At 74.4% G+C, this 57,671-nt stretch carries 37 protein-coding genes (1 of these 37 running past the window's edge); 27 read left to right on the top strand and 10 right to left on the bottom strand.

Translation table 11 applies throughout. From position 1 onward, the window contains the following. The 5 genes from AB0F03_RS30340 to AB0F03_RS30320 all read right to left on the bottom strand — a co-directional run. Positions 1–338 carry the start of an N-formylglutamate amidohydrolase gene (locus tag AB0F03_RS30340; protein ID WP_361997605.1) on the bottom strand. The gene continues 442 nt to the left of window position 1, outside the view, so 338 of the gene's 780 nt are visible here — the first part of the coding sequence; its start codon is at positions 336–338; the stop codon falls past the left edge of the window. A gap of 107 nt (positions 339–445) precedes the next feature. Next, on the bottom strand, positions 446–2,665 hold the full coding sequence (locus tag AB0F03_RS30335; RefSeq protein WP_361997603.1) for an NADP-dependent isocitrate dehydrogenase: 2,220 nt from the start codon (positions 2,663–2,665) through the stop codon (positions 446–448). Between the two features lie 37 nt (positions 2,666–2,702). After that, positions 2,703–3,137, bottom strand: a complete 435-nt coding sequence (locus AB0F03_RS30330; protein ID WP_361997601.1) for a DUF4186 domain-containing protein — start codon at positions 3,135–3,137, stop codon at positions 2,703–2,705. A gap of 17 nt (positions 3,138–3,154) precedes the next feature. Further along, positions 3,155–3,487 carry an SHOCT domain-containing protein gene (locus AB0F03_RS30325; protein ID WP_361997697.1) on the bottom strand — a complete coding sequence of 111 codons (333 nt, stop codon included), beginning with the start codon at positions 3,485–3,487 and terminating at the stop codon, positions 3,155–3,157. A gap of 49 nt (positions 3,488–3,536) precedes the next feature. After that, positions 3,537–3,995: a DUF6325 family protein gene (locus AB0F03_RS30320; RefSeq protein WP_361997600.1), complete on the bottom strand. Its 459-nt coding sequence runs from the start codon at positions 3,993–3,995 to the stop codon at positions 3,537–3,539. 366 nt (positions 3,996–4,361) lie between these two features. Between AB0F03_RS30320 and AB0F03_RS30315 the strand changes: the two genes are divergently transcribed. From AB0F03_RS30315 to AB0F03_RS30265, 11 genes are all read left to right on the top strand, one after another. Further along, positions 4,362–5,255, top strand: coding sequence for a YhjD/YihY/BrkB family envelope integrity protein (locus tag AB0F03_RS30315; protein ID WP_361997598.1), 894 nt, complete (start codon positions 4,362–4,364; stop codon positions 5,253–5,255). Between the two features lie 113 nt (positions 5,256–5,368). Then, positions 5,369–6,898, top strand: a complete 1,530-nt coding sequence (locus AB0F03_RS30310; protein WP_361997596.1) for a hypothetical protein — start codon at positions 5,369–5,371, stop codon at positions 6,896–6,898. 149 nt (positions 6,899–7,047) lie between these two features. After that, entirely contained in the window at positions 7,048–9,738 is a 2,691-nt protein-coding gene (locus AB0F03_RS30305; RefSeq protein WP_361997594.1) for a LuxR C-terminal-related transcriptional regulator, read from the top strand. An 85-nt stretch (positions 9,739–9,823) separates the two neighbouring features. After that, positions 9,824–10,342, top strand: coding sequence for a hypothetical protein (locus tag AB0F03_RS30300; RefSeq protein ID WP_361997592.1), 519 nt, complete (start codon positions 9,824–9,826; stop codon positions 10,340–10,342). A 113-nt stretch (positions 10,343–10,455) separates the two neighbouring features. Continuing rightward, positions 10,456–10,653 carry a hypothetical protein gene (locus AB0F03_RS30295; RefSeq protein WP_361997590.1) on the top strand — a complete coding sequence of 66 codons (198 nt, stop codon included), beginning with the start codon at positions 10,456–10,458 and terminating at the stop codon, positions 10,651–10,653. A 201-nt stretch (positions 10,654–10,854) separates the two neighbouring features. Further along, complete coding sequence (locus tag AB0F03_RS30290) at positions 10,855–11,505, top strand: HdeD family acid-resistance protein (protein ID WP_361997588.1); 651 nt, start codon at positions 10,855–10,857, stop codon at positions 11,503–11,505. 121 nt (positions 11,506–11,626) lie between these two features. Beyond that, the gene (locus AB0F03_RS30285) at positions 11,627–12,097 is read left to right on the top strand and encodes an SHOCT domain-containing protein (RefSeq protein WP_361997586.1); all 471 of its coding nucleotides are present in this window, start codon (positions 11,627–11,629) and stop codon (positions 12,095–12,097) included. A gap of 33 nt (positions 12,098–12,130) precedes the next feature. Next, positions 12,131–12,562: a hypothetical protein gene (locus AB0F03_RS30280; protein WP_361997584.1), complete on the top strand. Its 432-nt coding sequence runs from the start codon at positions 12,131–12,133 to the stop codon at positions 12,560–12,562. A 21-nt stretch (positions 12,563–12,583) separates the two neighbouring features. Beyond that, positions 12,584–14,494: a glycoside hydrolase family 15 protein gene (locus AB0F03_RS30275; protein ID WP_361997582.1), complete on the top strand. Its 1,911-nt coding sequence runs from the start codon at positions 12,584–12,586 to the stop codon at positions 14,492–14,494. Further along, a complete protein-coding gene (locus AB0F03_RS30270) occupies positions 14,487–15,914 on the top strand; it encodes an MFS transporter (protein WP_361997580.1) in 1,428 nt (475 codons plus the stop codon). The genes AB0F03_RS30275 and AB0F03_RS30270 overlap by 8 nt, the downstream gene beginning before the upstream one ends. Before the next feature lie 109 nt (positions 15,915–16,023). Then, entirely contained in the window at positions 16,024–16,887 is an 864-nt protein-coding gene (locus AB0F03_RS30265; protein ID WP_361997578.1) for an LLM class flavin-dependent oxidoreductase, read from the top strand. Between the two features lie 43 nt (positions 16,888–16,930). On the opposite strand, the gene AB0F03_RS30260 is transcribed toward AB0F03_RS30265, so the two are convergent. From AB0F03_RS30260 to AB0F03_RS30250, 3 genes are all read right to left on the bottom strand, one after another. After that, positions 16,931–18,022 (bottom strand): mechanosensitive ion channel family protein, encoded by a 1,092-nt coding sequence (locus AB0F03_RS30260; protein WP_361997576.1) that lies wholly within the window; start codon positions 18,020–18,022, stop codon positions 16,931–16,933. 188 nt (positions 18,023–18,210) lie between these two features. Further along, complete coding sequence (locus AB0F03_RS30255) at positions 18,211–19,749, bottom strand: amino acid permease (RefSeq protein WP_361997574.1); 1,539 nt, start codon at positions 19,747–19,749, stop codon at positions 18,211–18,213. A 168-nt stretch (positions 19,750–19,917) separates the two neighbouring features. Next, positions 19,918–20,904: a hypothetical protein gene (locus AB0F03_RS30250; RefSeq protein ID WP_361997572.1), complete on the bottom strand. Its 987-nt coding sequence runs from the start codon at positions 20,902–20,904 to the stop codon at positions 19,918–19,920. Between the two features lie 253 nt (positions 20,905–21,157). Here AB0F03_RS30250 and AB0F03_RS30245 point away from each other — a divergent pair, with 253 nt between their 5' ends. Genes AB0F03_RS30245 through AB0F03_RS30235 form a run of 3 tightly spaced genes read left to right on the top strand, consistent with a single transcriptional unit; the run spans position 21,158 to position 25,229 of the window. Continuing rightward, complete coding sequence (locus AB0F03_RS30245) at positions 21,158–22,588, top strand: FGGY family carbohydrate kinase (protein WP_361997570.1); 1,431 nt, start codon at positions 21,158–21,160, stop codon at positions 22,586–22,588. Further along, on the top strand, positions 22,585–24,006 hold the full coding sequence (locus AB0F03_RS30240) for an FAD-dependent oxidoreductase (protein WP_361997568.1): 1,422 nt from the start codon (positions 22,585–22,587) through the stop codon (positions 24,004–24,006). The genes AB0F03_RS30245 and AB0F03_RS30240 overlap by 4 nt, the downstream gene beginning before the upstream one ends. Continuing rightward, on the top strand, positions 24,003–25,229 hold the full coding sequence (locus AB0F03_RS30235; protein ID WP_361997566.1) for an FAD-dependent oxidoreductase: 1,227 nt from the start codon (positions 24,003–24,005) through the stop codon (positions 25,227–25,229). Before AB0F03_RS30240 ends, AB0F03_RS30235 begins: the two co-directional genes overlap by 4 nt. A 276-nt stretch (positions 25,230–25,505) precedes the next feature. On the opposite strand, the gene AB0F03_RS30230 is transcribed toward AB0F03_RS30235, so the two are convergent. Continuing rightward, on the bottom strand, positions 25,506–26,270 hold the full coding sequence (locus tag AB0F03_RS30230) for a crotonase/enoyl-CoA hydratase family protein (RefSeq protein WP_361997564.1): 765 nt from the start codon (positions 26,268–26,270) through the stop codon (positions 25,506–25,508). Positions 26,271–26,594: 324 nt separating this feature from the next. Here AB0F03_RS30230 and AB0F03_RS30225 point away from each other — a divergent pair, with 324 nt between their 5' ends. The 5 genes from AB0F03_RS30225 (at position 26,595) to AB0F03_RS30205 (ending at position 33,156) form a co-directional block, all read left to right on the top strand. Next, positions 26,595–28,472 carry an ABC transporter ATP-binding protein gene (locus tag AB0F03_RS30225; protein WP_361997696.1) on the top strand — a complete coding sequence of 626 codons (1,878 nt, stop codon included), beginning with the start codon at positions 26,595–26,597 and terminating at the stop codon, positions 28,470–28,472. A 115-nt stretch (positions 28,473–28,587) separates the two neighbouring features. Beyond that, the gene (locus AB0F03_RS30220) at positions 28,588–29,448 is read left to right on the top strand and encodes a hypothetical protein (protein WP_361997562.1); all 861 of its coding nucleotides are present in this window, start codon (positions 28,588–28,590) and stop codon (positions 29,446–29,448) included. A 73-nt stretch (positions 29,449–29,521) separates the two neighbouring features. Further along, a complete protein-coding gene (locus tag AB0F03_RS30215) occupies positions 29,522–30,061 on the top strand; it encodes a 2Fe-2S iron-sulfur cluster-binding protein (protein ID WP_361997560.1) in 540 nt (179 codons plus the stop codon). Then, positions 30,058–31,053, top strand: a complete 996-nt coding sequence (locus tag AB0F03_RS30210) for a xanthine dehydrogenase family protein subunit M (protein WP_361997558.1) — start codon at positions 30,058–30,060, stop codon at positions 31,051–31,053. The genes AB0F03_RS30215 and AB0F03_RS30210 overlap by 4 nt, the downstream gene beginning before the upstream one ends. A gap of 18 nt (positions 31,054–31,071) precedes the next feature. Then, positions 31,072–33,156 carry a xanthine dehydrogenase family protein molybdopterin-binding subunit gene (locus AB0F03_RS30205; RefSeq protein ID WP_361997556.1) on the top strand — a complete coding sequence of 695 codons (2,085 nt, stop codon included), beginning with the start codon at positions 31,072–31,074 and terminating at the stop codon, positions 33,154–33,156. A gap of 19 nt (positions 33,157–33,175) precedes the next feature. On the opposite strand, the gene AB0F03_RS30200 is transcribed toward AB0F03_RS30205, so the two are convergent. Continuing rightward, positions 33,176–34,219, bottom strand: a complete 1,044-nt coding sequence (locus AB0F03_RS30200; RefSeq protein ID WP_361997554.1) for a bifunctional class I SAM-dependent methyltransferase/NUDIX hydrolase — start codon at positions 34,217–34,219, stop codon at positions 33,176–33,178. Between the two features lie 281 nt (positions 34,220–34,500). Here AB0F03_RS30200 and AB0F03_RS30195 point away from each other — a divergent pair, with 281 nt between their 5' ends. The 8 genes from AB0F03_RS30195 to AB0F03_RS30160 form a co-directional block, all read left to right on the top strand. Beyond that, the gene (locus tag AB0F03_RS30195; protein ID WP_361997552.1) at positions 34,501–35,301 is read left to right on the top strand and encodes a LytTR family DNA-binding domain-containing protein; all 801 of its coding nucleotides are present in this window, start codon (positions 34,501–34,503) and stop codon (positions 35,299–35,301) included. 139 nt (positions 35,302–35,440) lie between these two features. Further along, positions 35,441–35,824, top strand: coding sequence for a hypothetical protein (locus AB0F03_RS30190; RefSeq protein ID WP_361997550.1), 384 nt, complete (start codon positions 35,441–35,443; stop codon positions 35,822–35,824). A 31-nt stretch (positions 35,825–35,855) separates the two neighbouring features. Next, positions 35,856–37,574: a cation acetate symporter gene (locus tag AB0F03_RS30185; RefSeq protein WP_361997548.1), complete on the top strand. Its 1,719-nt coding sequence runs from the start codon at positions 35,856–35,858 to the stop codon at positions 37,572–37,574. Between the two features lie 199 nt (positions 37,575–37,773). Continuing rightward, positions 37,774–38,961 carry a histidine kinase gene (locus AB0F03_RS30180; RefSeq protein WP_361997546.1) on the top strand — a complete coding sequence of 396 codons (1,188 nt, stop codon included), beginning with the start codon at positions 37,774–37,776 and terminating at the stop codon, positions 38,959–38,961. Between the two features lie 907 nt (positions 38,962–39,868). Then, complete coding sequence (locus tag AB0F03_RS30175; RefSeq protein ID WP_361997544.1) at positions 39,869–41,086, top strand: LuxR C-terminal-related transcriptional regulator; 1,218 nt, start codon at positions 39,869–39,871, stop codon at positions 41,084–41,086. A 225-nt stretch (positions 41,087–41,311) separates the two neighbouring features. Further along, positions 41,312–41,947 carry an NAD(P)H-dependent oxidoreductase gene (locus AB0F03_RS30170; RefSeq protein WP_361997542.1) on the top strand — a complete coding sequence of 212 codons (636 nt, stop codon included), beginning with the start codon at positions 41,312–41,314 and terminating at the stop codon, positions 41,945–41,947. Positions 41,948–42,043: 96 nt separating this feature from the next. After that, a complete protein-coding gene (locus AB0F03_RS30165; RefSeq protein ID WP_361997540.1) occupies positions 42,044–43,237 on the top strand; it encodes a cytochrome P450 in 1,194 nt (397 codons plus the stop codon). 269 nt (positions 43,238–43,506) lie between these two features. Continuing rightward, positions 43,507–57,671, top strand: a 14,165-nt coding sequence (locus AB0F03_RS30160) for an SDR family NAD(P)-dependent oxidoreductase (RefSeq protein ID WP_361997538.1), incomplete at its 3' end; no start/stop codon positions are given.

The raw sequence follows: 57,671 nt of genomic DNA, 5'->3' as shown, positions 1-57,671 counted from the left end.
GCGGGCCGCAGCTCACCGCGGTGCGTGGTCCGCGTGTACACGGCGCCCATACCGGCGGCGAGCATCTCCTCCCGCTCGTCGGGGAACCGCTCCGGGTCCACGACCAGCCGCGACAGGCGGTTCACGAACCGCCAGGGACGGACCCCGGCGAGCGCCGCGGCCCGCTCGGCGATCTCGGCGGTGTGCGCGTCCGTGATGTGGTCCAGCTCCCGCTCCAGTCCCGCGTCGTCCAGCAGGATGCCGCCGCGTACGTCGTCGGGTACCGCCCGCGCGGAGTGCGGCACGTGCAGCAGGACGGGCGAGCCGGCGGCGCCGGGCAGGAGATCGAAGGAGGGCACGGGCGGCTCCCGGGGGTGGTGGGCAGTGGGTACGGCTCCGCCCCGGCCGGGTGGTGCCGGCCGGGGCGGAGCCTACGGCGACTGGGGCGACCGTCGGGTCGCGAGCGTCAGCTCAGCGACGCCAGCGCCTCGTTCCAGGTGGCCGACGGGCGCATGACCGCGTCCGCCTTGGCCTGGTCGACCTGGTAGTAGCCGCCGATGTCGACCGGGGAGCCCTGGACGGCGTTCAGCTCGTCCACGATCCGCTGCTCGTTCGCGGCGAGGGTCTCGGCCAGCGGCGCGAACGCCTTGGCCAGGTCGGCGTCGTCGGTCTGCCCGGCCAGCTCCTGCGCCCAGTACAGGGACAGGTAGAAGTGGCTGCCGCGGTTGTCGATGCCGCCGACGCGCCGGGTCGGGGACTTGTCCTCCTCCAGGAAGGTGGCCGTGGCGCGGTCCAGGGTGTCGGCGAGGACCTTGGCACGGGTGTTGCCGGTGGTCTCGGCGAACTGCTCGAAGGAGGGGACGAGCGCGAAGAACTCGCCGAGGGAGTCCCAGCGCAGGTAGTTCTCCTTGACCAGCTGCTGGACGTGCTTCGGCGCGGAGCCGCCGGCGCCCGTCTCGAACAGGCCGCCGCCCGCCATCAGCGGGACGACCGACAGCATCTTGGCGCTGGTGCCCAGCTCCATGATCGGGAACAGGTCGGTCAGGTAGTCGCGCAGCACGTTGCCGGTGACCGAGATGGTGTTCTCGCCGCGGCGGATGCGCTCCACCGACAGCTTGGTGGCCTCGACCGGGTCGAGGATCCGGATGTCGAGACCCTCGGTGTCGTGCTCCGGGAGGTACTGCCGGACCTTGGCGATCAGCTGCGCGTCGTGGGCGCGGGTCTCGTCCAGCCAGAACACGGCCGGGTCGCCGGTCGCGCGGGCACGGGTGACGGCCAGCTTGACCCAGTCGCGGATCGGGTCGTCCTTGGTCTGGCAGGCGCGGAAGATGTCGCCCGCGGCGACCGGCTGCTCGATCAGCACGTTGCCGGCCCGGTCGGTCAGACGGACGGTGCCGGCGGCCGGGACCTCGAAGGTCTTGTCGTGGGAGCCGTACTCCTCGGCCTTCTGCGCCATGAGGCCGACGTTCGGGACGGAGCCCATGGTCGACGGGTCGTAGGCGCCGTTGGCCCGGCAGTCGTCGATGACGGCCTGGTAGACGCCGGCGTAGGAGGAGTCCGGGATGACGGCGAGGGCGTCGTGCTCCTGGCCGTCCGGGCCCCACATGTGGCCGGAGGTGCGGATCATCGCCGGCATGGAGGCGTCGATGATGACGTCCGAGGGCACGTGCAGGTTGGTGATGCCCTTGTCGGAGTCGACCATGGCGAGGGCCGGGCCCTCGGCGATCTCGGCGTCGAAGGAGGCCTTGATCTCGGCGCCCTCGGGCAGCTTCTCCAGACCCTTCAGGATGCCGCCGAGGCCGTCGTTCGGGGTGAGGCCGGCCGTCTTGAGGGTCTCGCCGTACTTGGCGAACGTCTTCGGGAAGAAGGTGCGCACCACGTGGCCGAAGATGATCGGGTCGGAGACCTTCATCATCGTGGCCTTCAGGTGCACGGAGAACAGGACGCCCTCCTCCTTGGCGCGGGCGACCTGCGCGGCGAGGAACGTGTTCAGCTCGGCCACGCGCAGTACGGAGGCGTCGACGACCTCGTCCTTGCGGACCGGTACGGACTCGCGCAGCACGGTGGTGGTGCCGTCCTCGGCGACCAGCTCGATCCGCAGCTCGCCGTCCTCGGCGATCACCACGGACTTCTCCGTGGAGCGGAAGTCGTTCTCGCCCATGGTCGCCACGTCGGTGCGGGACTCGGTGCTCCAGGCACCCATGCGGTGCGGGTGCGCCTTGGCGTAGTTCTTCACCGAGGCCGGGGCGCGGCGGTCGGAGTTGCCCTCGCGCAGCACCGGGTTGACGGCGGAGCCCTTGACCTTGTCGTAACGGGCGCGGATGTCGCGCTCCTCGTCGGTCCTGGGGTCGTCCGGGTAGTCCGGCAGCGCGTAGCCCTTGCCCTGGAGCTCGGCGACGGCGGCCTTGAGCTGCGGGATCGACGCCGAGATGTTCGGCAGCTTGATGATGTTGGCGGCGGGGGTCTTGGCCAGCTCGCCCAGCTCGGTCAGCGCGTCGGGGACGCGCTGGTCCTCGGTCAGGTACTCCGGGAAGACGGCGATGATGCGCCCTGCCAGCGAGATGTCGCGGGTCTCCACGGGCACACCGGCCTGCGAGGCGTACGCCCGGATCACCGGCAGGAACGAATGCGTCGCCAGGGCCGGGGCCTCGTCTGTGTAGGTGTAGATGATGGTCGAGTCAGTCACCGGGTGCTCCGCTCCACGTCTGCAACATTGCTCGACATCAAGATATCTCGTGACCGGGGTCGGTGGGACAGGGGTCCTGGCCGGAAAACTCCCCGCCGCCCATCTCGCGCGCGATCCAGCGGCATATCACGTCCACCACGTACAAGTGTTCGATACGGGTCAGCTCCCGTCCGGCGGGGATGCCGTGCCACCGTGCGAGGCAGCTCCGGCAGCAGGTGGCGGTGGCGTGCTGGGCCACGAACACCGGATGCCCGCGGTACGGCGTCTGCTTGCCGTCCTTGTACGGCTCGGCCGGCGCCAGTCGCTTGGCGACCAGGTCGTACGCGTGCCAGCGGAGGGTCGCCGGCCCCTTCAGCGCGGCGGTCGCCCGGTCCCGGCCGCGCAGGCGGAAGCCCGCCCGGAAGGGTTGCCGGGCGAGCGCGTCCAGCCGCCGGTCCAGGGAGCGGAGCGCGCGGGCCCGGTCCTCGTCCATCACCGGCCCCCGCCGGCTCAGGCCAGCAGCCGGCGCTTCTGGCTCTCGAACTCCTCGTCCGTGAGGACTCCCTGCGCCTTGAGGTCGGCCAGCTGCTTGAGCTGGTCGATCCGGTGGCTCATGTCGTCGGCGGTGGAAGCGGAGGCGGGAGCGGCGGCGGGGGGTGCGGCGGGCGGGGGCGGCGGGGCCTGTTGCTGCTGCGCGTACTGCTGCTGGTCGTACGTCTGCTGCTGGTCGTAGTCCTGCTGCGCCCAGCGGCCCGCCTGCCGCCGGGAGACCCGGTTGGACACGGCGGTGGCGGTTCCGGCGACGACGGCTGTGCGTGCGACGCCCCGAAGCAGTCCGGGCATGTCGGTCATCTCCCAAGTCGATCGATGCGCCGGCCGGTGCGGGACCGGCTCAGGCGGCTGCGGAACCGCCGGGCGGCACGGTGTCCTCCATGGCGTCCAGGGAGGCGAGCAGGGCCTGCACGGGGATGCGGCCGCTCGCGACGAGCTGCCCCCCGCTGCGCCGCAGCGCTCGGGCCAGCGGAGCGGCCCACAGGTTCTCGTACACCAGCACCGCGGACGCGTTGCCGGGTTCCAGGGCGTGGGCGGCCTCCTCCAGGTCGCTCTGGTCCAGCACGCCGGACGAGGCTCCTTCGAAGACGGACAGATCCACCTCGTCACCGAGATCCTTCAGTTCCAGCGCGACGACCGAGCCGTCCGTCTCCTTGCGTACGAACGCCAGGTCGATGACGCGGATGATGCCGCGCTCGGCGAGATCGACCAGCAGCGGGAACGCCTCGCCCGTCATGCGGTTCCCGGGGAACTCGATGACCAGGTAGTCGACGGGTCCCATCTCTTCGACACTGTCCATGGCCACTCCTCATCGAAACCGGACAAGAGCCGGGCAAGAGCCGGACAGGAGCCGGGGCCGTCGCCCGTCCGGCCGTACCGTCGCCCTGGCAGCGCCTTCGCGGCCGATGGCCGGCAGCCCCCGCCTGCCATTGCAGCACGCGGTCCCGGCCCCCGCACGTCCGCGCCCGTGAGCACGGCGGGCCCGACGGCGGCCCGGTGCGAGGTGTGGTGCGTCTTCTCCGTCAGCCGCGCGGACGACACCTGCCCGTCCGCGTGAGCCGCCCCGGCCGCCCGCCGGGGTGCCGCCGGCGGGCTCACCCCCCACTCTGGACGCAGCGAACGCTGGCAGTGCGGACAGAGGCAGCGAAGGGAACATCGTCATGCCGTGCCCGGAACCCTGATGGCGGCGGACGGGCGTGCCCAGCGGCTGATGGCCCGGGCGCGGTCGGCGCACCGGCGGGCGGAGAGCCGCCTGCCGGTGCTCACGCACCTTGCGGACCGCATGGTGGCCGTGAACATCTTTGACTCCGCCACCCGTCTGGCCGCGCAGTGCTTCCTGACCGCGGTCCCGCTGCTCTTCGTGGTCGCGGCCTACGCCCCGCCGGGGGTGCGCCACCAGCTGGTCGACTCCGTGCAGGCGGTGTTCGGGCTGTCCGGGACGGCGAACACCGAACTGGAGCGCGTGCTCCAGCCCACGACGAACGATCTCCAGCAGGCCACCGGCGTGGTGGGCGCCCTGATGGTGCTGCTGTCGGCCACCGCGGTCAGCCGGGCGCTGCAACGCCTGTGCAAGCGCGCCTGGGAGATCCCCCGGGCGGGCACCAGGGTCGCCCTCTGGCGGTGGCCGGCCTGGCTCCTCCTGTGGCTCGGTGTCCTGGTCCTCCAGGGACCCGTGCGGGACGGGTTCGGGGCCGGCGTCTGGCTGGGCGCCCCGCTCACGCTCGTCGTCCAGACGGGCCTGTGGTGGTGGACCCAGCATCTGCTGCTGGGCGGACGCATCGGCTGGCGGCCCCTGCTGCCGGGCGCCGTGATCACGGCGGCCGTCCTCACCGCGATGACGGTCACCGCCCGCCTGTACATGCCGCACGCGCTCGACCGCGCCATGACCGAGTACGGCCCCGTCGGTTCCGTGTTCGTGCTGCTCTCCTGGCTGATCGTGGTCTGCGTCGCGGCCACCGTCAGCGTCACCGCGGGCGCCGTCCTGGCACAGGAGCCCTCCCTCGCCCGCCGCCTGGGCAGCCCGCCGCCCCTGCGCGACGGCCGCCCGCCCGACGCCTGACGGCCCGCCGGGGCGTGCCCGGCGTCGTCCGTCCGGTCCACCCGGCGTGCGACCGGGCCACGGAGCTGAGGCAATGGGCCGTGTCCAGGCACCTACCGCGCCGGGAGAGCCCCGTGACCGAGCCGACCGACCCGCACCCGCCGGACCCGGACCCGGACCGAGACCGGAACCGGAACCGGTCATCGGACCCGGACCGGTCCTCGGACGCGGACCCGAAGCGGTCCTCGGACCCGGACCCGGACCCGGACCCGGACCCGGACCCGGACCCGGACCCGGACCCGTCCCCGGACCCGTCCCCGGATCCGGGCCGGACCCCGCAGGACCGTGCGGCCACCGCTCCCGGCGGTACGGGGCGGCCACCCGGCGGGAAGGCCGGCGGAAACGCCGCCGGTGCCGCCGGCCGCACGGCGCGCAGCGTGGCCTCGGCCCTGCTCATCGTTCTCGCCTGCGTTCTCGTCCCGGTCGCCCTCATGGCCACCTGGGTGCACGACATCGCACTCGACACCGACCGCTACGTCTCCACCGTCGCGCCCCTCGCCACCGACCCCGCCGTCCAGGACGCCGCCGTCCACCGCGTCACCGAGGCCGTGGACACCCACGTGAACGGCGCGCAGGCCGCCGCGGACATGGCCTCCTGGCTGCGGTCCCAGGGCCTGCCGCCGCGCGCCGCCGACGCGATCCGGGGGCTGGGGCCGCAGCTCGACTCCGCCGTCGACCAGTCCGTCACCAGGATCGCCACGCGTGTCGTCGAGAGCGACGCCTTCGCCGCGGTGTGGCGCACCGCCAACCGCGCCGCCCACAACGCCGTCGTGCACGCCCTGACCGGCAAGGGGCGCGGGGCGGTCGGAGTCAGCGAGGGCACGGTCACCCTGGACGTGGGCACGGCCGTCGACCGGGTCAAGAAGGAGCTGGTCGACGCGGGCCTGAAACCCGCCGACAAGATCCCGCAGGTGAACAAGGAGTTCGTGCTGTTCCAGTCCGACCAGCTCGCCAAGTACCGCAAGGCCGCGCACCTCCTCGACATCGTCGGGAACTGGTTCCCGGTGCTGGTCGTCGTCCTCGGCGCCGCCGGAGTGCTCCTGGCCCACCGGCGCCGGCGAGCCCTGGTACGCACCGCGCTGGGAGCCTCCCTCGCCTGTCTGGTGGTCGCCGTCGCCCTGGTCGTGGCCCGCCACTACTACCTCGACCACCTGCCGCGCCAGGTCCAGTCCGAGGCCGCCGCCGCGGCCGTCTTCGACACCCTGCTCCGCTTCCTGCGGGTCAGCCTGCGGACGGCCGTCGTCCTGGGCGTCGTCATCGCCCTGGGCGCCTATCTCATCGGGCCGGGCCGGCTGCCCGTGGCGATCCGGGGCGCGTCCGACCACACGGCGGACTCCGCGGCGCGGTGGGCGGCGGGCCACCACATCGGCACCGGGCAGGTCGGCGCCTGGACCCTGGCCTACCGCCGGTGGCTCACCCTGGCCGCCCTGCTGGTCATCGCGTTCGTCTTCGCGCTCTGGAACCACCCGACGGTTCTCACGGTCCTGCTGCTGGTCCTGGTCCTCCTCGGCATCCTGGCGCTGCTCGCCCTGCTGGCGGCCACCGCCCGCGTCCAGGCCCCCGCGGCAGGCGGGCGGACGCGTCCGCCCGGCGACGAGCACTGACGGCGGCACCCGCCCCACCGGCGATTCTGCGCCGGGCGGGCACCCGTGCGCGGCCCCGCCGGTCCCGCGCGAACTGCGCGGGGGCCCCGGGACTGGGATGCTGATCGAGTGGAGTCCTCTCCACGGTCCGACGGACAGGTGGTGACCCAGTGTCCGAGAGGCAGCACAACGCCCCGGGGCCGGCCGTCGCGTACGTCGACCCGCTGGGCGAGCCGTTCCTCCAGACCCGGTTCGCGGTACCGGCCAGACCGGCCACCTTCCTGCGCCGCCCACGGCTCGCCGCACACCTCGACCAGGCCTTCGACACCCCGCTGACGATGGTCGACGGCTCGGCCGGCGCGGGCAAGACCCTCATGGTCGCGGACTGGGCCGCCGGGCTGCGCCGGCCGGTCGCCTGGCTGACGGGTGAGCCGGGGGAGCAGGGCTGCGGGATGTTCTGGGCCTATGTGCTCCAGGCCCTGCGCGCCGTCGGCGTGCCGCTCCCGCCCGGCATCGGCTGCCCCGGGGACGCCGGCCGGGTGGAGCACCGGCTGCTGGTCCGGCTCGCCGACGCCCTCAGCGGGCGCGAGCGGCCCGTCGTCCTCGTGCTCGACGACTCCGACCGGATGACCTCTCCGCCGGTCGCCGAACAGCTGGAGTTCGTCCTGCACCACGCCGGAGCGGGCCTGCGCCTGATACTCGTCTCCCGCACCGAGCCGCTGCTGCCGCTGCACCGCTACCGGGCGGCCGGAGCCGTCACCGAGATCCGGGACGCCGAGCTGGCCTTCACCGAGGAGGAGGCCGCGGCACTCCTGGAACTGCACGGACTGCGGCTTCCCGCGGAGGCCACCCGCGCCCTGGTGAAGCGCACCGGGGGGTGGGCCGCCGGGCTGCGCCTGAGCGCCCTGGCCGCCGAGCGGAGCCCGGACCCCGAGAGGTACCTGAAGGACTTCGAGGCGGGCCGCAGCACGATCGCGGACTACCTGCTCGCCGAGGTGCTCAAGCGGCAGACGGCCCGCACGCAGGACCTCCTGCTGCGGGTCAGCGTCACGGACCGTTTCTGCCCCGCTCTGGCCGCCGAGCTGACCGGCCACGGCGGTGCGGAGCCGATCCTCACCGCGCTGCACAGCCAGAACGCGTTCGTGGAGGACCTGGGACAGTCCTGGTACCGCCTGCACCCCCTGTTCGGGGAGATCCTCCGGGCCCATCTGCGGGCCCGCTCGCCCGGGCTGGAACCGGAACTCCACCGGCGTGCCGCGCGGTGGCTGCGGGCCTCCGGCCTCATCCCCGAGGCGCTGGCGCACGGCGCCGCCGCGGGCGACTGGAACTTCACCGCCCGGGCCCTCGTCGACGACCTGGCGATCGGCCAGCTGCTGGGCGGACTGCGCGCGGACGGCCTCACCGAGCTGTTCTCACCGATGGGACCCGAGGTCACGAGCGCGGCGGCGGACCTGGTGCGCGCCGCCCGCGACCTGTCCGAGCGCGAGGTGGACCGGGGCCTGGCCCATCTGCGCCGGGCCGAGGAGCACCTGGCCGCACAACCGTCCGACGCCGCGCGACCGTCCGACGCCGCGCTCCGGCTGAGCTGTCTGCTGCTCCAGACCCTGGGGGCCCGGCTGTCCGGGTCGCCCGGCACGGCAGAGCAGGCCGTGGCAGCCGCCGGGGACCTGCGGGGCGAGGTCTCCGCCCGGCTGCTGGAGAAGCATCCCGAACTCACCGCCCTCCTGCTGACCCACCTGGGCTCGGCCCGGCTGTGGGCCGGCCGCTTCGACGACGCGCGCGCCGCGCTGTCCGAGGTGGCCTCGGGCCCGGGCGGGGCGGCGACCGCGCTGCCCCGGGAGGACTCCCTCGGACAGCTGGCCCTGATCGACTACCTGGACGGCCGGCTCTGCCGGGCCGAGCGCACCGCGCTGGCGGCCCTGACCGGGACGGAGACGTCCGGCGCGGGCCACTCCCGCTCGGTCGGCGAGGGCCTCGGCCGGCTGGTGCTGGCGGCCGTGGCCGTGGACCGCGGCGAACTCGGGCGGGCCCAGACCCTGCTGGACGAGGCGGCCGACCGCGGCTCGCCGCGCGATCCGGTGACGGCCACCAGCCGGTCCCTCGCGACGGCGGGACTGCTGCTGGCCCGGGACGAGCCCGTGGCCGCCGCGGCGGCGGCCGTCCCCACCGTGCCGGCCCTTGTGGCCTCCCCCTGGGCGGAGGTCCGGACGGCGCTGATCGCCTCCGCGGCCCATCTGGCCGAGGGCCGTCCGGACAGTGCCGTCAAGGTCCTCGACGACGTCTCCTGCGCCGATGAGCCCGCGTACGCGGCCGACATCGCCTGGGCCCAGCTCGCCGCCGGGAACCGCGAGGCGGCCATCGGCCTGCTCGACCGGGCCGGGACCGGTGACCGTACCGGCCCGCGGACGACCGTCCGGGCCGCGCTGGTGCGCGCCCGGGACGCCGAGGAGGCGGGGGACACCGCCACCGCCCGCAAGCAGCTCGCCCATGCCCTCCTGGAGGCCCGGCGGGAGCGGCTGCGGCGGCCCTTCCTCGACGCCGGGCCCGGTATCCGGCGCCTCCTGGCCTCGCCGTCCCTCCAGGGGCTGGCCGCGGGCTGGCTCACGCCGGCCGGCTCCGGCCCGCGGGACGGCCCGGGACCGGACGCGTACGCCCCGTCCCTCGTCGTGGAGGAGCTGAGCGGGCGCGAGCGCGAGGTCGTGGGCGGGCTGGCCGACATGATGTCCACGGAGGAGATCGCCGCCCACCTGTACGTCTCCGTCAACACGGTGAAGACCCACCTCAAGAGCGTCTACCGCAAACTCGGGGTGAACGGACGCGCCGACGCGGTACGCCGGGCCCGCGAGCACGGGCAGATCTGACCGTCCGCCGGGCGGGCGTCCGCGGCCGGCGGGGACCGCGTGGCCGGCATGGCGGTGCCACGAGTGCACAAGAAAGGCGGCGGCGATGTCCTCGACCGACCGGGCCACGGCCCCCGAACGCCGGACCGGGCGCCGCTCCCACGCCGACTACACGGGCGCCGTGTACGGGTCCATGCTCGCCGCGTCCGTGGTGATCGGCGCCTCCGGCCTCGGTGAGTTCCCCCGGCTGGAGCTGGTGCTCCTGCTGCTGGTCACCGGCCTGGTCTTCTGGATCGGGCACGTCCACGCCCACCTGTTCGGGGCCCGCCTCGCGCAACGCTCCCTGGACCGGCCGACGGTGCTGCGGGTGTGCCGCGAGGAGTGGCCGATCGTCGAGGCGGCAGTCCCGCCGGCCGTCGCGGTGGCCGTCAGCCCGCTGTTCGGCCTGGGCGTGCAGGGCGCGGGCTGGCTGGCGGTCGGGGTGGCCGTGGCCGGTCAGGTGGGCTGGTCCGCGGTGGGCGCGCGGCGGGCGGGCGCGTCCTGGCGTCTGGTGGCGGGCGCCGCGGCGGTCAATCTGCTGCTCGGCCTGGCGATCATCTCGTTCAAGATCGTCGTCACCCACTGACCCGCCGCACCGGTCCCGGGGGGCGGGTCACCTGCGCCGGGTGAGGCCCCGCGCGGCCGGACGGAGCAGGATCACGAGGAGACCGCAACCGGCCCGCGGCGGGAGAAGGCCACATGCGCTACGAGATCCGTGTCGATGGACACATGTCGGAGACCATGGCCCAGGCCTTCCCGGAACTCGAGCGGGTGCTGATGTCCGGGCAGACGATCCTGTTCGGTCCCGTCATCGACGAGGCGCACCTCTACGGGCTGCTCAACCGCTGCCAGTCGCTCGGGCTGCGGGTCGTGGAGATGCGGCAACTGCCGGAGTGAACGGCGTCCCGGCCCGGCGCCGCCCTCCTTGCCGTGCGGTCCGCCCACGGCTCACCCCCTGCCCGGGCCGCACCGCGAGGATCACCCGCGGTGGGTGATCCGGCGCCCCGTCGCCCCGGCCATGCTGTTGAGCCGAGGGGCCGTGTGCCGTCCTGCCGGGGATCGGCGGACGGTCCGGTCAGGGACACGCGAGGAGGAGCCATGACCGAGTCGCGTGGACAGGCGCCGCGCTCCGGACAGTCGTATCTGTCCGGCGGGACGGCCACCGGCCCCACCGAGGCCATGACGGTGATCGCCCGCTCCTGGACCTGGACCCTGGGAGCGGCGGTCGTCACGCTCGTACCGGGCGTGCTGATCCTCGTCTGGCCGGACGAGACGCTGCACGTCCTGGCGGTCATCATCGGGCTCTGCCTGCTGCTCAACGGCGCGTTCCGGTTCGTCACGGCGTTCGCGCGGGATGAGCACGGGGAACGGCTGCCCGGGCTGCTGGCCGCGGTGCTGTACGTCCTGGCCGGCGTGCTCTGCCTGCGCAACCCGTTGCAGACCATCGCCGCCCTGTCACTGATCGTCGGGCTGGTCTGGCTGGCGTCCGGCGTCCTCACGCTCTACACGGCGATCGCCGTCCGGGAGCTGCCGCACCGGGGTGTCGTCCTGGGGGCCGCGCTGCTCGGCATCGTCGCCGGGATCGTGGTGCTGGCGCTGCCCGCCGAGTCGGCGCGCGCGCTGACCCGGCTGCTCGGCCTGTGGCTCGTGCTGCTGGGCCTGGTCGAGCTGGGCGTCGCCTTCGCCTGGCGGGCCGCCCTGCGCAGGAGCGGCGGCACCCTGCCGGGCGCGCCCGGCCCGACGGCCTGACCCCGCGCACACGCTCACCCGCTCCGGGTGAGGACGCGCCCGGCTCGCCGTGTGCACGCTGAAAGCGGCAGAAGCCGGCTCGGCGAACCGTACGTGCCGGCGCACCGGACGGAGGAGAGACATGAGCGCGCAGAACTACCTCGCGTACGACTATCCACTGCTGAGCGCCTTCTGGACCATGCTGGTGTTCTTCCTGTGGATCCTGTGGTTCGTCCTGCTGTTCCGGATCATCGTGGACATCTTCCGCGACGACGACATGAACGGCTGGGCCAAGGCCGGCTGGACGCTGTTCGTCGTCGTGCTGCCCTTCCTGGGCGTCTTCGTCTACCTGATCGCCCGCGGCAAGGGCATGGGCAAGCGCGAGATGGCGGAGGCGCGCGCCCGGCAGGAGGCCCTCGACTCCTACGTACGCCAGACCGCGCAGTCCGGTGAGGCACGGCCCAGCCACGCCGACGAACTCGGCAAGCTGTCCGAGATGCGCTCCCGCGGCGACATCACCGACGACGAGTTCCGCAGGGCCAAGGAGCTGGTGCTCACCGGCGCCGGCCCGGCCCGTCCCTCCGACACCGTGCCCACCGCCTCCGGGCGCTGAGCGGCCCCCACGACAACGAATCGAGGACTCCGTATGACCGCCACACATCCCACCGGTGCCCACACGCGCTCCGCCAAGCAGGCGTGGGCGGGCGGCCTGACATCCTTCGCCGGGGTCATGCTGTCGATCGCCGGACTGCTCGGCGTCTTCCGGGGCATCATGGCGATCGCCCACGACGACGTCTTCGTCTCGACACCCAACTACGTCTTCAAGTTCAACCTCACGAGCTGGGGCTGGATCCACCTGGTCCTGGGTGTGATCGCGGTGATCGTGGGCTTCGGTCTGCTGGGGCGGGCGACGTGGGCACGCGTGTCCGGCGTGGTCATCGCCGGGCTGGTCATCATCGCCAACTTCCTCTCGCTGCCGTACTACCCGCTGTGGTCGATCGTGCTGATCGCGCTCTCCGGGTTCATCATCTGGGCGCTCTGCGTTCTCGAGGACGACGACCTCGCCACAAGTCCGTAGCGGGGGAGGGGAGGAGACACGATGGACAGGTACCCGCCCATAGCGGAGCACGGGCTGGTGGGTGACCTCCAGACGGCGGCCCTGGTGTCGTCCGGAGGGACCGTCGACTGGTGGTGCACCCCCCGCTTCGACTCGCCCAGCGTCTTCGCCTCGCTGCTGGACAGCGAGCGCGGCGGACACTGCCGGCTCGCCGCGGACGGCCTCGACGGCAGCGTGTCGGTCCGGCAGCTGTACCTGTCCGACACGGCGATCCTGATCACCCGGTTCATGGGGCCGGGCGGAGTCGGCGAGGTGGCCGACTTCATGCCCCCCGTCGACTCCCCGGCACCCACCGACCGGCACCGTCTGATCAGGGTCGCCCGGGTCCTGCGGGGCAGCCTGCCCTTCGCCTTCACGTGCAGGCCGCGCTTCGACTACGGGCGGGCCCCGCACTCGCTCGACGTCACCGACGACCACCAGGCCGTCCTGCGCGGCCCGGGCACCGACCTGCACGTCCAGTCCACCACCGGGGCCGTTCTGCGGGCCGACGGCTCGGACGTCACCGCACGCTTCACCCTCGGCGCGGGACAGGCCGCCGCCTTCGTGCTGACCAGCGCGGCCGGCGACGCCCCCGCTCCGCGCGTCCCCGTGCTGCCCGAGATCGCCGAGGACATCGAGCAGTGCCGCCTGTTCTGGCTGTCCTGGCTGCGCTCCAGCACCTACCACGGCCGCTGGCAGGACATGGTGAACCGGTCGGCCATCACCCTGAAACTGCTCACCTACGCGCCGACGGGGGCGCCCATCGCCGCCGCCACCATGGGACTTCCCGAACAGGTCGGCGGCGAACGCAACTGGGACTACCGCTACACCTGGATACGGGACGGCTCGCTGTCCGTGGGCGCCCTGACCGACCTGGGCTTCAAGGCGGAGGCGTACGCCTTCCGGCGCTGGCTGCGCGACCGCGTCGAGGCCGGCGGCACCGCCTCTGGCGACCCCTTGCAGATCATGTACCGCGTGGACGGCGACCCCCACCTGGGCGAGGAGGCCCTCGACCACCTGGAGGGCTACCGGGGTTCACGGCCGGTCCGGGCGGGCAACGCGGCCGTCGACCAGCTCCAGCTGGACATCTACGGCGAGGCTTCGGACGCCCTGTCGGTCGGCGGTGACATCGGCGCGGTCCGCGGCTGGAAGGCGATGAGCGGCGTACTGGACTGGCTGGCCGACAACTGGGACCGGCCGGACGAGGGCATCTGGGAGACCCGGGGCGGGCGGCAGAACTTCACCTACAGCCGGTTGATGACCTGGGTCGCCTTCGACCGGGGCATACGGGCCGCCACCGACTTCTCCCGCCCCGCCGACACCGCCCGCTGGACAGCCGTCCGGGACGCGGTCTTCCACCAGATCATCGAGCGGGGCTGGCACGACAAGCGGCAGGCCTTCGTCCAGCACTTCGACACCGACGTCCTGGACGCCTCGCTGCTGCTGATGCCCCGGGTCGGGTTCCTCTCCCCGCGCGACCCCGACTGGATCAGCACGCTCGACGCCATGGACGGGGAACTGGTCAGCGACAGCCTGGTCTACCGGTACGACCCGGCGGCCTCGCCCGACGGACTGCGCGGCTCCGAGGGCACGTTCAACCTGTGCAGCTTCTTCTACGTCGAGGCCCTCGCCCGCAGCGGCCGGCTCCACCAGGCCCGGTACGCCTTCGACAAGATGCTCACCTACGCCAACCACGTCGGCCTGTTCGCCGAGGAGATCGGTCCGTCGGGGGAGCAACTCGGCAACTTCCCCCAGGCGTTCACGCATCTCGCCCTGGTCACCGCCGCCATGGCCCTCGACGAGGAACTGGGCCGGGCCACGACGGGCACCGAGGCCGGCACGGCCAGGCATCCCGCCATCCAGGGCCTCACGACCCCCACCGAGGTCACGGGGGAGGGGACCGCGGGTGACTGACAGGGCCGGCCGGACACAGCCGCCGCCGGAGCAGCGGCGGATACTCGCCGCGCTGGCCCTCGCCCAGTTCATCTGTAGCTTCGCCGGCTCCAACATGAACGTGATGATCAACGACATCAGCAAGGACCTCGACACCAGCGTCCAGGGCGTCCAGGTGGCCATCACCGTCTTCCTGCTGGTGATGGCCGCGCTGATGATCCCCGGCGGCAAACTGACCGACCGCTACGGCCGCAAGCGCTGCTTCGTCGTCGGACTCCTCGTCTACGGCGTCGGCGCGCTGCTGAGCGCGGTGTCCCCGGGGCTCGGTGTCCTCATCCTGGGCAACTCCGTCCTGGAGGGCGTCGGCACGGCACTGCTCATCCCACCCGTCTACATCCTCACCACGCTCCTCTACCCGGATCTGACCTCCCGCGCCCGCGCGTTCGGGATCATCATGGCGCTGGGCGGCATCGGGGCCGCGGCGGGACCGCTGATCGGCGGGCTCATCACCACCGGCATCAGCTGGCGCGCGGCCTTCGTGTTCCAGGCGCTGGTGATCGCGGTGATCGTCTGGCTCAGCCGCCGCATCGAGGACCCCCTGCCCCCGGACCCCACCCGTTCCTTCGACACCTCCGGAGCGGTCCTGTCCGCGACGGGCCTCGTCCTGGTCGTCATGGGCATCCTGGCGGCGGACAACAACCTCTGGCTGATGATCGCCCTGATCGTCCTCGGCATCCTCGTCCTCGCCTGGTTCCTCCGCTCGTCGGGCGCCAAGGAACGGGCCGGCAAGGAACCGCTGCTCTCGCTCGGCCTGTTCCGCAATCGCACCTCCAACCTCGGGCTGATCACGCAGAACGCCCAGTGGCTGCTGCTCATGGGCACCTCGTTCACGGTGGCCGCCTACCTCCAGGTGGTGCGCGGCTACGACGCCATCCAGACCGGCGTGATCTTCACGGCGGCCACGCTCGGGCTGCTCGTGACGTCGCTGTCCGCAGAAGCGCTGGCACGGCGGCGGTCCCAGCGGACGCTGATCACGACCGGCTTCGTGATCGCCGTCGCGGGTGTCGGGGTACTGGTCGGCCTGGCCGGCAGTTTCTCCACGGCCTGGGCGTTCGCGCCCGGACTGCTCCTCGTCGGGCTCGGCCTGGGCCTGATGCTGACGCCGTCGGTGAACGTCGTCCAGTCGAGCTTCCCGGAGGAGCGGCAGGGCGAGATCTCCGGCCTGTCCCGCAGCGTGTCCAACCTCGGCTCGTCCTTCGGTACGGCGATCGCCGGGACCATCCTCGTGGCGGGACTCTCCAAGGGCGCGTACGCCGTCGCCATGATCACGCTCGCGGTGATCGGCCTGGGCGGCCTCGCCGCGGGGGCCCTGCTCCCGCGGACCCCGGCCCCGGCCGCGGCCCGCGACACCCCGGCCGGCGCACCGGGGAGCCGGACGTAGGGTCAGCTCCGGTTCCGGCCGCCGTCGACCACGGATCGGCTCCGGGACGAGGGCTACCTGCCCCCGGCACAGGGTTGCTGCTTCGTGGCCGGCTGCGCATCCTGCTGGCATGCGCTTCTCCGTCAACATCCCGAACTTCGGTGACTTCGCCGACCCCCGCAACGTCGCGGCCGTCGCGGCTGCTGCCGAAGACGCAGGCTGGGACGGGCTCTTCGTCTGGGACCACGTCCTGCATCGACAGCACCGGGGACGCCCCTTCGCAGATCCCTGGATGCTGCTGACCGCAGCCGCGCTGGCCACCTCCCGGATCCGACTCGGCACACTGCTGACGCCGGTCCCCCGATACCGTCCGCAGCAACTGGCCCGCCAAGTGGCCACCCTGGACCACCTCAGCGGCGGCCGGGTGATCTTCACCGCCGGCCTGGGCGGTCCGGTCGAGGACGAGTACCGCAGCTTCGGCGACGCCGCCGAGCCACACGTGCTCGCCGAGCGGCTGGACGAGGGACTGGAGCTGTTGGGCCGCTTCTGGTCCGGCGAGCCGGTGGACCACCACGGTCGGCACTACGAGGCCCGGGACGTGGCGCTGCTGCCCGCCAGTGTGCAACGGCCCCGCCCGCCGGTGTGGATCGGCGGGTTCTGGCCGCGTCGTGCGCCCATGCGGCGGGCAGCGCGGTGGGACGGCGCGGCGCCCCTCTTCGAGACGGCCTCGCACGGTCATGTGCCGGCCGTGGCGGAGGTACGCGACCTGGTCGGCTATGTGCGCGAACACCGTACAGCCGGGAACGAGCGCCCCTTCGAGTTCGTGCTCGGCGGTGCCACGCCGCCGGACGCGGCGAAGGCCGGAGATGTGATCGGTCCCCTGCGCGACGCCGGTGCCACTTGGTGGGACGAGCGACAGGTCCAGACCGGCCCCGACCTGGACCGCCTCTCCCCGGTGCTGCGCCGCGTGGAGGCAGGGCCGCCCGTGGTCTGACCAGCCGTGCGCCGCTGTGCCGGGGTTTCGCCGCGATCCCGTCCTACTCGGTCCGGAAGGACTCCGGGGTCATCTCCTCGGCGCTGCGCTGCTGCGGGATCACCACCGCGCCCTGCTGGAGGGACACCGTGCGGGTGGGAGCCGGGATGCGGATGCCCTCCTCGCGGTAGCGGCGGTGCAGGCGCTTGATGAACTCGTGCTTGATCCGGTACTGGTCACTGAACTCGCCCACACCGAGGATCACCGTGAAGCCGATCCTGGAGTCGCCGAAGGTGTGGAAGCGGATGGCGGGTTCATGGTCGGGGACCGCGCCCGCGACGTCCTTCATGACCTCCGTGACCACCTCCGCGGTCACCCGCTCGACGTGCTCCAGATCGGAGTCGTAGCTCACGCCCACCTGCACCAGTACGGTCAGCCCCTGCTCCGGGCGGGTGTAGTTAATCATGTTGGCCTTGGCGAGCTGGCCGTTGGGGATGACCACCAGGTTGTTGGAGAGCTGGCGGACCGTCGTCTGACGCCAGTTGATGTCGACGACGTAGCCCTCCTCACCGCTGCTCAGCCGGATGTAGTCGCCCGGCTGGACGGTCCTGGACGCGAGGATGTGGACGCCCGCGAAGAGGTTGGCGAGCGTGTCCTGCAAGGCCAGGGCCACGGCCAGACCGCCCACACCCAGGGCGGTGAGCAGGGGCGCTATCGAGATGCCGAGGGTCTGGAGGACGATCAGGAATCCGATCGCCAGGACCAGCACCCGGGTGATGTTGACGAAGATCGTCGCCGAGCCCGCCACGCCCGAACGGGACTGGGTGACCGTACGCACCAGGCCGGCGACGACCCGGGCCGCGGAGAACGTCACCACGGCGATCAGCCAGACCTGGAGCCACTGGTCGGCATGGTGCTGGACGGCTCCGGTGAGCGGCAGCACCGCCGCTGCCGCCGCCGCGCCGCCCGCGATCGCCGCCCACGGCACGACCGAGCGCAGCGCGTCCACGATGACGTCGTCACCGCTCCAGCGGGTCCGCTTGGCGTGCCCCGCGAGCCAGTGCAGCAGGGTGCGCGACAGGAAGGCGAGCAGCAGGCCCGCCCCCAGGGCGATTCCGGCGAGGACGAGGTCGTCCAGGGTCGGTGTGCGGTTCACCGGTCACCCCCCGGGCACGGAACCGCTACGGAAGGCCTGCGGGGAAGTCTCGTCACGTTGCCACCTGCTCGATGTCCGGGATGTGCGACCGCGCCGGCCCCGGAACTCCGGTGACCGGCGCGTTCGTTCATCCTGCCGTATCCGGTACGCGCGTCCGTACCGGGACCGGCGCTCACCGGACAGCCGGCTCAGACGATGCCCTCGGCCAGGTCGGCCTGTTCGCGGTCGCTGCCGTAGGCGGCCGTGGTGGGCGTGCCGTACGACCGGCGGGCGACGTACCACCAGACGCTGGCGAGGACCAGGACCACGGCGAGCGCCACCGACGCGTAGTTCATCGTGTCGACGTTGACCGGTGACGACTGCGGCAGGCAGAACAGGACGGTCACGCACGCCACCCACACGACCGCCACCCAGCCGACCGGTCCGCTCCAGCGGCCCAGGTGCCACGGCCCCCGCTGGAACCGGTCGCCCGCGCGCAACCGCAGGTAGACGGGGATCGCGTAGGCCGGGGTGATGCCGATGACGTTGATGGCGGTCACCGCGTTGTACGCCGTCGCCGAGTACAGCGACGGCAGGGCCAGGACGCAGGCCACGGCGACGGACAGCCAGACCGCGGCGACCGGGGTCTGGGTGCGGTCGCTCACCTTGCGCCACAGGTGCGAGCCGGGCAGCGCCCCGTCCCGGCTGAACGCGAACACCATCCGGCTGGCCGCGGCGACCTCGGCGTTCCCGCAGAACAGCTGGGCGACGATCACCACGAGCAGCAGCGCGCTGGCGCCACCGGTGCCGAGACCGTCGAGCAGGATCTGGGCGGGCGGCACACCGGTGTCCGTGGTGCGCGTGGCGTCGTAGTCCTGGATGGCGAAGGTCAGCCCGGCCAGCAGGGCGAAGCCGGCCAGCCAGGAGACCCAGATGGCCCGGACGATGCCGCGGGACGCGGCCACCGAGGCGTGCGAGGTCTCCTCCGACAGGTGGGCGGAGGCGTCGTAACCGGAGAAGGTGTACTGCGCGAGCAGCAGGCCGATCGCCGCCACGTACAGCGGGTTGTGCCAGCCGGTCTCGTTGACGAACTTCGTGAACACGAAGGACGGCGACCGGTGGTGGTCGGGGACGACCGCCAGCGCGCCGACGATCAGCGCGACACCCGCCAGGTGCCACCACACGCTGACCGAGTTGAGCACGCTGACCAGGCGGACTCCGAACAGGTTCAGCACCGCGTGCAGCAGCAGGATCACGCAGAAGATCAGCATGGTCCTGCCGGGCGTCGGCTGGAAGCCCCATTGGAGGTTGGCGAACGCGCCGGTGAACAGGGCGGCGCCGTAGTCGATGCCGGCGATCGCGCCGAGCAGCCCCAGCAGGTTCAGCCAGCCGGTGTACCAGCCCCAGCGCCGGCCGCCGAGCCGGTCGGCCATGTAGTACAGGGCGCCCGAGGTCGGGTAGGCGCTGGTGACCTCGGCGAGCGCGAGCCCGACGCACAGCACGAACACGCCGACGCCGGCCCAGCCCCACAGCATCACGGCGGGGCCGCCGGTGTTCAGGCCGAAGCCGTACAGGGTCATGCAGCCGGACAGGATCGAGATCACCGAGAAGCTGATCGCGAAGTTGCCGAAACCGCCCATGCGGCGGGCCAGCACCGGCCGGTAGCCGAGTTCACGCAGGCGCTGTTCCTCGTCCTGCTGCGGCAGGCCCTTGGCGGGTACGGACGAGGGATCGGGGATGGGGGACACGCGGGGACCTCCGGGATCAACAGGTTGTCGAACAGGGCACGTTCAGGGGGGAGCGTGGATTTCCTGGTGCGGGGAGTTCCGGGGTGGGTGCGGGGTGCGGGGTGCGGGGTGCGGGGTGCGGGGTGTGGGATGGGGCGTGGGGCGTGGGGTCCGGTGGTGCGGGTTCCGTCAGGTGCGGGGGCCGTCCGCGGCGGCCCGGCAGCGGTCCCGGGCCTGGACGAAGATCTCCACCGCACGCTCCCGGTCCGGGGTGCGGTACATCCACGGCGGGGGCGTGAAGTACGGCCCGATCGCCTCGAACACCCGCGCGGCGTCCGCGAACTGGAGGGAACCCCACAGGGCGTGCGCCAGATGGTTGAGGTCGGACAGCGAGCGTTCGGCGTGCTGGGTCTGCTCGAACCAGGTGTGCAGGGCGCGCCGCGCCTCGCGGGCCGCCTCGTCCACCACCCAGTGCAGGTCCAGCGCCGCGTCGTGGCCGCTGTCCCGGCGGTAGCGCTCGACCCGGACGTACAGCGGCAGCAGATGCGCCGCGGCACCGGGCGGAGCCTGCCCGGCGGCCCACTGCGCGTACCCGGCGGCCTCCGCGAGCCGGCCCGAACCGCCGCGCGCGTACAGGAACTGGAGCATCCGGTGGTGCGCCTCGCGGTTGTCCGGGTCGCGCCTGCGGGCCTCGGCCAGCAGCCCCCAGGGCCCCGGCGGAAGCATCGGCTCCGGCGCGGCGGCCCGGTGCTCCTCCCAGCGCTGCTCCGGGTCGAGCTGGGCCAGCGCCAGCAGGCACACCCAGGGCACGGGGTCCCGCGGCGCGGTGGCCGTGGCGGACTGCGCGGCGTCCCACGCCTCGATCCACAACTCGTGGGTACGGCGGTGCCGTTCGCGCCGGGCCCGCAGCGCCCGCTCCACCAGGACCCGGGCGTGCATCACCGCGGCGTGCACGTTCCCCGGCTCCTCGGCGAGCCAGGCCCGCACCACGTCGGTGCCGGCCGCGGCCGCCGCGAGGATCTGGGTGCGCTGGGTCCACCGCCACCACTGCGTGGTGTCCCCGAGCAGGGCGCGCATGGCCATCCAGCGGCCGGTGCGCAGGTCCTGGAGGGCGGCGCGGAGCGCCTGGTCGGGGCCGGCGGGATCGTAGGAGGGGCGGACTCCGTCTCTGGCCATCAGCCGCCGGCCCCTTGCCACTGGCGCACGGGCGTGGTGGCGGGGTGACGTAGCAACAGCCCTCCCCTGGGCGGTCATGAAGATCTCGCGTGTGGTCGGCGGTCACTATAGAGGCGCAGCTTCCCGCCGAACCATTATTGCCAACTCAACCATTGAACAGATCAGTTGGCCGAATCCGTAAACCCTTGACGCCGCCCCCCGTGCGACGGCAGGCTGATGCGGTGATCTTCAGTGCCGCGGCGGAGGGCGGGCGATGACGGGGCCGGTGCTCGCCGTCGACCAGGGCACATCCGGCACCAAGGCGCTCGTCGTCTGCCCCGAACGCGGTGTCCTCGGCACCGGATTCGCCGAGGTCCGCCCCCGGTACCTGCCCGGCGGCCTGGTCGAGGTGGACCCGGCCGGGCTGTACGACTCGGTGGTCGAAGCCGGCCGCCGCGCGCTCGCCGAGGCCGGCGAGGACGTCGTCGCGCTCGGCCTCGCCAACCAGGGCGAGACCGTCCTCGCCTGGGACCCCGCCACCGGCCGTCCGCTCACCGACGCCCTGGTGTGGCAGGACCGGCGCGCCGAGACCGTCTGTGCCGGACTGGCCGCGCACGCGGACGAGCTGCGGCAGCTGACCGGCCTGCCCCTCGACCCCTACTTCGCCGGACCCAAAATGGCCTGGATCCGCCGTCACCTCACCCGCGAGGGCGTCGTCACCACCTCCGACGCCTGGCTGGTCCACCGCCTCACCGGCGCCTTCGTCACCGACGCCGCCACCGCCGGCCGCACCCAGCTGCTGGACCTGGACAGCGCCACCTGGTCCCCGCGCGCCCTCGACCTGTACGGGCTGGCCGGCGAACGCCTGCCCGAGGTGACCGACGCCGCGCAACCGGTCGGCACGACACGGGCGTTCGGCCCCGAGATCCCGCTGACCGGCCTCGCCGTCGACCAGCAGGCCGCCCTGCTCGCCCAGCGCGTCACCGGGCCCGGCGCCGCCAAGTGCACCTACGGCACCGGCGCGTTCCTCCTCGCCCACACCGGCGACCGCCCCCGGCGCGGCGGCTCCGGCCTGGTCAGCTGCGTGGCCTGGCGGCTCGCCGGACACACCAGCTACTGCCTGGACGGCCAGGTGTACACGGCCGCCTCCGCCGTCCGCTGGCTCACCGACCTCGGCGTCCTGTCCTGTGCCGCCGACCTCGACCCGGTCGGCGGCAGCGTCCCCGACAGCGGCGGGGTCACCTTCGTCCCGGCCCTCGCCGGACTCGCCGCCCCCTGGTGGCGCGGCGACCTGCGGGGCTCCCTCACCGGCCTCGGCCTCGACACCACCCCCGGGCACCTGGTGCGCGCCCTGTGCGAGGGCATCGCCGCTCAGGTCGCCGAACTCGCCGAGGCCGCCGCCATCGACCTCGGCACCCCGCTGGACACCCTCCGTGTCGACGGCGGCCTGACCCGCTCCGCGCTCCTCATGCAGACCCAGGCCGACCTGCTCCAGCGCCCCGTCGAGGTGTCCGCGCTGCCCGACGCGACCGCGCTCGGCGCCGCCGCCCTCGCCCGCCTCGGCGCGGACCCCGCACTGAGCGTCGAGGACGCCCTGCCGGACTGGGAACCCGCCACCGTGTACGAGCCCCGCATCCCGGCCGACCGGGCCGCCGAACGCCGCGCCCGCTTCCGCGGCGCCGTCGCGGCCCTCCTCGGCCCGTGACCGTCACCGCGGACGGCCCGCTGCCGTCGACGCCGTACGACGTGGCGATCGTCGGCGCCGGCGTCGTCGGCTGCGCCATCGCCCGGGAACTCGCCCGCCACCCCCGCCTGCGCATCGCCCTCGTCGAAGCCCAGGACGACGTCGGCCAGGGCACCTCCAAGGCCAACACCGCCATCCTGCACACCGGTTTCGACGCGACCCCCGGCACCCTGGAGGCCCGCCTGGTCCGCGAGGGCTACGAGCGGCTCGGCGCCTACGCCGCCGCGACCGGCATCCCCGTCGAACGGACCGGCGCGCTGCTGGTCGCGTGGGACGAGGAGCAGCTGGCCGCGCTGCCCCGGCTCGCCGCGAAGGCCGAGCGCAACGCCTGCCCCGACCTCGCCCTGCTGGGCCCCGGTGAGCTGTACGCCCGCGAACCCCACCTCGGCCCCGGCGCGCTCGGCGCCCTGCACATCCCCGGCGAGAGCGTCATCTGCCCCTGGACGACCACCCTCGCCTACGCCACCCAGGCCGTCGGTGCCGGAGCCGACCTGCACCTCAACACCGCCGTACGCGACGTGCGGTGGGCGGCGGACGGGCACCGGCTGACCACCACCAGGGGCACCCTGCGCGCCCGCCGCCTGGTCAACGCGGCCGGACTGCACGCCGACACCCTGGACCACCGGCTCGGCCACCAGGACTTCACCGTCACCCCGCGCCGCGGCCAGCTCCTGGTGTTCGACAAGCTCGCCCGCCCGCTGGTCCGGCACATCCTGCTGCCCGTCCCCACCGCCCTCGGCAAGGGCGTCCTCGTCGCCCCCACCGTCCACGGCAACGTCCTCCTCGGCCCCACCGCCGAGAACGTGCGCGACAAACGGGCCACCGGGTCCACCGCCGACGGGCTCGCCACGCTGCGCGCCCAGGGCCGGCGCATCCTGCCCGCCCTCCTCGACGAGGAGGTCACCGCCGTCTACGCCGGACTGCGCGCGGCCACCGGGCACGACGACTACCGGATCACCAGCCACCCCGGGCAGGCGTACGTCACCGTCGGCGGCATCCGCTCCACCGGCCTCACCGCGTCCCTGGCCATCGCCACCCACGTCACCGGCCTGCTGACCGACGCCGGCCTCGACCCCGGCCCGGTACGCGAACCGGACGCGGTCGCCCTGCCCCAGCTCGACGAGGCCTCCCCCCGCCCCTGCCAGCGGCCCGACCTCATCGCCGCGGACCCGGAGTACGGCGTCCTCGTCTGCCACTGCGAGCGCGTCTCCCGCGGCGAGATCCGCGACGCCCTCGCCGGGCCGCTCCCGCCCCGCAGCCTGGAGGGCCTGCGCCGCCGCACCCGGGCCCGGGCGGGCCGCTGCCAGGGCTTCTACTGCGGGGCTGCGGTGCGTGAGCTGTTCGAGCGGGGGCCGGGCGACGGAGGGAACGGGCCATGACGACAGCGCGCCGCGTCGACGTCCTCGTCGTCGGAGCCGGCCCCGCCGGGCTCGCCGCCGCCGCGCGGCTGGCGGTGGCCGGTGCCGGACGCGTGGAGGTACTGGAACGGGAGGCGTCGCCCGGCGGAGTCCCCCGGCACTGCGCGCACGGCGGCTTCGGCACCTGGACGCACCCGCTGACCGGCCCCCGCTACGCCCGCCTGCTCACCGAGGCCGCCGAACGGGCGGGCGCCACGGTCCGCACCCGGACGACCGCGCTGGACTGGGCGACCGGGGGCCCGGCGCTCCATGCCGTCGGTCCCGGCGGACCCGAGATCATCGAGGCGCGTGCGGTCGTCCTGGCCACCGGCGCCCGCGAACGCCCACGCGCCGCCCGGCTGGTGCCCGGCACCCGCCCCACCGGCGTCTACACCACCGGCGAACTCCAGCAGGCCGTGCACCTGTTCGGCCAGCACATCGGCAGCCGCGCGGTCGTCGTCGGCGCCGAGGACGTCGCCTACGCCGCCGTCGGCACCCTGCGCGCCGCCGGCTGCGGGGTCGTCGCCCTGGTCACGGAACACCCGCGCGCCGGGACGGGCCGCGCCCGCGCCCAGGCGGCCCGGCTGCTCCACGGCATCCCGCTGCTGACCGGCACCACGGTCGCCGAACTCCTCGGCCACGGACGGCTGTCCGGCGTCCGCGTCCGCCACCGGGACGGCCGTACGGCCGTACTGTCCTGCGACACCGTCGTGTTCACCGGCGACTTCGTCCCCGACCACGAACTCGCCCGGCGCGGCGGCCTCGTCCTCGACCCCGGCACCCGCGGCCCCGCCGTCGGCGGCTCCCTGCACACCTCGCGCCCCGGCGTCCTCGCCGCCGGCAACGTCCTGCACGCCGTGGAGCCCGCCGGCACCGCGGCCCGCGAGGGCGCCCGGGCGGCCGGCGCCGTCCTGGACCTCCTGGCGGGCGCGCCCTGGCCGGACCCGGGCGTACCCGTCACCGTCGAGGCGCCGCTGCGCTGGATCGCCCCCAACCGCGTCACACCGGGCGCCCGGCCCGGCCGCCATGTGCTGCGCACCGGCACCCAGCTGACCCGCCCGGTCCTCCTCGTCCACCAGGACGGCCGGCTGCTGCACCGCGAGCGCCCCGGCACCGCCTCACCCCACCGCTCCCTGACCCTCACCGACCACTGGCACGACCTGGTCGACCCCGAGGGCGGAGAGGTACGGGTGAGCACGGCCTAGGTGTACCGATCACGAGCCAGGAACCGATCGGTGCCGCCCCGGCGGGAGGGGGTGGCGTGGCGTCCCCGGTCCGGGAACGGCCCGTGCCGCTCCGGGCGCACGGTTCCCGCTGCGGGGAACGTGCCGTGCCGGCCGTGTCCGCAGGCGCGACCCGGTTGGCCTCCGTGCCAGGAACCGACCGGTGCCGCCCCGGGCCGGTGGGGGAGGGGTGGCCCCCCGAGGCCGGGGAGGACCACCCGTGCCGCCCCGGGTCCGGTCCGTCCCCGGGGTGGTGCCTCACGCGTCCGGGAACGTGCCGTGCCGGCCGGAGCCGGAGGCGAAGCGGGCTGCGCCCTGCGTGCCGTGGGCCAGGACGGCCATGCCGTGGCGGAGTTCGGTGCGCAGCGCCGTCTCCTCGTCCCGGCCCTCCTGGTCGAGGACCGACGCGCGGTCGCCGCGCAGGCAGGCCTGCGGGAAGCGGGCGATCCCCGCGGCGAGCGCCTCGGCCTCGGCGCGGGCGGTGCCGGCCGGCACCACGCGGTCGGCGAGCCCCATCGCCCGCGCCTCACGGGCGGGGACCGGGCGGCCCGTGAGGATCATGTCCATGGCCCGGCCGGTCCCGACCAGCCGGGGCAGCCGTACCGTGCCGCCGTCGATCAGAGGCACCCCCCAGCGCCGGCAGAACACCCCGAACACCGCGTCCTCCTCCGCGACCCGCAGATCGCACCACAGGGCGAGTTTCAGGCCGCCCGCGACCGCGTGCCCGGCCACCGCCGCGATCACCGGCTTGGACAGCCGCATCCGCGTCGGCCCCATCGGCCCGTCGCCGTCCTCCGCCACCCGGTTGCCGCGTTCCGTGCCGATCGCCTTGAGGTCCGCGCCCGCGCAGAACGTGCCGCCCTCCCCCCACAGCACCGCCACCCGGGCGCCGTCGTCCGCCTCGAACGACCGGAAGGCGGCGGCGAGGGCGGCGGCCGTCGGCCCGTCCACCGCGTTACGGGCCTCCGGCCGGGAGAGGACGACCGTGGTGACGTACTCCTGCCGTTCGACGCGCACCGGCATACGGCAACCTCCTTCTCGGGCCCCCGGCACAGCCGGGGACGGTGATCCCCGTAGCTTCGCGTGGGACGGCCTCCGGGCGCACCGGCGCCCCGGGTGTCAGCGCTCCCGGCACCAGTGCCGCTTCCGGGTGAACGCGCTGGCCATCCAGGTCAGGCACCTCGCGCCGGCCGCCGCGAGCAGCCACGGCCAGGAAGCGCCACAGGCGCCCCGCGCCGTCCCGCCGGCGGGTGGCGGGGCCTGCCGGTGCGGGGGCGCCGGCGGGGGTGAAAGAGCGCGGCCCTTGACCTCGACGACGCTTGAGGTTCTACGTTCTCTTCCATGAGCATGGAAACCACCGCCTGGACGCAGCTGCACAGCGTGATGAACGCGCAGTCCGAGCGTCGCCCCCTCGCGCGCGCCACGCTGCGCCGCATCGCCGCCTTCGCCCGCCCCCACCGTGCCGGCCTCGTCCGGTTCGTGCTGCTGGGGGTGGTGACCGCCCTGCTCGCCGTGGCGACCCCCGTGCTCGCCGGCCGCGTCGTCGACGCGATCGTGGCGGGGCACGACTCCCGCACCGTGGTCCGGCTGTCCCTGCTCATCGGCCTCGTCGCCCTCGCCGAGGCGGGGCTCGGCATCCTCGGCCGGCGCCTGTCGGCGACGCTCGGGGAGGGACTCATCCTCGACCTCCGCACGGCCGTGTTCGATCATGTGCAGCGCATGCCCGTCGCGTTCTTCACGCGTACCCGTACGGGCGCGCTGGTCAGCCGTCTCAACAACGACGTGATCGGTGCCCAGCGGGCGTTCGCCAACACCCTCTCCGGCGTGGTCAGCAACCTGGTCACCCTGCTGCTCACGCTCGCGGTGATGCTCACCCTGTCCTGGCAGATCACCCTGCTCGCGCTGGTGCTGCTCCCGGTGTTCGTGCTGCCCGCCCGCCGCATGGGCCGCCGGATGGCCCGCATGCAGCGGGAGGCGGCGACGCTGAACGCGGCCATGGGCACCCGGATGACCGAGCGGTTCTCCGCCCCCGGCGCCACCCTGGTCAAGCTGTTCGGCCGCCCGGAGGAGGAGTCGGCCGAGTTCGCGGCCCGCGCCCGCGAGGTCCGTGACATCGGCGTGCGCACGGCCACGGCCCAGTCGGTCTTCATCACCTCCCTCACCCTGGTCTCCGCCCTCGCCCTGGCCCTCGTCTACGGCCTGGGCGGCTGGTTCGCGCTGCACGGCACCCTGGAGCCCGGCGCGGTGGTCTCCCTCGCCCTGCTGCTGACCCGCCTGTACGCCCCGCTGACCGCGCTCGCCGGGGCCCGGGTCGAGGTGATGAGCGCGCTCGTCAGCTTCGAGCGGGTCTTCGAGGTGCTCGACCTGAAGCCGCTGATCGCGGAGAAGCCGGACGCCCGCGAGGTCCCCGAAGGACCGGTGGCCGTCGAGTTCGAGGACGTCCGCTTCGCCTACCCGTCCGCCGACCAGGTCTCCCTGGCCTCCCTGGAGGAGGTCGCCGCCCTCGACACCCGGGGCGGCGCCGAGGTCCTGCACGGCATCTCCTTCCGGGCCGAACCCGGCCAGACCGTCGCCCTCGTCGGCTCCTCCGGCGCCGGCAAGTCGACCATCGCGCAGCTCCTGCCGCGCCTGTACGACGTCGACGCGGGCGCGGTCCGCATCGGCGGGACCGACGTCCGGGACGTGACCGCCGCGTCGCTGCGGGCCACCCTCGGCATGGTCACCCAGGACGGCCACCTCTTCCACGACACCGTCCGCGCCAACCTGCTGCTGGCCCGGCCCGACGCCACGGACGACGACCTGTGGGACGCCCTCGGCCGCGCCCGCCTCGCCGACGTCGTACGGTCCCTGCCCGACGGCCTGGACACGGTCGTCGGCGAGCGCGGCTACCGGCTCTCCGGCGGCGAACGCCAGCGCATGACCATCGCCCGGCTGCTGCTGGCCCGCCAGCGCGTCGTCATCCTGGACGAGGCCACCGCCCACCTGGACAACACCTCCGAGGCGGCCGTCCAGGAGGCGCTCACCGAGGCCCTGGAGGGCCGCACCGCCGTCGTCATCGCGCACCGCCTGTCCACCGTGCGGGCCGCCGACCAGATCCTGGTCGTGGAGTCCGGCCGGATCGCCGAACGGGGCACGCACGAGGAACTGCTGGCGGCCGGCGGCCGGTACGCGGAGCTGCACCGCACCCAGTTCGCCCGGCGGGACGCGACCGTGCCGACGGTCTGAGCGGCCGGGGCCCACGGGTACGCAGCCACCTCCCGGCGAGTGAGCGGCACGGGACGGGGAAGCCGTGATCGGGCCAAGTGCCCGTGAACAGGCCCCAATTGGAAGGAACCTCACCGTGTCCAAGGCTGGTATCGGAAGTGCCGTCGCCGCCCTCGTCCTCGCCGCCGGGCTGACCGGCTGCGGCAGCGAGGACGGTGGCGGCAAGGGCGGGGACCCCCAGGCCCGGCCGAGCGCGACCCCGCCCGCCCGGGCCGTCCAGGACGCCTACCGCAGGACGGTGGCCGCGGACACCGCGAAGATCGCCGTCACCAGCAAGGTCGTCGCCGGAGGGCAGGCCGTCACGGCGCACGGCAGCGGCGTGGCCGGCCTGAAGGACGGCACCAGCCGCGTCACGCTGACCTCGCGGGGCGCCACCGTCGAGCAGCGCGTCGTCGACGGCGTGGTCTACCAGAAGCCGTCGGGCGGGAAGCGCGACTCCGTGCCGGGCGGCAAGACCTGGGCGAAGATCGACCTCAAGCGGCTGGCCGCGCGGGGCTCGGCCGGGCGGTCCCAGGTCAGCGACCCCGCGGAACCGGTCCGCTACCTCAGGAACGTCGGCTCCGAGGACGTCACCCGCGTCGGCACCCAGACCCTCGACGGCACCCGCACCACCCACTACCGCGTCTCGGTCCCCCTCTCCGCGCTCTCCTCCGGCAACGCCGCACAGGAGCGGGAGCTGCGCCAGCAGCTCGGGAAGTCCACCCTGCCCGTGGACCTGTGGCTGGACGGGCAGGGGCGGCTGCGCCAGGAGAGCGTCCGCCTCACCCTGCACCCGCTCGCACACCGGACGCCGGGCCGCGGGGACACCCCCGTGACGAGCACGACCGTGCTGCGCTTCTCGGACTTCGGGACCGACGCGCGGGTCAGCGCGCCGCCCGCCCGCGACACCGCGGACGTCACCGACAAGCTGGCCAGGACCGGCGCGGCCGGCACCTGACAGGTGTGAGCCGCCCGCGCCTGGATACGCGGTGGGGACGGCATCACCGCCCGTCCGGAAGGTCAGCCCCCACATGACCAGCGCACAGGAGCCAGGCCACCACTCCGAGGTGACCCTTCGGGTCAACGGCAAACCGCACACGGTGCTCGTCGACCACCGGCGCGTCCTGCTGGACGTGCTGCGCGAGGACCTGGATCTCACCGGGTCCAAGAAGGGCTGCGACCAGGGCCAGTGCGGCGCCTGCACCGTGCTGGTCGACGGGCGCCGCCTCAACAGCTGCCTGCTGCTCGCCGTCGCCCTCGACGGCCGCGAGGTCACGACCGTCGAGGGCCTCGGCGGTGACGGCGAGCAGCCGCACCCGCTCCAGCGGGCCTTCCTGGACCGCGACGCCTTCCAGTGCGGGTACTGCACCCCGGGCCAGCTCTGCTCCGCCGTGGGCATGCTCGCCGAGGTCGCGGCGGGCCACCCCTCCCACGTCACCGACCCGGCGGCCCCCGCCGGGCGGCCCGTACCGCTGGACCGGCCCGAGATCCGCGAGCGGATGAGCGGCAACCTGTGCCGCTGCGGCGCCTACCCGCGCATCGTCGAGGCGATCGAGGACGTGATCGAGTGACCGGCTTCGGATACCTCAGGCCCGCCGGCCTCCAGGAGGCCGTCGAGGCGTACGCGGCCCACCCCGGCGCCCGCTACCTCGCCGGTGGCACCAACCTGGTCGACCTGCTGAAACTCGGCGTCGAGCGGCCCGCCCTCCTCATCGACATCGGCCGGCTGCCGCTGGACGCCGTCGAGGAGCTGCCCGACGGCTCCCTGCGCGTCGGCGCCACCGTCCGCAACAGCGACCTGGCCGCCGACCCGCGCGTCCGCGACCGCTACCCGGCCCTGTCCCAGGCACTGCTGGCGGGCGCCTCCGCACAGCTGCGCAACGCCGCCACCACCGGCGGCAACCTGCTCCAGCGCACCCGCTGCCCCTACTTCCAGGACCTGGACAAGCCCTGCAACAAACGCGAGCCGGGCAGCGGCTGCGGCGCCCGGGACGGCGTCCACCGCGACCACGCCGTCCTCGGCCACTCCGAGCACTGCATCGCCACCCACCCCTCCGACATGGCCGTCGCCCTGGCCGCGCTGGACGCCCAGGTCGAGCTGTACGGCACCGAGGGCACCCGGCGCCTGGCCGTGGCCGACCTGTACCGGCTGCCCGGCGAGCACCCCGAACGGGACACCTGGATCCGCCCCGGCGAACTGATCACCGGGGTGGTCCTGCCGGCCGCCACGGCCGGGGTACCCTCCGCCTACCGCAAGGCCCGCGACCGGGCGTCGTACGCCTTCGCGCTCGCCTCCGTGGCCGTCGTCCTGAAGGTCGTGGACGGGGTCGTCGACCAGGTCGGCGTCGCCTTCGGCGGACTCGCCCACCGGCCCTGGCGGGCCCGGCACACCGAGCTGGCCCTGCTGGGCGCCCCCGCCACCCCGGCCGCGTTCGAAGGGGCCGTGGCACTCGAACTCGCGCACGCCGAGCCGCTGCGGGACAACGCCTACAAGGTGCCCCTCGCCCGCAACCTGGCCCTCGACGTCCTGCACCGTCTCGCCCCGGCCCCCGCAACGGCCTGAGCCGCCCCAGGAGGAACCATGACCGGCAGCGCCCTGGGCGCCCCCGTCGAGCGCCGGGAAGGACGCCAGAAGGTCACCGGCACCGCCCGCTACGCCGCCGAGTACGCCGTGCCCGGCCGCGCCCACGCCTGGCCCGTGCCGGCCGCGGTCGCCCGCGGCCGGGTCACCGCCGTCGACACCTCGGCCGCTCTCGCCCTGCCCGGCGTCCTCGCCGTCCTCACCCCCGGCGACGCCCCGCGCCTCGCCGAACCCGAGGACGGCACCCTCGCCGTCCTCCAGGACGCCGCCGTACCGCACCGCGGCTGGTGCGTGGCCCTGGTCGTGGCCGAGACCCCGGAGACGGCCCGCGCCGCCGCCCGCGCGGTCCGCGTCAGCTACGACACCCGGCCCCACGACGTGGACCTGAACGAGGGCCACCGGGACGCCTACGCACCGGATGAGGCCGGTGGCCGGCCGGGCACCCTGGAGCACGGCGAACCGGAGGCGGCCTTCGCCGCCGCCGCCGTGCGCGTCGACGTCACCTACCGGGTGTCACCGCTGCACAACCACCCCCTGGAGCCGCACGCCAGCACCGCCCACTGGGACGGCGACCGGCTCACCGTGTACACCTCCAGCCAGGGCGGTACGGCCGTCCGGTCCGTGCTCGCCCAGCTGTTCGAGCTGCCCGAGGAGCAGATCGCCGTCGTCGCCGAACACGTCGGCGGCGGCTTCGGCGCCAAGGGCACCCCGCGCCCGGACGTCGTCCTCGCCGCGATGGCCGCCCGGCACACCGGCCGGCCCGTCACCCTGGCCTGCCACCGCCGCCACCTGCCCACCACCACCGGCCACCGCGCCCCCACCCGGCAGCGGATCCGGCTGGGAACGGACGCGGACGGCCGCCTCACCGCCCTGCTGCACGAGGTGACCACCTACACCTCGCGGGTGAAGGAGTTCGTGGAGTACGCCGCACTCGTCTCCCGCACCATGTACGCCACCCCGGCCCTGCGCAGCACCCACCGCGTCGTCCCCCTGGACGTGCCCACCCCCTCCTGGATGCGGGCACCCGGCGAGGCCCCCGGCATGTACGCCCTGGAGTCCGCCGTGGACGAACTCGCCGACGCGCTCGGCGTGGACCCGGTGGAGCTGCGCGTCCGCAACGAACCCGACCGCGAACCCGGCAGCGGCAAGCCGTTCAGCAGCCGCGGCCTCGTGCGGTGCCTGCGCGAGGGCGCCCGCCGCTTCGGCTGGGCCGGCCGCGACCCGCGCCCCGGCGTCCGCCGCGAGGGCCCCCTGCTCCTGGGCACCGGCGTGGCCGCCGCCACCTACCCCGTGATGGCCTCCCCGTCCTCGGCCAGTGCCCAGGCCCTGCCCGACGGCACGTTCACCGTCCGGGTCAACGCGGCCGACATCGGCACCGGGGCCCGTACCGTCCTCGCCCAGATCGCCGCCGACGCCCTCGGCGTCCCCCTGGACCGGGTGCGCACCGAGGTCGGCCGCAGCGACCTGCCCCCGGCCCCGCTGGCCGGCGGCTCCTCCGGCACCGCCTCCTGGGGCTGGGCCGTGCACGAGGCGTGCACCCGGCTCGCCGCGCACTCCGGCCCGCTGCCCCCCGACGGCCTGACCGTCCACGCCGACACCACCGGCCGCGCGGACGCCGACAGCCCCTACGCGCGGCACGCGTTCGGCGCCCACTTCGCCGAGGTCGCCGTCGACACCGTCACCGGCGAGGTCCGGGTGCGCCGCATGCTGGGCGTCTTCGCCGCCGGCCGGATCCTCAACGCCCGCACCGCCCGCTCCCAGTTCACCGGCGGCATGGTCATGGGCCTCGGCATGGCGCTCACCGAGGGCAGCACCCTGGACCCCGCGTTCGGTGACTTCCCCGAGACCGACCTCGCCGGCTACCACGTCCCCGCCCACGCCGACGTCCCCGCCATCGAGGCCGACTGGATCGACGAGGACGATCCCCACCTCAACCCGATGGGCAGCAAGGGCATCGGCGAGATCGGCATCGTCGGCACCGCCGCCGCCCTCGGCAACGCCGTCCACCACGCCACCGGCATCCGCTTCCGCGAACTCCCGCTCACTCCCGACCGCATCCTCACCGGCCTGCTGTCCGAGGGCTGACCCCGCCCGGCCGGGCCCGTCAGTCCCCGGCGACCGGGTAGCGGTGCACCGGGGGCAGGCCCGGCAGGAGGCCCGGCCACACGGTGTCCAGGACGTGGGCGCTCGGTGTGAACAGCGGCGCGGACAGGGCGGGCAGGTCGGCGAGCTCGTGCCACTCCCAGCGGTGGATCAGATGCGGCTCGGTGACGACCGGTGCACCGGTGAACGCGGTGACCTGGACGGCGGCCGTCAGCCGGGGTATGCCGTCGACGGAGTCCAGCAGCACCGCCCGGACCCGGGCGCCGGCCGGATCGGCCCGCAGCGACGTCTCCTCCGCCAGCTCCCGCACCCCGGCGGTCGCGAAGTCCTCACCCGGGTCGTTCTTGCCGCCGGGCAGCTCCCAGACGCCCCGCACCGACCAGCCCAGCAGCACCCGCCCCGCCGGATCGGTGACGACGACACCCGCACCGGTCAGCGCGTGCGGGACGGGACGCCCCTTGGCGGCGCACACGAGCGGGCCGGGGGAGGGGCCGCGCAGCACGAGCAGGGCCAGGCCGTCGGCGTCGTACCGCCCGGCCGACTCCCAGCCCGCGCACAGCAGTCCGATCTCCCGCTCGTCCAGGGCGGCGGGCCGCTCGTCCTCCGGTACGGCGTCCGCGACCGAGGTGATCACGCACAGCGTGCCGCCGGGACGCAGCCGCTCCCGCAGCCGGTTCAGCACCCGGGTACGGTCGCGCACGAACGCCCAGGCGAGCCGGACGGTGATCAGGTCATAGGCGGTGTGGGGGAGTTGCTCCAGGTCGTCGCGTTCGACGTCCAGCCGCAGGTACGTCACCTCCGGCCCGTCCGTGCCCCCGGCCCCGGCGAGCGCGGCGGCCGACACGTCGACCGCGTCCACCCGGTACCCCGACCCGGCCAGATGGCGGGCGAGTTCGCCGAGTCCGCAGCCCACGTCCAGGGCGAGCCCGCCGACGGGGGCCGGGACGTGTGCGGCGAGCAGCCGCCGCTCGGCCCCGCCCAGCGACCGGAACCGGCCGCCCCGCGCGTAGTGCGCGTCCCACTCCTCGGGTGTCAGGTCTGCCACCGGGTCTCCTCCGCGCGTGCCGGTCCGTTCCGCCGCCAAGGCAATCATGGCCGGGGGAGGGACCGGCCACACCCGCCGACCCGGCAACACCCGCCGACCCGGCCACACCCGCCGACCCGGAGATACCCATCGACCCCGAGATACCCATCGACCCGGGCACGCCGTCGGGCGCGGCGGACCGCCGGTCCGCGCGCACCGCCGTACGCGATCTCGACGCGGGGGCCGGACGGGACCACCATTCCCTGGGAGGAGCGGTCGAGGGCGACAGGAGCTGCCGGAACATGCACGTGAGCGACGTACCCCTGCGCGTCCTGGCGGTGGACGACGAGCGACCCGCGCTCGAGGAACTGCTGTACCTGCTGGGGAAGGACCCGAGGGTCGGCACGGTCGTGCCCGCGTCCGCGGCCACCGAGGCGCTGCGCCGGCTCGGCCGGGCCATGGAGGAGGGGCCGGGCGGCGCGGACGCCTTCGACGTCGTGTTCCTCGACGTCAGCATGCCGGGCCTCAACGGCCTCGAACTGGCCCGGCTGCTCGGCGGGTTCGCCACGCCGCCGCTGATCGTCTTCGTCACCGCCCACGAGGACTTCGCGGTCCGCGCCTTCGACCTCAAGGCCGTCGACTACCTGCTCAAGCCGCTGCGCAAGGAGCGCTTCGCCGAGGCCGTGCGCCGGGTCGCCGACCTGGTCCGGGCCGGGCAGGGGCCCCGGCCCGCCGCCCTCCCGCCGCCCACGCCCGCTCTCGGTGACCAGATCCCGGTGGAACTGGGCGGGGTGACCCGTTTCGTGCCCGTCGCCGACATCACCTATGCCGAGGCGCACGGCGACTACGCCCGGCTGCACACCCGCGACGGCAGCCACCTGGTGCGGACGCCGCTGTCGACGCTGGAGGAACAGTGGCGCGCACGCGGCTTCGTGCGGATCCACCGCAGCCGGCTCGTCGCCCTCGGCCGGATCGAGGAACTCCGGCTGGACGGCGGCAACCTGAGCGTCCGGATCGGCGACCGGATCCTCGCGGTGAGCCGCCGCAACGCCCGCGAACTCCGCGACCTGCTGGCCCTGCGCGCGACGGCCCGGCCCCGCTGAACCGGCGGCGCGACGCGGCCCGGGTGCCGCGCCCGCGTGCCGGTCCGTGGGGAATCCGGTCCGCCGGGTGTCTCGGCGGTGGCACTCTGCGTACACTCGCCGCACACAAGGTGATCACCGTGGCGTCGGGGAGTGCGTGATGGGTACGGAATCCGTCCCTCGCAGAGAGGTGGTCACCGGACGGCCGCACACGCCCGGCGGCGGCCGCATCCTGCCGCCCCCGGTCCCCGTGGCCGCCCCCGGCCCCGCCGGCCCGGACGGCGACGCCGCCGTCCGGTCCCTGATGCGCCGTCAGATGCGGGCCGCCCTCACCGCGACGGCGCTGCTCGCGGTCCCGCTCGGTCTGCTCCCCGTCCTCCTGCGGGTCCTGCCCTTCGCCGACACCGCACCCCGCGTCGCGCCGGCCCTCTGGCTCCTGCTGGGCGTGGCGCCGTATCCGGCGCTGCTGGGCATCGGCGCCTGGTACGTCCGCCGGGCCGAGCGCAACGAGACCGGCACGCCCGCCCCCGCGGAGCGCCCCTGACCATGCGCCGACCACACACCGGGGCCGGCCGGTGAACCGGACGTACGGCATCGCGGGCGTGACGGCCGTGGTCCTCGCCACGGTCCTCGTCGGCGCGCTGGGCCTGCGCGTCTCCCGCACCACCTCCGACTTCTACGTCGCCTCACGCACCGTGGGCCCCCGGCTCAACGCCTGCGCGGTCAGCGGCGAGTACCTTTCCGCCGCCTCCTTCCTCGGCGTAGCCGGGCTCGTCCTCGCCCAGGGCGTCGACATGCTGTGGTTCCCCATCGGCTACACCGCCGGGTTCCTGGTGCTGCTGGCCTTCGTCGCCGCTCCGCTGCGCCGCTCCGGCGCCTACACCCTGCCGGACTTCGCCGAGGCCCGGCTGGAGTCCCGGGCGGTCCGCCGGGTCGCGGGCGGCCTGGTCGTCGGCGTCGGCTGGCTGTATCTGCTGCCCCAGCTGCGCGGGGCCGGGCTGACCCTGCGGCTGCTCACCGGCGTGCCCGGCTGGTTCGGCGGACTGATCGTCGCGGCCGTGGTGACCGTGGCGGTGGCCGCCGGCGGGATGCGCAGCATCACCTTCGTCCAGGCCTTCCAGTACTGGCTGAAACTCACCGCCCTGCTGGTGCCCGTGGCCTTCCTGCTGCTCGCCTGGCGCGCCGACCACGCCCCGGCTCCGTCCTGGGACGACCGGCCCGTCTTCCACCGCTCGACCGAGGTCCGCCTGGACCGGCCGGTCACCCTCACCGCCCGCGCACCGGTCCGCGTGACCGTCTCCGGCTCCGTCGACGGCCGTACCCTGCACGGCGCGCCCCTCACCCTGGCCGAGGGACGGCACCGGATCGGCGCGGACACCACCCTGCGCTTCCCGGCCGGCGCCCGCGTCCCGCTGCCCGACGGCGCGCCCGGCCGTACGGCACCGTCCAGTTGGGCGAGACCGCTCTCCGCGGACCGCGAACAGCACAGCTTGTACGCCACCTACGGGCTGATTCTGGCCACCTTTCTCGGCACGATGGGCCTGCCGCACGTCGTCGTCCGCTTCTACACCAACCCCGACGGGCGCGCCGCCCGCCGCACCACCGTGATCGTGCTCGGCCTGCTCGGCGCCTTCTACCTGCTGGTGCCCCTGTACGGCATGCTGGGCCGGCTGTACGCGCCCGACCTGCTGCTGACGGGCGACACCGACGCCGCGGTCCTCGTGCTGCCGCAGCGGCTGATCGGCGGTGTCACCGGTGACCTGCTCGGGGCCCTCGTCGCCGGCGGCGCCTGCGCGGCGTTCCTGTCCACCGCCAGTGGGCTCACCCTGTCCGTGGCCGGCGTGCTCGCCCAGGACGTGCTGCCCACCCTGGGCGTACGCCACTTCAGGTTCGCCGCGCTGCCCGCGATCGCGGTGCCCACCGCCGCGGGTGCCGTGGTCAGCGAGCTGCCGGTGGCCGACGCGGTCGGGCTCGCCTTCGCGGTGTCCGCCTCCTCGTTCTGTCCGCTGCTCCTGCTCGGCATCTGGTGGCGCGGCCTGACCCCGCCGGGCGCGATCGCCGGGCTCCTGCTCGGCGGCGGCTCGGCGCTCACCGCGGTGACGGTGACCATCGCGGGTGGCGCCCGTTCGGGCTGGCTGCACACCCTGCTGGCCTGGCCCGCGGTGTGGTCCGTGCCGGTGGGGTTCGCGGCCATGGTGCTGACGTCCCTGGCCACCCGCGACCGGGTGCCCCTCGGCACGACCGCCACGATGGCCCGCCTCCACCTCCCCGAACCCGCCCCCACCCACCTCTGATCACCACCTCCACCACCCAGTCCTGATCGCCCCCGCTCCCGGCCCCCCGGACCACGTCCGTCCGCCACGACCGGCCGGCTCCGCCCCGGCCACCCCCTCCGCTACCCCTACCGCCACCGCCACCGCCACCGCCACCGCCACCGCCACCGAGGAGTCCTGTGTCCGTCCGTCCGCCGGATCATCTTCGGCCGTACCGCTCATGACCGTGCTCGTCACCACGGCCCTCGTGCTGGCCGGGCTCGCGCTGTTCGTGCTGGGGGCCGCCCTGGGGCACGGCGCCGCGCGCCGGCAACTGGAGCACACGGCCGGCACCGACGGGACGCGCGCCCTCGCGCACGCCCTGCACTCCGCCGCGCTCGCCGCGGCACCCCTGCGCGCGGGACTGGCCCCGGACACGGCCCGCAGGACGGCCCGTCGGCTGCGCCCCCTGCTCGGCGCCCCCGCCCTCGCCCTCGCCGACGACACCCGGATCCTCGTCTGGGACGGCGTCGCCGAGCACCACCGCGACCAGTTCGCGGCCCGGCTGGCCCCCGCCCCGCGCCCCCGTACCCTGGCGCTGTCCTGCGCCGACGAGGGCTGCCCGGTGCGCTGGGCCGTGCTCGTGCCGCTGAGCGCCGACGGGGTGACCGCCGGCACGCTCGCCGTGTTCGCGGAAGCGGAGTCCGCCACGCTGGCCCGGGCCGCGGAGGAGGCGGCCCGCCGGCTCTCGGTGGACCTCGACCTGGCCGGCCTCGACCGGGCCCGCTCCAGCGCGCACGAGGCCGAGGTGCGGGCGCTGCGCGCACAGATCTCCCCGCACTTCGTATACAACTCCCTCGCGAGCATCGCCTCCTTCGTGCGCACCGACCCCGACCGCGCCCGCGAACTGCTCCAGGAGTTCGCCGAGTTCACCCGTTACTCGTTCCGCCGCGACGGTGACTTCACCACCCTCGCCGAGGAACTGCGCTCCATCGAGCAGTACCTGGAGCTGGCCCGCGCCCGGTTCGGCCACCGTCTCCAGGTCACCCTGCGCATCGCCCCCGAGGTGCTGCCCGTGACGCTCCCGTTCCTGTGCCTGCAACCCCTGGTCGAGAACGCCCTCAAGCACGGCCTGGAGGACTCCGTGGAGCGCAGCAGGGTGACGATCACCGCCGAGGACGAGGGCACCGAGGCCCGGGTCGTCATCGAGGACAACGGCGTCGGCATGGAACCGGAGCGGCTGCGCGAGATCCTGCGCGGCACGGCCGGGGCGTCCACGGGGATCGGCCTGAGCAACGTGGACCGCAGACTGCGCCAGGTGTACGGCGACGACCACGGCCTCGTGATCGAGACGGGCGTGGGGGCCGGTACGAAGATCACGGTCCGCGTGCCGAAGTTCCGGCCGGGCGTCCAGGCACCCCCGCCCTGACGCCCCCGTCCGGCCATCATGGCCGAACCTCGACGGTTGCGCCACCGGATCAACGGCCCTTGTTCGCCGTGGCATTGGTCACGTTCACACAGGCGCCGACAGGGGCAGGGCTTCTCTCCGGGGAAGCGGGGCGGCGAGCCGTCCTGCTACGGGGACAGGGGTGGGACTTGTGTGGGGGAATGGTGAACGGTGGCCGTGATCACGCGTGCGCCCCGCCAGTCGTCGGCGAGCGTTAACGGCAGCGTCACAGCGATTCGTGGTGCTTCACGGCATGCATACGTATGGTTGTGCGAAGGGATCCATGAGCGGATGGCGAGGGCGTTATTCCTCGCCGGTCATGTGAGGTTCGTGCGCGACTGCGGTTCACCATGCGTGTAGCAACACGGACGACCGGCGCACAGGCCGCCAGGGGGGTTACTTGATGTTCTTCATCGAATCGGGCCGTGTCGTGCAGCGGCCGCTCCGGCAGGGCGGAATGCGCAGACCGTTCGTTCGCGCAGCACGGCGGACGGGGCGCTGAGGCGCTCCGGTCGAGTCGGAGAAGGGCGGACCGCACGGATCGTGCCGTGCGGGCCGTCGGCGGACAAAGCAGCTGTGAGGTGCGGAATCGTGCTGGACGGCGGACGCGAGCAGACGCAGGACACCTTGCGGTTCTTCCGGGCGGGTCCCCGGAGAGCCACGGCGGGGGGCAGGGCACCACCTCCGAGCGGCCCCGAAGAAGCGGCCAACGGGTCAGAGCGACACCCCCACGAGATCACAACGCCACCCGATCACGAGTCAGAGGTTTGTAGTGCCCCCGCGATATTCAGTCATCTCCGAACAAATTCTTCTGGAATCATCTTCCGAACCGGGCCGCTCTATTGCACAATCCGCGCTGTTCTGGCTCGATGGGCGACTTGGCAAAAGCATGGAGTTAGCAGCCGCGGCGTCGCAACCGGTCCCGGGGGAACGGACCGGTCGCGTCAGTTCGCTCGAGGCGCGCATCTGGTACGCCACGCTGCTGACCCGGGTCCGCGGCCTGCGGCCGGCCGGCCGTCTCATCGCCGGCGCCGCGTCCGCCCCCCATGCGTCGCTCCGCCCGGAGGTGCAGGCGGCGCTGCACCTGTGCCAGGCGGAGATCCACCTCGCCGCGGGGAGAACCGCCGAGGCGGCGGCGGCGGCCCAGGCGGGGCTCCGGCTGGCCGGCCAGGCCGGGAGCCGTGGTCTGCCGCCGCGGGGGCACGTGGTCATGGCCGTGTGCTCGGTGCGTTCCCTGGATCTGACGACGGGTCTGCTGTACGCCAACTACCTGCGGGACGCGGGGCTGCTCGGGCAGGAGAACCTCATGCCGGGCCAGTGCGTGTGGGCCGCCGCCCAGGCGCTGGAGGCCCGCAACGGCCTGGAGAGCGTGGCCCATCTGCTGAAGGGCATCGCCCACGACGACGTGCTCACCAGCGACCTGCTGGTGTCCCAGCCGGCGGCGGCCTCCTGGCTGGTGCGGGCCGGGCAGCGCCTCGGCGACGACGGTCTCGCCGAGGGGACCGCCCGCCGCATGAGCGCCCTCGCCCTCGCCAACCGGAGCTTCCGCAGCGTCCAGGCGGCGGCCGAGCACGCCGCCGCGCTGTACGAGCGGGACGCGGACGCGCTGGAAGCCGCGGCGGAACGGCATCTGGACGCGTGGGCCCGGGCGTCCGCGCTGGAGGATGCGAGCCGTATACGCTCCGCGCGCGTCTCGGAGCGCGACCGGGCGGTCGACCTGCTCCGGCGCGCGGCCGACGCCTACCTGGGAGCCGGTGCGTCCCGCGACCTGTCCCGGGTGCAGAGCCGGATCCGGGAACTCGACGGCCAGTGCGGCCGGCCGGCCCGCAGCCGGACCCGGGTCAGCCGGCTCACGGACACCGAGTTCGCGGTGGCCGAACTGGTCAGCCAGGGCCTGACCAACGGGCGCGTCGGCAGCCAGCTGTACATCTCGCCCCACACGGTGGCGTTCCATCTGAAGAAGATCTTCCGCAAGCTCGACGTCACCTCCCGCGTCGAGCTGGCCCGCTCCTGGAACCGGATCCTGGTCGAGGAACGCCCCGACTCCGCGCGGGAGTCCGAGCCCGGGTTCAAGATCCGGCCGCCCATGGCCCGGCAGGCCGGGTAGCCCACCCGTCGGTGCGGGGCCGTCGTCGCAGGTGGCAGTCCCGCGCCGGGACCACCGACCCCGCCCTACCAACCTGGGGGATGCCGCCGCGGCGGTGTCTGCCCGTAGCCTCCCGACGAGGGAAGCACCGCTCCTCACCGTGGTGTGCCGTCCGTCGGCGAGTGCCGGCCGGAAGGGACCGGGCGGGTCGCCGGAACAGCCGTACAAGTGGCCAGGAGTCATGTCATGACGCATCTTCTGCACATCGACGCGAGCATCCGCTCCGGCGAGTCCGTGACGCGGCAGCTCACCGCCGAGTTCGCCACTCAGTGGCGGCAGAACCACCCGGACGCCGGTTACACCTACCGCGACCTCGGTACCGAGCCCGTCCCGCACATCACGCACGAGGTGCGGGAGTGGCTCTTCGACCCGTCCGGCGACCTGCACGGTGTCAGCCCCGAGGAGCAGGCGCTCACCGAGGCGCTCGTCTCCGAGGTCCGCGAGGCGACCACGATCGTGCTCGGCATCCCGATGTACAACTACACGATCCCGTCGTCGATCAAGGCCTGGATCGACCGGCTGGTCAGCCCGGCCCACATGATCCTCCCGGGTGCCGAGTCCGGCGCGCTGAGCGGCAAGAACGTCATCGCCGTCACCGCGCGCGGCGGCTCCTACGCCCCCGGCACCCCGCGCGAGGGCTGGGACTACCAGGAGCCGTACCTGCGGGCCGTGCTCAGCGCCATCGGCCTCGCCGACCACCTGAAGTTCGTGCACGCCGAACTCACCTTCGCGGCGATCGTCCCCGCCATGGCGCAGCTGAAGCCGCTGGGCGAGAAGTCCCTGGCGGACGCGCGCGAGACCTTGCGCAAGCTGGCCCTCTGACCTTCGGCACCACCGTTCTCGCGGGCGGGCGCACCCGTGGGGGGCGCGGTTCTCCGCGGCCAGGTACGTTCGCACACACTGTGGGAAAGGTGCTTCATGAGCGAGATGCTCTCCTACGAAGAAGTCTGGTCACGCACCCATCACTTCGACCCGCCCGCGATCTTCGACGCGCTCCGGGAAGAACGCCCGCTCGCGCGGATGGCCTACCCCGACGGCCACATCGGCTGGATCGCCACCAGCCACCGGCTCGTCCGTGAGGTTCTCAGCGACCCCCGCTTCAGCCACAGCCTGGAGATCGGCCACTTCCCGGTCACCAAGTACGGCGCCCCCGTACCGCAGTTCGCGGCGCTGCCCGGCATGTTCATCCACATGGACCCGCCGGACCACACCCGCTTCCGCCGCATGCTGGCGCGGGAGTTCACCGTCCGGAGCATCGCCGAACTCGCCCCCCGCGTCGAGTCGGTGGCCGCCGAGCAGATCGAGGCGGTGCGCGAGCACGGCGCCCCCGCCGACCTGCTCGCCACCTTCGCCAAGCCGTTCGTCCTGCGGGTCCTGTCCGAGCTGGTCGGCCTGCCGTACGAGGAGCGGGAACGGTACCAGGACGTGCCCGCCCTCACCCACGACCCGGACGGCGACGCCGAGGAGGCGATGGCCGCCTACGGACAGGTCGGCGCGCTCATCGGGGAGACCATCGAGCGCAAGCGCAAGGAACCCGGCGACGACATCATCAGCCGGCTCCTGGCCGCCGGCGAGCTGTCCGACGAGGAACTGGGCAACATGGTGGCCCTGTTGCTCTTCGCGGGCTACGAGACGACGGAGAGCGCTCTCAGCGTCGGCGTGCTGGCGCTGCTGCACCACCCCGGGCAACTCGCCGCCCTGCGCGCCGACCTGACCCGTGTCGACGCGGCGGTGGAGGAGATCCTCCGCTATGTGACCGTCAACCAGTACGAGATCTTCCGCACCGCGCTGGAGGACGTCGAGCTGGACGGTCAGACCGTGAAGAAGGGGGAGACCGTCACGGTGTCCCTGCCGGCCGCCAACCGCGACCCGGCGAAGTACGGCTGCCCCGCGCAGCTCGACCTCGACCGCGACACCGCCGGACACCTGGCGTTCGGCCACGGCATCCACCAGTGCGTCGGCCAGAACCTGGCCCGCCTCGAACTGCGCACCGGCCTGCGCGCGCTGCTGGAGGCCTTCCCGGACCTGCGGGCGGCCACGCCGGCCGAGGAGATCCCGCTGAGCCTGCGCGGATCCGTCTTCGGACTGAAGAGCCTGCCCGTCACCTGGTAGCACTCCGCACCTCTCGGTGACACCACCCCTCCGACCACCTCCGGCGGCGTGGCGGCGCCCCGCGCAATGTCGCGCGGGGCCGGCCGCCCCCGCTCCTCCGGGCGCCTGACGGCCGCGCGCACCAGCGCGGCGCGGGCATGTTCCGCTCCCGTCGCTCAGGACGCCGGCCGGCTGTCCGATGCCGCACAGCCGCCTCCGCCGTGTCCGGCAACCGCTCCCGACCTGCTGTTCCCGGTACCCGCTGCCGCCCTGTGGAAGGAGTCCGAGGCGTGCGTCCCGACCTGGTCACACCGCTTGCGGTCATGCTCCGACAGCACGCTTCCCGCACCCCCGAGAAGGCCGCCTTCGCGGACGACCGGCGCTCCGTCACGTACGGCGAGCTGGAGGCGCGTACCCGTCGGCTCGCCGGACATCTCGTCCGCCTCGGTCTGCGGCGCGGCGACCGGGTGGCGCTCTGCCTCGGCAACTCCGTCGACATGGTGGAGGGTTACCTCGCGGTCGTGCGCGCCGGCGGCGTCGGCGTCCCCGTGAACCCGCGGTCCGCGCCCGCCGAGCTGGAGTACCTCCTCGCCGACAGCGGCGCGGTGTTCGCCCTCGCCGGGGCGAGCAGTGCAGTGACGTTTCTCCAGGTGGTGGCGTCCACCGCGCCCCGTACGACGGTCCTGGTGGCCGGCACCACGTCCGTGCCGCCCGGCACCCACGCCTACGACCAGCTGGCGGTCACCGACCCGGGCACGCCCGCCCCCGACGACCTCGGCCTGGACGAGGTGGCCTGGATGTTCTACACGTCCGGCACCACCGGGCGCCCCAAGGGCGTGCTGTCCACCCAGCGCAACTGCCTGTGGTCCGTCGCCGTCAGCTACGTGCCCCTCCCGGGCCTCACGCCGGACGACCGGGTGCTGTGGCCGCTGCCGCTCTTCCACAGCCTGTCCCACATCGCGTGCGTGCTGTCCGTGACCGCCGTCGGCGCCACCGCCCGCATCACGGACGGCAGTTCCGCCGACGACGTACTGGACCTGCTCCGCGAGGAGAAGGCCACCTTCCTCGCCGGTGTCCCCACCACCTACCACCACCTCGTCGCCACCGCCCGGCGCACCGGCCTGTCCCTGCCCGACCTGCGCATCGGCCTCGTCGGCGGCGCCGTCACCGGCTCCGAGCTGCGCCGCTCCTTCGAGGAGACCTTCGGCGTCCCGCTGGTCGACGCCTACGGCAGCACCGAGACCTGCGGCGCGATCACCATGAACCCGCCGGACGGCGCCCGTGTCGAAGGCTCCTGCGGGCTGCCGGTCCCGGGCGTCGACGTCCGCGTGGTCGACCCCGGTACGGGACAGGACGTGCCCACCGGGCAGGAGGGCGAGGTCTGGGTCAGCGGCCCCAACGTCATGGTGGGCTACCACAACAGCCCGGAGGCGACCCGTGCCGCCCTGCGCGACGGCTGGTTCCGCACCGGAGACCTGGCCCGCCGCGACGCGGCCGGCTACTTCACGGTCTGCGGCCGGCTCAAGGACCTGATCATCCGCGGCGGCGAGAACATCCACCCCGACGAGGTCGAGGCGGTGCTGCGCGGCGCCCCCGGAGTCGCCGACGCCGGAGTCGCCGGCGCCGCCCACGACACCCTGGGCGAGGTCCCCGTCGCCTGGCTGGTCCCCGGCCCGGCCGGCCTGGACACGGCCGCCGTCCTCGAACACTGCCGCACCCGGCTCTCCGCCTACAAGATCCCCGAGCGGATCCACGAGACCACCGTCATCCCGCGCACCGCCTCCGGGAAGATCGTCCGCCGGCTGCTCGCCGCACAGCCGTACTGGCCGCGGCACACCGCCGACGGCCACCACGACGCCCTGGTCACCTCCGCCTGGATCCCGGCGCCCACCGGACCCGCCGCCCGTCCGGTCGCGTGTGCCCTGGTCGGTGAGGACACCACAGGGCTCGCCGCCGCCCTGCGCACGGCCGGCGTCCGCACCGGCCACCACCCCGACCTGGGGTCCGCGGCCCGGAGCGGCGCGCCCCTGACCGTCCTGCTGCCGCCGGCCGCCACCGCCGACCCCGCCACCCCGGCCCGCGTCCTCACCGAACACGTCACCGGCGGCGCCGCCCCCGCACCGCTCGTCGTCCTCACCCGCGGAGCGACACCCGCGGGCGACACCGCGCCCGACCCCGCGGGCGCCGCCCTGTGGGCCGCCGTACGGTCCCTCCAGGCGGACGGACACCCGCAGGTGACCGTCATCGACCTCGACACCGACGGCGCGGACGCGGACACGCTGCTCACCGCCCTCGCCACCGACGAACCCCAGGTCGCCGTCCGCGACGGCCGGTTGCTGGTGCCCCGGCTGCTGCGCGCCCCCCTGGACGACCGGCCACGGCCCGCCCCGGCACTCGCCCGCCCCGGCACCGTCGTCGTCACCGGCACCGACACCCCCCTCGGCGCCGCGCTCGCCCACCACCTCGCCGACGTCCACCGGGCCGCCCACCTGCTGCTCGTCCACGCACCCGGCACCACCGACGGCACCGACCCGGACGCCTGGCCCCCCGGCACCCACATCACCGGCGTCACCGCAGCCGGCCCCGGCCCGCACCACGCCCTGGCGGACCTCCGGCACCCGGTCACCGCCGTGGTGCACACCACCGGCGATCCCGGACTCGCCCACGCCCTCGACGACATCGCCGACGACCGAACCGAGTTCGTCACCGTCACCGACGGCTCCGCCACCCTGGGCGCGCCCGGTGACCCCGACCGGGCCGTCCGCGACGCTCGCACCGAGGCGGTCACACACGCCCGCCGGGCCCGGGGCGCCACCGCCTCCACCCTGGCCTGGACCGGCTCCCGCGACACCGGGGACGAACCGGAACAACCAGCCGACCTGCTGGCCGCGTTCGACGTCCTGCTCGCCGGCCGCGCCCCCGCCCTCCTCGCGCCCCGCCCCGCCCTGGCCGACCCGTCCCGGCCGGCACCCGCGCTCCTGCGCGCCCTGACCGAGCCGCCGGCCCGGCAGGTACGGTCCGACCCGGCGGTCACCGCGGCCCTGCGCACCCGCCTGGCCGCCTTGGACGAGCGTGCCCAGCTGTCCCACCTCGAACAACTCGTCCGGGAACAGGCCGCCGCGGTCATGAACGGACCGGACGCGGCCCCGCTCCCCGCCGGCCGCGCCTTCCGCGACCTCGGCCTGACCTCGGTGACCGTCGTCGCCCTGCGCGACCGGCTCACCGAACACACCGGCCTACGGCTGCCCACCACCGTGACCTTCGACCACCCGACCCCACGTGACCTGGCGGCCCACCTGCACGCCGCGGTCCTCGGCCCGGACGACAGCCGGGCGCGGCAGGAGCAGCCGGCCGGGGCCGCCGACCCGCAGGAGCCCATCGCCATCGTCGGCATGGCCTGCCGGCTGCCCGGCGGCGTCAACACCCCCGACGAACTCTGGCAGTTGCTCGCATCCGGCCGGGACGCCGTCTCCGGTTTCCCGACCGACCGGGGCTGGGACCTGGACGGCCTCTTCGACCAGGACCCGCAGAGGACGGGCACCTCCTACGTCGACCGGGGCGGCTTCCTCGCGGACGCCGGCCGGTTCGACGCCGGCTTCTTCGGGATCTCCCCGCGCGAGGCGCTGGCGATGGACCCGCAGCAGCGGCTCCTGCTGGAGACCTCCTGGGAGGCACTGGAACGGGCCGGTATCGACCCGGTCTCCCTCAAAGGCACCGACGTCGGCGTGTTCGCCGGTGTGATGGGCCAGCAGTACGGCACCGGCGGCGAACTCCCCGCGGAACTGGAAGGGTTCGTGACCACCGGCACCGCGACCAGCGTGGCCTCCGGCCGGGTCGCCTACGTGTTCGGCCTCGAAGGCCCCGCGGTCACCGTGGACACCGCCTGCTCCTCCTCCCTGGTCGCCCTGCACCTCGCCGCCCAGGCCCTGCGCCGCGGGGAGTGCGCCATGGCCCTGGCCGGCGGCGCCACCGTCATGGCGACCCCGGGTACCTTCGTGGAGTTCTCCCGGCAGCGCGCCCTGGCCGCCGACGGCCGCTGCAAGTCGTACGCGGAAGCCGCCGACGGCACCGGCTGGGCCGAGGGCGCCGGCGTCCTCGTCCTGGAACGCCTGTCGGAGGCCCGCCGCAACGGGCACCGGGTGCTCGCGGTGGTCCGGGGCAGCGCGGTCAACCAGGACGGCGCCTCGAACGGCCTCACCGCTCCCAGCGGCCCGTCCCAGCAGCGAGTGATCCGCAAGGCACTGGCCGACGCGGGCCTGACCCCGGCCGACGTCGACGCGGTCGAGGGCCACGGCACCGGCACGACTCTCGGCGACCCGATCGAGGCACAGGCCCTGCTCGCCACCTACGGCCAGGACCGCGAAGCACCCCTGTGGCTAGGCTCGTTGAAGTCCAACATCGGGCACACGCAGGCCGCCGCCGGAGTCGCCGGCGTCATCAAGATGGTCCAGGCGCTGCGCCGCGGTGTCCTCCCGGCCACGCTGCACGTCGACGCCCCCTCCTCCCAGGTCGACTGGACGGCGGGCGCGGTCGAACTCCTCACCGAGGCCCGGGACTGGCCCGAGGCCGGCCGCCCCCGCCGGGCCGGCGTGTCCTCGTTCGGCGTGAGCGGCACCAACGCGCACGTGATCCTGGAACAGGTGCCGGACGAGCCCGTCACCCCCACCGAGACGTACGACGGGGTCGTTCCGCTGGTGGTGTCGGCGGCTTCGGAGGGTGCGCTGGCGGGGCAGGCGGAGCGGCTTGCGGTGTTCGTCGGTGACACGGATGTGTCGCTGGTGGAGGTCGCGGGTGTGCTGGCGGCCCGGCGTGCGCTGCTGTCGGAGCGGGCGGTGGTGGTTGCTGGTTCGCGTGCGGAGGCGGTGGCGGGGCTGGGTGCGCTGGCCCGGGGTGAGTCGGCTGCCGGGGTGGTGAGCGGTGGGACGGCTGCCGTTGGGCGGACGGTGCTGGTGTTTCCCGGTCAGGGTTCGCAGTGGCTGGGTATGGGCCGGGAACTGCTCGACTCCTCACCGGTGTTCGCCGAGCGGATCGATCAGTGCGCCCGCGCGTTGGAACCGTGGATCGACTGGGACTTGACGGCCGTGCTGCGCGGTGAGGCCGACGCCGGCCTCGTCGCCCGCGTCGATGTGGTGCAGCCGGCGAGTTTCGCGGTGATGGTGGGGCTGGCGGCCGTGTGGGCGTCGGTGGGTGTCGTGCCGGATGCGGTGGTGGGGCATTCGCAGGGTGAGATCGCGGCTGCGTGTGTGGCGGGTGCGTTGTCGCTGGAGGATGCGGCGCGGATCGTGGCGGTGCGCAGTCAGGTGATCGCCGGTGAACTCGCGGGCCGGGGCGGCATGGCCTCCGTGGCCCTGCCCGAGGCCGACGCCGCCGCCCGGATCGCCGCGTGGAACGGCCGGGTCGAGGTCGCCGCCGTGAACGGTCCTTCGTCGGTGGTGATCGCCGGTGATGCGGAGGCTTTGGACGAGGCGTTGGCCGTGCTGGAGGCGGACGGTGTGCGGGTGCGTCGGGTCGCGGTGGATTACGCCTCGCACACCCGTCATGTCGAGGCGATCGAGACGGCGTTGGGGGAGGTGTTCGCGGATATCCGGAGTCAGGCGCCGGTGGTGCCGTTCTTCTCGACGGTGACCGGTGGCTGGGTGCGCGACGAAGATGCCCTGGACGGTGGTTACTGGTACCGCAATCTGCGTGGCCAGGTCCGTTTCGGGCCGGCGATCGCCTCCCTCCTGGCCGAGGGGCACTCGGTGTTCGTGGAGTCCAGCGCTCACCCCGTTCTCGTGCAGCCGGTGAACGAGATCGTGGACGAGGCGCAGTGCGAGGCGGTCGTCACGGGCTCCCTGCGCCGGGAAGAGGGCGGTTTCCGGCGGTTGTTGACGTCGATGGCCGAACTGTTCGTCAGCGGCGTGGCGGTCGACTGGACGGGTGTGCTGCCCGAGGGCGCCGGTGCCGCCGATGTGGAGTTGCCGACGTATGCCTTCGAGCACCGGCATTACTGGCTGAAGCCCGCTCCGGCGGCGGACGCGGCCTCTCTGGGGCAGACCCGCGCCGACCACCCGCTGCTCGGCGCGGTCGTAGGGCGGCCCGACTCCGGGGGGTTCATGACGACCTCGCGGTGGTCGTCGCGCGCGCAGCCCTGGCTGGCCGAGCACCTCGTGGGCGACGACACTGTCCTGGTGCCGAACGCGGCACTGGTCGAGCTGGCGGTCCGGCTCGGTGACGAGGCCGGGGTGCCGGTCGTGGCGGAACTGACCGTCGAACGGCCCGTGGTCCTGCCGGCGCGCGGTGGCCGGGCCGTCCAGACGGTGGTCGGCGAAGCGGACGGCACGGGGCGGCGTACGGTCGAGGTCTACTCGCGTGCGGACGGCTCCGGGCTGGACGCCGTCTGGACGCGGCATGCGCACGGCACGCTGGCGCCCGCCGCTCCCGAGGAGGACGACGACCAGCCGGCCGCCGGGCCCGGTGTCGAGGTGACCCTCGACGAGGCCGCCGGGGACGCCGACCGGTACGGCGTACACCCCACCCTGCTGGACGCGGCCGTGCGGACGGCGCTGCCCGCCGGGACCCTCGCCGCCACCTGGCGCGGGGTCAGGCTGCACGCGTCGGGCGCGACGACCGTCACGGTACGGTCGGCGGGGGAGGGCACCACCCGGCTGGAGCTGACCGACCCGGCCGGGCGGCCCGTGCTGAGCGTCGACGCCGTACTTTCCGAGCCGTTCGACGCGGCACGCGCCGGGCTCGCCGAGGCACTCACCCAGGACGCGCTGTTCCGCGTCGACTGGACGGAGCTGCCGCTTCCGGCGGGTGACGGGACGCCGTCCGCCGTCACCGTACGGACCGCGCGGGACGTCACCGCCGACGCGGCGGACGCCGACGTCCTGCTGTACGCGGCCGACCGCGCGGGCGGTGAGCCGCGGGCGGCGCTGGCCGCCGCGCTCGCGGTCCTCCAGGCCTGGCTGGCCGAACCCGCCCTGGAGGGGACGCGGCTGGTCGTGGCGGCCGTCGACGCCGCCACGGACCTGGCCACGGCCGCCGTCCGGGGTCTGCTGCGCTCCGCCCAGTCCGAACACCCCGGCCGCATCGTGCTCGTCGAGGTCGACGGGCCGGGCGGCGCCCAGGAAGCCGACGCTGCGGTCCGCTCCGCCCTGCCTGGCCTGCTGGCCTGCGGCGAACCGCTGATACGCATACGGGCCACGGGAGCTTCGGACGCTCCCGGAGCTTCGGGGACCGCGGCGGCCGAGGTGCCCCGGCTGGTACGGGCCGACGTGCCGGCGGGGGCGGCCGACGTCCCGCAGCCGGGGCGGGCTTTCGATCCGGACGGCACCGTCCTGGTCACCGGCGGCACCGGCACCCTGGGCGCGCTGACCGCGCGGCACCTGGTCACCGACCACGGCGTGCGCCATCTGCTGCTGCTCAGCCGGCGCGGACCCGCTGCGGACGGCGCCGCCGCGCTGTCCGAGGAGCTGACCGCGCTCGGCGCCACCGTCACGCTCGCCGCCTGCGACACCGCCGACCGGGCCCAGCTCGCGGCCGTCCTGGACGCGGTGCCCGCCGCGCATCCGCTGACCGCCGTCCTGCACACCGCCGGTGTCCTGGACGACGGCGTGCTCACCGCGCTCACCCCGGAGCGCCTCGACACCGTACTGCGGCCGAAGCTGGACGCGGCCCTGCTGCTCGACGAGCTGACGCGGGAGCGCGACCTCTCGGCGTTCGTGCTGTTCTCCTCGGCCGCCAACGTGTTCGGCAACCCCGGACAGGCCAACTACGCAGCCGCCAACGCCTGCCTGGACGCGCTCGCCGGGCACCGCCGCGCACAGGGACTGCCCGGCGTCTCGCTCGCCTGGGGGCACTGGGAGCGGGCCAGCGGCATGACCCGGCACCTCGGCGCCGCCGACCTGCACCGCAACCGGCGTCTCGGCATGGCCGCGCTGTCCGAGGCCGAGGGCATGGCCCTGCTGGACCTCGCCCTGCGCCCCGGCACCGGGCTGCCCGCCGCCCTGGTGGCCGCGAAGCTGGACCTGCCCGCCCTGCGCGCGGCGGCCCGTACCGCGCCCGTGGCACCCCTGCTGCGGGGCCTCGCCCCGGCGCCGCGCGCACTGGCCCGTGCCGCCGGCAGCACCGACCAGGGCAGTGTGCGCGACCGCGTCGGCCGGCTGGACCCGGCCGCCCAGCAGGCACTGCTGCTGGACCTCGTCCGGGCCAACGCCGCCGACGTGCTCGGCCACGGCACCGCCGACGCCGTGCGCGCCGACCGGGCCTTCAAGGACGCCGGGTTCGACTCGCTGACCGCGGTGGAGCTGCGCAACCGGCTGGCGACCGCCACCGGTCTCACCCTGCCCTCGGCCGTCGTCTTCGACTACCCCAGACCCACGGCGCTCGCCGAGCACCTGCGGGCCCGGCTCGCCGGTGACAGCACCATCGCCCCCGCACCCGTCGGACCGGCGCCCGGCGCGGACCCGTCCGCGCCCGACGAGCCGATCGCGATCGTCGCGATGGCCTGCCGTTTCCCCGCCGGGGTGCACAGCCCCGAGGACCTGTGGCGGATCGTCGCCGACGGGGCCGACGCCGTCACGGAGTTCCCCGACGACCGCGGCTGGGACATCGACCGGCTCTACGACACCGACCCCGACAAGCCCGGCACGACCTACGTGCGGCACGGCGCCTTCCTCGACGACGCGCCCGGCTTCGACGCCGCGTTCTTCGGCATCTCCCCGAACGAGGCCCTCGCGATGGACCCGCAGCAGCGGCTGCTGCTGGAGACGTCCTGGGAGGCGTTCGAACGCGCCGCGATCGATCCCACCGGACTCGGCGGCCGGGACATCGGGGTCTTCGTCGGCGTCAACAGCCACGACTACACCGTACGGATGCACCACTCGGCCGACGCCGAGGGTTTCCGCCTCACCGGTGGCTCCGGCAGCGTCGTGTCGGGCCGCGTCGCCTACCACTTCGGGTTCGAGGGCCCGGCCGTCACCATCGACACCGCCTGCTCCTCCTCCCTGGTCGCCCTGCACCTCGCGGCGCAGGCGCTGCGCAACGGGGAGTGCTCCATGGCGCTCGCCGGCGGGGTGATGGTGATGGGCAACGTCGAGACGTTCGTCGAGTTCTCCCGGCAGCGCGGTCTGGCCCCCGACGGCCGGTGCAAGGCCTTCGCGGACGGCGCGGACGGCACCGGCTGGTCCGAGGGCGCGGGCGTGCTCCTGGTCGAGCGGCTGTCCGAGGCACAGCGGCAGGGCCACCGGGTGCTGGCGGTACTGCGGGGCAGCGCCGTCAACCAGGACGGCGCCTCCAACGGGCTCACGGCGCCGAACGGGCCGTCGCAGCAGCGGGTGATCCGCAAGGCGCTGGCGAACGCCGGTCTCTCGGTGTCCGAGGTGGACGCCGTGGAGGCGCACGGCACGGGCACGGTCCTCGGTGACCCGATCGAGGCGCAGGCCCTGCTCGCCACCTACGGGCAGGACCGTGACGAGCCGCTGTGGATCGGATCGGTGAAGTCCAACCTCGGGCACACCCAGGCCGCGGCCGGTGTCGCCGGCGTCATCAAGATGGTCATGGCGATGCGGCACGGGCTGCTGCCCCGCACCCTGCACGTCGACCGGCCGTCCCGCCACGTGGACTGGTCGGCGGGCGCGGTGGAGGTCCTCACCGAGGCCCGGGTCTGGCCGGACACCGGCCGCCCGCGCCGCGCCGGTGTCTCCGCCTTCGGCATCGGCGGCACCAACGCCCACCTGGTCCTGGAACAGGCACCCGCACCCGCCGGAGTCCCGGCGGACGGTGTCGTGCCCGCACTGGCCGACCGTGCCGCGCCGGCATCGGCGGGCGAGGCGGCTCCGGCACCGGCGGACCCCGAGGACGCATCGGCGCCGGTCATGGGGGACGCGGACGGCTCCGCGGGTGTCCCGGTGACGGTCGCGGGGGCCATGGATGGCTCCTCGGGTGTCCCGGTGGCGGCCGTGGGCACGGGCGACGCCTCGGGTGTCCCGGCGTCGGCCGAGGACGCGGACGCGACGCCCGACGGTCCCTTCCTCTTCCCGGTCTCCGGACGCACCCCCGCCGGTCTGCGCGGACAGGCGGCCCGGCTCGCGGACTGGGTGACGGACCGGACCGGGACGCCCCTCGGCGCCACGGCCCACGCCCTGGCCACCACCCGCGCCCACCTCGACCACCGCGCCGTCGTCCTGGCGGGCGACCGGCAGCGGCTCGTCACCGCCCTGCGCGCGCTCGCCGACGGCACGGCCGGTACGGACACCGCCACCGGCACCCCGGCCGACGGCGAACTCGCCTTCCTGTTCACCGGGCAGGGCAGCCAATGGCCCGGCATGGGCCGCGAACTCGCCGCCGCACACCCGGTGTTCCGCGACGCCTTCGACGCCGCCTGCGCCGCCGTGGAACGGCACCTCGACGGACTCGCCCACCCCCTCAAGGACGTGGCGTTCGCCGAGCCCGGTACCGAGCAGGCCGGCCTGCTCGACCAGACCCTCTACACCCAGGCCGCGCTGTTCGCCCTGGAGACCGCGCTGTTCCGGCTGTTCGCCTCCTGGGGCGTACGGCCCGGCCTGCTCGCCGGCCACTCGGTCGGCGAGATCGCCGCGGCCCACGCGGCCGGCATCCTGGACCTGGCGGACGCCGGTGAACTCGTGGCCGCACGCGGCAGGTTGATGCAGGCTCTGCCCGAGGGCGGGACGATGATCGCCGTCGAGGCCACCGAGGCCGAGGTGGCGCGGCTGCTCACCCGGACACCCGGCGTCGTCGGGATCTCGGCGGTCAACGGGCCGCGGGCGCTGGTCCTGTCCGGCGCCGAGGACGCCGTCCTGGCCGTCGCCGGGCGCCTCGCCAAGGACGGTCACCGCACCCGCCGGCTGTCCGTCAGCCACGCGTTCCACTCCGCACTGATGGAGCCGATGCTCGACGAGCTGCGCGCCGTGGCCGCCCGGCTCCGCTACCGGCCGGGCACCGTGCCGATCGTCTCCACGCTCACCGGTGCACTCGCCACGGACGGGCTGCTCGCCACCCCCGACTACTGGGTGGACCAGGCCCGGCACGCCGTGCGGTTCGCCGACGCCGTCACCGCCCTGCGCGACCAGGGTGCCGTGACCCACCTCGAACTGGGCCCCGGCGGAGTCCTCAGTGCCATGGCCCTCGGCACGCTCGGACCGGACACCCGGGGCTGTGTCACCACGCTGCGCCGGGACATCCCCGAGGACACCGCCGTCCGTACCGCGCTCGCCGAACTGCACGTACGGGGCGTGCCGGTCGACTGGACCGCCGTCCTCGGCCGTCCCGGGCCGGCCGTCGGTCCCGACCTGCCCACCTACGCCTTCCAGCACCAGCGGTACTGGGTGGAGGGCGCCACCGCCACCGACGCCGAGGCGCTCGGCGCCCGCGCCGCCGGCCACCCGCTGCTGGGCGGGGTCGTGGAGGTCCCCGGCACCCGCGGCGGCACCGGCGTCGTCCTCACCGGGCGGCTGTCCGGCCGCGGCCCCGGCCGCCTCCCCGGCGCGCACACCGACGGCGACACCACCGTCCCGGCGGCCGTCCTGCTGGACCTCCTGGTCCGGGCCGGCGACGAGGCCGGCGACGAGGCCGGCGGCGGCACCGCCGAGCGGATCACCGTCGACGCACCCCTCGTCGTCCCCGCGCACGGACACCTTCAGCTGCGTGTCTTCGTGGACGCCCCCGGCCCCGACGGCCGGCGAGGTGCCACCGTGCACAGCCGCCCGGCCGGCCGGGAGGGCGAGCCGTGGCTGCGGCACGCCCACGCCACTCTCGTGCCCGGCGTCCCGCAGCACGCGTTCGACCTGCGCACCTGGCCCGCGGAGCCCGCCGAAACCAGCGCTCTGCCCGGGGTGCGCGGCCTGTGGCGGCAGCCCGGCGAGATCCTCGCCGACATCGCCCTGCCCGACGAAGTCGTCGACGAGGCGACGGACTTCACCCTGCACCCGGTGCTCCTGGACGCGGCCCTGCGGCTCGCGGCCGAGGCCGCCCCCGGCGACCCGGACGCCGGCTCGCCAGCCGGGTGCGCCACTCTCGCCGTCTACGCGGTGGGCGCCACCGAGCTGCGGGTGCGCGTCACCCCCGCCGACGGCGGGCACCTGGTGGAGCTGGCCGACTCCGAGGGCCGGCCCGTGGCCCTGCTCGGCCCCGTGACGTTCATTCCCGCCGGGGACACCGGGGACACCGGGGACTCCGAGGACTCCGAGGACGCCAGAGACACCGGGGAGATCGAGGACACCGGGGAAACCCAGGGCACCGGGACCGCGACTGCCCCCGCCCGGCGTGTCATCCGCCGCGAACCCGCCGCCGACGGGCTGGCCGCCCGGCTGGCCGTTCTCGCCGCCGCGGAACAGCGCCGCGCCCTGCTCGACCTCGTCCGGGAGAGTGCCGCCGTCGTACTCGGCCACCGGGACACGGACGGCTTCGACGAGGGACAACCCTTCAAGAACCTCGGGTTCGACTCGCTCACCGCGGTCAAACTCCGCAACCGGCTGCACGACTTCACCGGTGTCAGCCTGCCCAGCAGCCTGGTCTTCGACCACCCGACCCCCGCCCTGCTCGCCGACCACCTGCGCGGCGAACTCCTCGGCACCCGCCCGGAGCCGGCCGCCGTCACCCGCCGGGGCACGGCGAACCCGGACGAGCCCATCGCCATCATCGCGATGAGCAGCCGGCTGCCCGGCGGCGTCAACAGCCCCGAGGACCTCTGGCAGCTCGTCATGGACCGGCGTGACGCCATCTCCGCCTTCCCCGCCGACCGCGACTGGGACATCGACCGGCTCTACCACCCCGACCCGGCCCACCCCGGCACCAGCTACACCCGCGCCGGCGGCTTCCTGCACGATGCCGCCCGGTTCGACGCCGGGCTCTTCGGGATCTCCCCGCGTGAGGCGCTGGCGATGGACCCGCAGCAGCGGCTGCTGCTGGAGACCTCCTGGGAGGCACTGGAGCGGGCCGGCATCGACCCCCTGTCCACCCGCGGCCAGGACATCGGCGTGTTCACCGGCATCGTCCACCACGACTACGTGACCCGGCTGCGCCAGGTGCCCGAGGACGTCCACGGCTACGTCATGACGGGTACCGCGTCCAGCGTGGCCTCGGGCCGGGTGTCGTACGTCTTCGGCTTCGAGGGTCCCGCGGTGACCGTGGACACCGCCTGCTCCTCCTCCCTGGTCGCCATGCACCTGGCGGCCCAGGCCCTGCGCAACGGCGAGTGCTCCCTCGCCCTCGCCGGCGGCGCGACCGTCATGGCCAGCCCGGACGCCTTCCTGGAGTTCTCCCGCCAGCGCGGCCTGTCCGCTGACGGCCGCTGCAAGGCGTACTCCGCCACCGCCGACGGCACCGGCTGGGCGGAGGGCGTCGGCGTGGTGCTGCTGGAGCCGCTGTCGGAGGCCCGCCGCAACGGGCACCGGGTGTTGGCGGTGCTGCGCGGCAGCGCCGTCAACCAGGACGGTGCCTCCAACGGCCTCACCGCCCCGAACGGCCCCTCGCAGCAGCGGGTGATCCGTAGCGCCCTGGCCGCGGCGGGACTGGAGCCCACCGACGTGGACGTGGTCGAGGGCCACGGCACGGGCACGACGCTCGGTGACCCGATCGAGGTGCAGGCCCTGCTGGCCACCTACGGCCAGAACCGTGAAGAGCCCTTGTACCTGGGTTCGTTGAAGTCGAACATCGGGCACACGCAGGCCGCCGCCGGAGTCGCCGGGGTGATCAAGATGGTGGAGGCGCTGCGGCACGGCGTCCTGCCCCCGACCCTGAACGTCACGGAGCCCACCCCGCAGGTGGACTGGTCGGCGGGCGCGGTCGAGCTGCTCACCGAGGCCCGCGAGTGGACCCGTGACGACCGGCCGCGCCGGGCCGCGGTGTCCTCGTTCGGCGCGAGCGGCACCAACGCGCACGTCATCCTGGAGGAGGCGCCCGACGCCGGCCCGGTGACCCGGCCAGAGGTGCCCACCGGCGTCGTTCCGCTGGTGGTGTCGGCCCGCAGCGCGGCCTCGCTCGCGGCCCAGGCCGGGCGGCTAGCGGCGTTCGCCACGGACACCGGCGCGGCCCCGGCCGAGGTCGCGGGTGCGCTCGTCTCCCGGCGCGCCCTGCTGTCCGAGCGGGCCGTCGTCGTCGCGGGTTCCCGCGCCGAGGCGGTGGCCGGGCTGGGCGCGCTGGCCCGCGGCGAGAGCAGCCCCCTCGTCGTGAGCGGAACCGTCGCCGGCTCCGGCGGCCCCGGCAGGACGGTGCTGGTGTTCCCCGGTCAGGGTTCGCAGTGGCTGGGTATGGGCCGGGAGTTGCTGGAGTCGTCGCCGGTGTTCGCGGAGCGGGTCGGGGAGTGTGCTCGGGCTCTGGAACCGTGGGTGGACTGGGACTTGACGGCCGTGCTGCGGGGTGAGGTTGATCTGCTGGCGCGGGTGGATGTGGTGCAGCCGGCGAGTTTCGCGGTGATGGTGGGGCTGGCGGCTGTGTGGGCGTCGGTGGGTGT

Origin of the sequence: Streptomyces sp. NPDC028722, assembly GCF_040637655.1 — a bacterium.
Taxonomy (GTDB): Bacteria; Actinomycetota; Actinomycetes; order Streptomycetales; family Streptomycetaceae; genus Streptomyces.
Note: the sequence above shows the minus strand (reverse complement) of the source record. Positions and strands in the feature narration are given on the sequence as shown.

Coding starts and splice junctions, on each gene's coding strand:
- AB0F03_RS30330 (WP_361997601.1), bottom strand. CDS start 3,137: ATGGACGAGGACCGGGCCCGCGCGCTCCGCTCCCTGGACCGGCGGCTG.
- AB0F03_RS30325 (WP_361997697.1), bottom strand. CDS start 3,487: ATGCCCGGACTGCTTCGGGGCGTCGCACGCACAGCCGTCGTCGCCGGA.
- AB0F03_RS30320 (WP_361997600.1), bottom strand. CDS start 3,995: ATGGACAGTGTCGAAGAGATGGGACCCGTCGACTACCTGGTCATCGAG.
- AB0F03_RS30300 (WP_361997592.1), top strand. CDS start 9,824: ATGTCCTCGACCGACCGGGCCACGGCCCCCGAACGCCGGACCGGGCGC.
- AB0F03_RS30295 (WP_361997590.1), top strand. CDS start 10,456: ATGCGCTACGAGATCCGTGTCGATGGACACATGTCGGAGACCATGGCC.
- AB0F03_RS30290 (WP_361997588.1), top strand. CDS start 10,855: ATGACCGAGTCGCGTGGACAGGCGCCGCGCTCCGGACAGTCGTATCTG.
- AB0F03_RS30285 (WP_361997586.1), top strand. CDS start 11,627: ATGAGCGCGCAGAACTACCTCGCGTACGACTATCCACTGCTGAGCGCC.
- AB0F03_RS30280 (WP_361997584.1), top strand. CDS start 12,131: ATGACCGCCACACATCCCACCGGTGCCCACACGCGCTCCGCCAAGCAG.
- AB0F03_RS30275 (WP_361997582.1), top strand. CDS start 12,584: ATGGACAGGTACCCGCCCATAGCGGAGCACGGGCTGGTGGGTGACCTC.
- AB0F03_RS30265 (WP_361997578.1), top strand. CDS start 16,024: ATGCGCTTCTCCGTCAACATCCCGAACTTCGGTGACTTCGCCGACCCC.
- AB0F03_RS30250 (WP_361997572.1), bottom strand. CDS start 20,904: ATGGCCAGAGACGGAGTCCGCCCCTCCTACGATCCCGCCGGCCCCGAC.
- AB0F03_RS30245 (WP_361997570.1), top strand. CDS start 21,158: ATGACGGGGCCGGTGCTCGCCGTCGACCAGGGCACATCCGGCACCAAG.
- AB0F03_RS30235 (WP_361997566.1), top strand. CDS start 24,003: ATGACGACAGCGCGCCGCGTCGACGTCCTCGTCGTCGGAGCCGGCCCC.
- AB0F03_RS30230 (WP_361997564.1), bottom strand. CDS start 26,270: ATGCCGGTGCGCGTCGAACGGCAGGAGTACGTCACCACGGTCGTCCTC.
- AB0F03_RS30225 (WP_361997696.1), top strand. CDS start 26,595: ATGGAAACCACCGCCTGGACGCAGCTGCACAGCGTGATGAACGCGCAG.
- AB0F03_RS30215 (WP_361997560.1), top strand. CDS start 29,522: ATGACCAGCGCACAGGAGCCAGGCCACCACTCCGAGGTGACCCTTCGG.
- AB0F03_RS30205 (WP_361997556.1), top strand. CDS start 31,072: ATGACCGGCAGCGCCCTGGGCGCCCCCGTCGAGCGCCGGGAAGGACGC.
- AB0F03_RS30195 (WP_361997552.1), top strand. CDS start 34,501: ATGCACGTGAGCGACGTACCCCTGCGCGTCCTGGCGGTGGACGACGAG.
- AB0F03_RS30190 (WP_361997550.1), top strand. CDS start 35,441: ATGGGTACGGAATCCGTCCCTCGCAGAGAGGTGGTCACCGGACGGCCG.
- AB0F03_RS30180 (WP_361997546.1), top strand. CDS start 37,774: ATGACCGTGCTCGTCACCACGGCCCTCGTGCTGGCCGGGCTCGCGCTG.
- AB0F03_RS30175 (WP_361997544.1), top strand. CDS start 39,869: ATGGAGTTAGCAGCCGCGGCGTCGCAACCGGTCCCGGGGGAACGGACC.
- AB0F03_RS30170 (WP_361997542.1), top strand. CDS start 41,312: ATGACGCATCTTCTGCACATCGACGCGAGCATCCGCTCCGGCGAGTCC.
- AB0F03_RS30165 (WP_361997540.1), top strand. CDS start 42,044: ATGAGCGAGATGCTCTCCTACGAAGAAGTCTGGTCACGCACCCATCAC.